The organism is Actinoplanes sp. NBRC 101535, assembly GCF_030269225.1.
Lineage (GTDB): Bacteria > Actinomycetota > Actinomycetes > Mycobacteriales > Micromonosporaceae > Actinoplanes > Actinoplanes rectilineatus.
In genome coordinates this window covers 402,009-459,679 of sequence record NZ_BSSY01000004.1, presented here as the reverse complement: position 1 = coordinate 459,679, position 57,671 = coordinate 402,009, and the positions used below count along the sequence as shown (strand labels likewise).

Annotated in this window: 45 protein-coding genes (2 of these 45 cut by a window edge); 15 read left to right on the top strand and 30 right to left on the bottom strand. The window is 70.7% G+C overall.

Translation table 11 applies throughout. The annotated features are described in order from the left end of the window. Positions 1-525, top strand: partial view of a dipeptidase gene (locus QSK32_RS14020; RefSeq protein ID WP_285472253.1) — the 3' portion only. The gene continues 411 nt to the left of window position 1, outside the view; only the last 525 of its 936 coding nucleotides appear in the window; the start codon falls outside the window, past its left edge; its stop codon occupies positions 523-525. A 510-nt stretch (positions 526-1,035) separates the two neighbouring features. On the opposite strand, the gene QSK32_RS14015 is transcribed toward QSK32_RS14020, so the two are convergent. After that, positions 1,036-1,206, bottom strand: a complete 171-nt coding sequence (locus QSK32_RS14015) for a hypothetical protein (protein ID WP_157410662.1) — start codon at positions 1,204-1,206, stop codon at positions 1,036-1,038. A 341-nt stretch (positions 1,207-1,547) separates the two neighbouring features. After that, positions 1,548-3,080, bottom strand: a complete 1,533-nt coding sequence (locus tag QSK32_RS14010; RefSeq protein ID WP_285472147.1) for a glycosyltransferase family 39 protein — start codon at positions 3,078-3,080, stop codon at positions 1,548-1,550. A gap of 1,323 nt (positions 3,081-4,403) precedes the next feature. Between QSK32_RS14010 and QSK32_RS14005 the strand changes: the two genes are divergently transcribed. Next, positions 4,404-5,099, top strand: a complete 696-nt coding sequence (locus QSK32_RS14005; RefSeq protein ID WP_285472146.1) for a hypothetical protein — start codon at positions 4,404-4,406, stop codon at positions 5,097-5,099. Positions 5,100-5,155: 56 nt separating this feature from the next. Here the strand turns inward: QSK32_RS14005 and QSK32_RS14000 are convergent, their stop codons facing one another. Further along, positions 5,156-5,707 carry a PadR family transcriptional regulator gene (locus QSK32_RS14000; protein WP_045739667.1) on the bottom strand — a complete coding sequence of 184 codons (552 nt, stop codon included), beginning with the start codon at positions 5,705-5,707 and terminating at the stop codon, positions 5,156-5,158. A gap of 80 nt (positions 5,708-5,787) precedes the next feature. Here QSK32_RS14000 and QSK32_RS13995 point away from each other — a divergent pair, with 80 nt between their 5' ends. Together QSK32_RS13995 and QSK32_RS13990 are read left to right on the top strand one after the other, a co-directional pair. Further along, positions 5,788-7,146, top strand: coding sequence for a carotenoid oxygenase family protein (locus QSK32_RS13995; RefSeq protein ID WP_285472145.1), 1,359 nt, complete (start codon positions 5,788-5,790; stop codon positions 7,144-7,146). Between the two features lie 70 nt (positions 7,147-7,216). Next, complete coding sequence (locus tag QSK32_RS13990; RefSeq protein ID WP_285472144.1) at positions 7,217-10,096, top strand: AfsR/SARP family transcriptional regulator; 2,880 nt, start codon at positions 7,217-7,219, stop codon at positions 10,094-10,096. Between the two features lie 24 nt (positions 10,097-10,120). On the opposite strand, the gene QSK32_RS13985 is transcribed toward QSK32_RS13990, so the two are convergent. The 3 genes from QSK32_RS13985 to QSK32_RS13975 all read right to left on the bottom strand — a co-directional run bounded on the left by QSK32_RS13985 (position 10,121) and on the right by QSK32_RS13975 (position 12,106). Beyond that, positions 10,121-10,693, bottom strand: a complete 573-nt coding sequence (locus tag QSK32_RS13985; RefSeq protein ID WP_285472143.1) for an alpha/beta fold hydrolase — start codon at positions 10,691-10,693, stop codon at positions 10,121-10,123. Positions 10,694-10,768: 75 nt separating this feature from the next. Further along, complete coding sequence (locus QSK32_RS13980; RefSeq protein ID WP_045739670.1) at positions 10,769-11,620, bottom strand: alpha/beta fold hydrolase; 852 nt, start codon at positions 11,618-11,620, stop codon at positions 10,769-10,771. A gap of 87 nt (positions 11,621-11,707) precedes the next feature. Next, positions 11,708-12,106: a PPOX class F420-dependent oxidoreductase gene (locus QSK32_RS13975; protein WP_045739671.1), complete on the bottom strand. Its 399-nt coding sequence runs from the start codon at positions 12,104-12,106 to the stop codon at positions 11,708-11,710. Positions 12,107-12,209: 103 nt separating this feature from the next. Here QSK32_RS13975 and QSK32_RS13970 point away from each other — a divergent pair, with 103 nt between their 5' ends. Then, entirely contained in the window at positions 12,210-13,799 is a 1,590-nt protein-coding gene (locus tag QSK32_RS13970) for an alpha/beta fold hydrolase (RefSeq protein ID WP_285472142.1), read from the top strand. Positions 13,800-13,803: 4 nt separating this feature from the next. On the opposite strand, the gene QSK32_RS13965 is transcribed toward QSK32_RS13970, so the two are convergent. After that, positions 13,804-14,670 (bottom strand): alpha/beta fold hydrolase, encoded by an 867-nt coding sequence (locus QSK32_RS13965; RefSeq protein ID WP_285472141.1) that lies wholly within the window; start codon positions 14,668-14,670, stop codon positions 13,804-13,806. A gap of 73 nt (positions 14,671-14,743) precedes the next feature. Between QSK32_RS13965 and QSK32_RS13960 the strand changes: the two genes are divergently transcribed. Beyond that, positions 14,744-17,785: an ATP-binding protein gene (locus tag QSK32_RS13960; protein WP_285472140.1), complete on the top strand. Its 3,042-nt coding sequence runs from the start codon at positions 14,744-14,746 to the stop codon at positions 17,783-17,785. Positions 17,786-17,887: 102 nt separating this feature from the next. Next, on the top strand, positions 17,888-21,127 hold the full coding sequence (locus QSK32_RS13955; protein WP_285472139.1) for a BTAD domain-containing putative transcriptional regulator: 3,240 nt from the start codon (positions 17,888-17,890) through the stop codon (positions 21,125-21,127). On the opposite strand, the gene QSK32_RS13950 is transcribed toward QSK32_RS13955, so the two are convergent. Together QSK32_RS13950 and QSK32_RS13945 are read right to left on the bottom strand one after the other, a co-directional pair. Continuing rightward, positions 21,047-21,676, bottom strand: coding sequence for a response regulator transcription factor (locus tag QSK32_RS13950; protein WP_285472138.1), 630 nt, complete (start codon positions 21,674-21,676; stop codon positions 21,047-21,049). The two genes, QSK32_RS13955 and QSK32_RS13950, sit on opposite strands and share 81 nt — an antisense overlap. 93 nt (positions 21,677-21,769) lie before the next feature. Further along, positions 21,770-22,570 (bottom strand): alpha/beta hydrolase, encoded by an 801-nt coding sequence (locus tag QSK32_RS13945; protein WP_045739675.1) that lies wholly within the window; start codon positions 22,568-22,570, stop codon positions 21,770-21,772. A gap of 256 nt (positions 22,571-22,826) precedes the next feature. Here QSK32_RS13945 and QSK32_RS13940 point away from each other — a divergent pair, with 256 nt between their 5' ends. After that, entirely contained in the window at positions 22,827-25,979 is a 3,153-nt protein-coding gene (locus QSK32_RS13940; protein ID WP_285472137.1) for an ATP-binding protein, read from the top strand. A 72-nt stretch (positions 25,980-26,051) separates the two neighbouring features. Then, a complete protein-coding gene (locus QSK32_RS13935) occupies positions 26,052-26,780 on the top strand; it encodes an alpha/beta fold hydrolase (protein WP_045739677.1) in 729 nt (242 codons plus the stop codon). A gap of 3 nt (positions 26,781-26,783) precedes the next feature. Here QSK32_RS13935 and QSK32_RS13930 read toward each other — a convergent pair whose 3' ends face one another. The 4 genes from QSK32_RS13930 to QSK32_RS13915 all read right to left on the bottom strand — a co-directional run bounded on the left by QSK32_RS13930 (position 26,784) and on the right by QSK32_RS13915 (position 32,463). After that, positions 26,784-29,921, bottom strand: a complete 3,138-nt coding sequence (locus QSK32_RS13930; protein ID WP_285472136.1) for an ATP-binding protein — start codon at positions 29,919-29,921, stop codon at positions 26,784-26,786. Positions 29,922-30,016: 95 nt separating this feature from the next. Next, a complete protein-coding gene (locus tag QSK32_RS13925; protein WP_169792391.1) occupies positions 30,017-30,430 on the bottom strand; it encodes a peptidase inhibitor family I36 protein in 414 nt (137 codons plus the stop codon). 105 nt (positions 30,431-30,535) lie between these two features. Continuing rightward, positions 30,536-30,985: an MEKHLA domain-containing protein gene (locus QSK32_RS13920; protein ID WP_045739680.1), complete on the bottom strand. Its 450-nt coding sequence runs from the start codon at positions 30,983-30,985 to the stop codon at positions 30,536-30,538. Continuing rightward, positions 30,982-32,463 (bottom strand): ketol-acid reductoisomerase, encoded by a 1,482-nt coding sequence (locus QSK32_RS13915; RefSeq protein ID WP_045739681.1) that lies wholly within the window; start codon positions 32,461-32,463, stop codon positions 30,982-30,984. Before QSK32_RS13915 ends, QSK32_RS13920 begins: the two co-directional genes overlap by 4 nt. 1,190 nt (positions 32,464-33,653) lie before the next feature. Here QSK32_RS13915 and QSK32_RS13910 point away from each other — a divergent pair. Beyond that, positions 33,654-34,415 (top strand): hypothetical protein, encoded by a 762-nt coding sequence (locus QSK32_RS13910; protein ID WP_157410666.1) that lies wholly within the window; start codon positions 33,654-33,656, stop codon positions 34,413-34,415. A 79-nt stretch (positions 34,416-34,494) separates the two neighbouring features. Here QSK32_RS13910 and QSK32_RS13905 read toward each other — a convergent pair whose 3' ends face one another. From QSK32_RS13905 to QSK32_RS13895, 3 genes are read right to left on the bottom strand one after another with little or no spacing between them, the layout of a single operon-like run. Next, positions 34,495-34,905, bottom strand: coding sequence for a YbaB/EbfC family nucleoid-associated protein (locus QSK32_RS13905; RefSeq protein ID WP_045739682.1), 411 nt, complete (start codon positions 34,903-34,905; stop codon positions 34,495-34,497). Positions 34,906-34,943: 38 nt separating this feature from the next. Next, entirely contained in the window at positions 34,944-35,336 is a 393-nt protein-coding gene (locus QSK32_RS13900) for a DUF4913 domain-containing protein (protein ID WP_045739683.1), read from the bottom strand. Positions 35,337-35,377: 41 nt separating this feature from the next. After that, the gene (locus QSK32_RS13895; RefSeq protein ID WP_045739684.1) at positions 35,378-36,811 is read right to left on the bottom strand and encodes a glycoside hydrolase family 19 protein; all 1,434 of its coding nucleotides are present in this window, start codon (positions 36,809-36,811) and stop codon (positions 35,378-35,380) included. Positions 36,812-36,981: 170 nt separating this feature from the next. Between QSK32_RS13895 and QSK32_RS13890 the strand changes: the two genes are divergently transcribed. Together QSK32_RS13890 and QSK32_RS13885 are read left to right on the top strand one after the other, a co-directional pair. Further along, positions 36,982-38,733, top strand: a complete 1,752-nt coding sequence (locus tag QSK32_RS13890) for an RICIN domain-containing protein (RefSeq protein WP_285472135.1) — start codon at positions 36,982-36,984, stop codon at positions 38,731-38,733. Beyond that, on the top strand, positions 38,730-40,034 hold the full coding sequence (locus QSK32_RS13885) for a polysaccharide lyase family 7 protein (RefSeq protein WP_285472134.1): 1,305 nt from the start codon (positions 38,730-38,732) through the stop codon (positions 40,032-40,034). Before QSK32_RS13890 ends, QSK32_RS13885 begins: the two co-directional genes overlap by 4 nt. A gap of 38 nt (positions 40,035-40,072) precedes the next feature. Here the strand turns inward: QSK32_RS13885 and QSK32_RS13880 are convergent, their stop codons facing one another. The 7 genes from QSK32_RS13880 to QSK32_RS13850 form a co-directional block, all read right to left on the bottom strand. Next, on the bottom strand, positions 40,073-41,785 hold the full coding sequence (locus tag QSK32_RS13880; protein ID WP_285472133.1) for a S8 family serine peptidase: 1,713 nt from the start codon (positions 41,783-41,785) through the stop codon (positions 40,073-40,075). Further along, the gene (locus QSK32_RS13875) at positions 41,782-42,378 is read right to left on the bottom strand and encodes a sigma-70 family RNA polymerase sigma factor (protein WP_052720056.1); all 597 of its coding nucleotides are present in this window, start codon (positions 42,376-42,378) and stop codon (positions 41,782-41,784) included. Before QSK32_RS13875 ends, QSK32_RS13880 begins: the two co-directional genes overlap by 4 nt. Positions 42,379-42,572: 194 nt before the next feature. Next, a complete protein-coding gene (locus QSK32_RS13870) occupies positions 42,573-43,919 on the bottom strand; it encodes a putative type IV secretion/conjugal transfer ATPase (protein WP_285472132.1) in 1,347 nt (448 codons plus the stop codon). Then, positions 43,916-45,451 carry an SCO6880 family protein gene (locus QSK32_RS13865; RefSeq protein ID WP_083448692.1) on the bottom strand — a complete coding sequence of 512 codons (1,536 nt, stop codon included), beginning with the start codon at positions 45,449-45,451 and terminating at the stop codon, positions 43,916-43,918. Before QSK32_RS13865 ends, QSK32_RS13870 begins: the two co-directional genes overlap by 4 nt. Then, positions 45,451-46,584, bottom strand: coding sequence for a hypothetical protein (locus QSK32_RS13860; protein ID WP_285472131.1), 1,134 nt, complete (start codon positions 46,582-46,584; stop codon positions 45,451-45,453). Before QSK32_RS13860 ends, QSK32_RS13865 begins: the two co-directional genes overlap by 1 nt. Continuing rightward, positions 46,581-47,321, bottom strand: coding sequence for a DUF8175 domain-containg protein (locus QSK32_RS13855; RefSeq protein ID WP_285472130.1), 741 nt, complete (start codon positions 47,319-47,321; stop codon positions 46,581-46,583). The genes QSK32_RS13860 and QSK32_RS13855 overlap by 4 nt, the downstream gene beginning before the upstream one ends. Before the next feature lie 5 nt (positions 47,322-47,326). After that, the gene (locus tag QSK32_RS13850; RefSeq protein WP_045739686.1) at positions 47,327-47,635 is read right to left on the bottom strand and encodes a hypothetical protein; all 309 of its coding nucleotides are present in this window, start codon (positions 47,633-47,635) and stop codon (positions 47,327-47,329) included. Between the two features lie 201 nt (positions 47,636-47,836). Between QSK32_RS13850 and QSK32_RS13845 the strand changes: the two genes are divergently transcribed. The 3 genes from QSK32_RS13845 (at position 47,837) to QSK32_RS13835 (ending at position 50,354) form a co-directional block, all read left to right on the top strand. Then, positions 47,837-48,793, top strand: a complete 957-nt coding sequence (locus tag QSK32_RS13845) for a VldE C-terminal domain-containing protein (RefSeq protein WP_285472129.1) — start codon at positions 47,837-47,839, stop codon at positions 48,791-48,793. Between the two features lie 72 nt (positions 48,794-48,865). Then, positions 48,866-49,324 carry a hypothetical protein gene (locus QSK32_RS13840; RefSeq protein ID WP_285472128.1) on the top strand — a complete coding sequence of 153 codons (459 nt, stop codon included), beginning with the start codon at positions 48,866-48,868 and terminating at the stop codon, positions 49,322-49,324. 34 nt (positions 49,325-49,358) lie between these two features. Beyond that, positions 49,359-50,354 carry a MinD/ParA family ATP-binding protein gene (locus tag QSK32_RS13835; protein ID WP_285472127.1) on the top strand — a complete coding sequence of 332 codons (996 nt, stop codon included), beginning with the start codon at positions 49,359-49,361 and terminating at the stop codon, positions 50,352-50,354. Between the two features lie 8 nt (positions 50,355-50,362). Here the strand turns inward: QSK32_RS13835 and QSK32_RS13830 are convergent, their stop codons facing one another. The 7 genes in view from QSK32_RS13830 to QSK32_RS13800 are tightly spaced (at most 27 nt apart) and all read right to left on the bottom strand, a layout consistent with a single transcriptional unit that may run on beyond the window. Continuing rightward, positions 50,363-52,102: a TraM recognition domain-containing protein gene (locus QSK32_RS13830; RefSeq protein ID WP_285472126.1), complete on the bottom strand. Its 1,740-nt coding sequence runs from the start codon at positions 52,100-52,102 to the stop codon at positions 50,363-50,365. Further along, positions 52,099-53,778 (bottom strand): putative type IV secretion/conjugal transfer ATPase, encoded by a 1,680-nt coding sequence (locus QSK32_RS13825; protein WP_245673767.1) that lies wholly within the window; start codon positions 53,776-53,778, stop codon positions 52,099-52,101. The genes QSK32_RS13830 and QSK32_RS13825 overlap by 4 nt, the downstream gene beginning before the upstream one ends. Beyond that, positions 53,775-55,268 (bottom strand): SCO6880 family protein, encoded by a 1,494-nt coding sequence (locus QSK32_RS13820; RefSeq protein ID WP_285472125.1) that lies wholly within the window; start codon positions 55,266-55,268, stop codon positions 53,775-53,777. The genes QSK32_RS13825 and QSK32_RS13820 overlap by 4 nt, the downstream gene beginning before the upstream one ends. A gap of 27 nt (positions 55,269-55,295) precedes the next feature. Then, positions 55,296-56,519, bottom strand: a complete 1,224-nt coding sequence (locus QSK32_RS13815) for a hypothetical protein (RefSeq protein WP_285472124.1) — start codon at positions 56,517-56,519, stop codon at positions 55,296-55,298. Position 56,520: 1 nt separating this feature from the next. Continuing rightward, positions 56,521-57,258 (bottom strand): DUF8175 domain-containg protein, encoded by a 738-nt coding sequence (locus tag QSK32_RS13810; RefSeq protein ID WP_285472123.1) that lies wholly within the window; start codon positions 57,256-57,258, stop codon positions 56,521-56,523. A gap of 12 nt (positions 57,259-57,270) precedes the next feature. Continuing rightward, entirely contained in the window at positions 57,271-57,591 is a 321-nt protein-coding gene (locus QSK32_RS13805) for a hypothetical protein (RefSeq protein WP_245673768.1), read from the bottom strand. A 26-nt stretch (positions 57,592-57,617) separates the two neighbouring features. Beyond that, a protein-coding gene (locus QSK32_RS13800) for a hypothetical protein (RefSeq protein ID WP_285472122.1) crosses the window boundary here: on the bottom strand, positions 57,618-57,671 show its 3' end. 738 nt of this gene lie beyond the right edge of the window; 54 of the gene's 792 nt are visible here — the last part of the coding sequence; the start codon falls outside the window, past its right edge — the gene reads right to left on this strand; its stop codon occupies positions 57,618-57,620.

The following is a 57,671-nucleotide window of genomic DNA, read 5'->3' as shown; positions in this document are numbered from 1 at the left end:
CGCGAACTCAACGCGGTCGGCATGGTCGCCGACGGCTCACACTGCGGCGCCCGGACCGCCCTGGACATCAGCGACGTCACCACCAAGCCGATGATCTACAGCCACTCCTGCATGCGCTCGCTCTGGGACCACCCGCGCAACATCACCGACGAGCAGGCCCGCGCGTGCGCCGCAACCGGCGGCGTCGTCGGCATCACCGGCATCGGCATCTTCCTCGGCCCCAACGACGCGTCGCTGGACGCCTTCGTCCGCCACATCGACTACGCGGTCGAACTGGTCGGGCCGGAACACGTGGGCCTCTCCAGCGACTTCTCCTTCGACGCCGACGAGGTCAACGCCGAGGTCGCCGCCAACCCGGAACTCTTCCCGGACTGGTTCACCCGCTGGGGCCCGATCACCTTCACCCCACCGGAGGGCCTGCTCGCGGTGGAGGGCGCCCTGCGCTCCCGCGGCTACCCGGAAGACGCGATCACCGCCATCCTGGGCGGCAACTTCCGCCGCGTCGCCGCCGCCTGCTGGACCTGATCAGCCTCGCCGGCTGAGCCGACCCGCACAGCGGGCGGTGGGACTGCCGCTCTCGCTGTCCTGACATTCCCTGTTCAGAAGGCACTTCTCTTTTCGGTAGGCCTCCGCAGCCCTTCAATGAAGGGCTGCGGAGGAAAGTGCTGACGTCCGTGAACCGCGCAACGGAAAGACCCGTTGTACGTGTAGTAAATCCGGTCGAAGCGCGAAGGAAAGGGAAGTAGAATGCCGCATTACGGCTCTGACATGGGTGACGCCGTCAGGACTCACTATCAAAATGCGATAAACAAGGGGGCGATGCTGCCGAAAACTCTGGACGTTACAAATCCCCTCGACGTGTGGTCGAAGAACCTTTCTAACGGAACGGAATTCGCCAGCGCACGGGAGAGGCGGATCTTTTTGCAGGACGGTCTAATTCCGACTCGATTCTGGGTGGACAGGGGCGGCGAGAACTACCAGCTCGATGATCCTTTCCATGAGATCTCATCGAGCAGGGCGACAGCGGAGACGCGTCTAGCCATCCGGCACGAGGCCGCGGTGGAGATCGCTCGGGCGCAGCAGCATCATGCGCCGCAGCCGGCGTACCATGCCGGACATCAGGCTGTGCCTCAGGCGCCGCAGCATTATGCGCCGCAGCCTGCCTACTATGCCGGACATCAGGCCGTACCCCAGGCGCAGCAGCATTTTGCGGTTCCCGTGATCCTCGACCCCCGAGTCGCGGCCTTGCGGAGCTCGAGCTCCGTTCCGGCTCCCGCGGGTCAGAGCCTCGGAACCCCCCGGGGCACACGCGTCCCCTTCGGAACCCCGGGACAGAGTTCGTCCAGCGGGCACAATCCGGGCCGGTAGTCGCAGTTGGTCGGAGGCTTGCGGGAATCGCCGGCCGCCGATTCCCGCAAGCGCCCGATTCGGCAGGCACATCGAACGCCGAATGGTCCTTGACCGAGCAGGCCTTGACTTGCCGGCGACATGATCGCAGCCGAGATCCACGCCCTTGACGAGTCGACGGCGCCGGCGCGCTGGGTCGTCTACTTCCTGGACCGGACGTAGAGAGCCAAGGTCCCGTTCTTCACCCTCCACACCCCGGCCTGCGTGAAGTCCCTACTCAGCGGGGGGCGCAGGTCGGCGCGGCCGTCCACCGGGTCGGTGCGGCGGCCGTAGAGCGCCAGCCAGACCCGCTGGGCGCCGGCCAGCCGGGTGGCCGGGTCGGCGACCTCGGTCGCCCGGAGGGTGGCGTTGCGGGCGGCGGATCGTTCCATCAGGACGTCGCGCGGGCGCAGGGCCTGATGTCGCAGGTAGTAGTCCACTCCGGCGCGCATGGTCCGGCCCTGGCTGTAGACGATGGCGTCGCCGGGCAGCTGGTCGCGGCGGATGACGTCGGCCATGGTGCGGTAGTCGCTGCCGTTCTTGAGCGTCGGCTGCCGGACGGCGATGTGCCCGGGGACAGCGGAGGCCGCGACGAGCAGCATGATCAGCGACAGCCGGGGGAGGCGGGCCGGCGGGCGGTCCGCGGTCAGGGACCCGGCGATCGCGACGGCGACCGGGATCAGGGCGAACAGCAGGTAGCGGTTGACCCAGAAGGACACTCCGGCGAACGCCAGGACGCAGATCAGCACCACCGGGGTGAGGGCGGCCGCCGCCATCTCGAGGGCCGTCCGCGACGGCCGGAGGAGCAGCGGCACGACGAGGAGACCGAGCAGCAGCCACGCGAGCTGCGGCGATCCGATGAGCAGTTCGGGGAACGCGTACACCGACTTGATCGTCATGGGTTCCACCCAGTGCAGCTGGGTCGTCCGCTGCCGCAGCCCCCACCAGATCAGCGGGGCGACCGCGAGCAGGGTGCCCAGCAGCGCGACGGCCCAGCCCCGCGGCAGCCGCCGGCGGATCACCAGGATCGCCACGTGCCCGGCCACCGCCACGAGGCCGACCAGGCTGAACAGGCCCAGCCCGGTGAGCGCCAGACCGTAGCCGGCCCACCGTCCCGGCCCGGGCCGATCCAGCGCCCTGAAGAGCAGCAGCAGGGCGAAGACCGAGAACAGACAGGCCATCGCGTACGGGCGCGCCTCTGCCGCGTACCGCGAGATATTGGGTACGAGGCAGAGCAGTCCCCCGGCGACCAGTCCGGCCGTGGTGCCGGCCAGCCGCCGCCCGAGTTCCCCGGTGAGTGCGGCGGCCCCGGCCATCGCGAGGATCGACGGCAGGCGCAGGCTGAGAACCGCGTCGCCGAACAGTTCCGTCCACACGTGCATCAGCAGGTAGTACGCGCTGAACACGGCGTCGATGTGCGGTGCCAGCCCGGCGATCTGCGCGACGGTGCGGTCGGCCACGTCCGCGGTGGCGATCTCGTCCCAGCTCAGCACCGTTCGGGTGGCCCCGACGAGCCCGATCACGAGCATGGCCGCGCCGGACACCACAGCGGGCAGCCACCGCCGAATCCGGGTGACCATGAGCCGCGGACGGCTCTCGGCCGATCGGGATGGCGACCGTCGACCGATGAGGACGGACGACTCCGCGGCGGCGGGCGCGGGTGACTCCCAGCGGTCCGACAACGGCGTGTTCACATGGTCTCCTCGGATCGAAGCAGACGACCAAGGTGGCACAGGCGACTGGAGGACTACTTCCGATGCGATGAAGTCTGGCAGTCATGGGTGATGCGATCGATGAACGCGATGCCCACGGCGCGGCCGTCAGGCTGCCTGCCGTCGCTTGCTCACGTCTGTGAACCTCGACGGCCGCCTCTCCGTTGACAGTGTGGTGCTGAAGCCTTCGCGCATCCCGGGAAAACGGCGCAGCCGACGGGCGGTTCACCGATTTATCGCATCAGGTAAGGACTTAGAATGGCGCCGAATGGAACACCCTCGTCAATTCCAGATTCCTCGCAGAGTTCTATCGGTGGTTCCGAATATTACGCGACGCGCATCATCGATGCTTGGGAAAATAGGGAGCACGTCGATCTGTGGAGGGCGATTCAGGGGATACCCGAACCCGGTGAACTTGTTTCTGGAGTGGTGGAGAATATCCGGGTCAGGCGAGGCTCGGAGCTGCTATCCGAAATGGCGGATGTCTCTGACCGGCTTGGTCTGAAATGGTTCTCAGATGCTTCTCGGAGACATCTGAGCGGTTTATCGGATGGTGGCCCGAGGGGTGAGAGGTCAAAGAGAACGTCCCCCACGTCGAAGGTCAAAGCCGATCGCTTCAGATCGCGCAGTTTCAGGACCTGGCTCATTGATGTGTTCGGGAAGCCGCGGCGAGTTCAGGCGGAGAGTTCCAGAATAGACTTGCTTCAAGGGGCTTCGGAGGTCCGGACTCCGGATTCGTTGGAGGCGGGACCGAATCCCATTGCGAAATGGGTGCGTCAAGCAGATGAGGCCAGGCGTAACGCGGGCTCGGAGGCCGGACGGAATCGACCTCGCGCCGCCGAGGGGGCTGATGTGCGTGCCAAGGCTGCCGGGATCGTCTCGCCCGCCTCCTCAAGGGTTGATGCCGGTAGAACATCTTCTCCTGTGCCCGCCGATAGTTCCCTGCAGGGGAGTTCGCGACGTACCGCGCCGGGCTCGCCACCGCCGAGGCGTAAGTGAAGAGGGTCTGAACCTGAGGTGCACGGATCGTCCACTGGGAGGTCCTGGCCTCGGAACGGACCAGCCCCGGGAGGAACCGTGCAACGGGAGTACGGCAGATTTCCGGCGATGCGGCGGCTGGTGAAAGGCGGGGACACCGATGGTGTGCCCCAAGACAACCAGCTCTCCGGCATCTGCTGACGAGAGCTCGTCGGCGCCGCTGCTCCGCAGCGTTTGTGGATCGCGGTCTTCGGCGATCAAGTGGTTCTTCACCGGCTGCCCGGACGATCTCCGTGAAAGTCGTCGAATCCCTCAAGGAGTTGTCCCATGCGTTCGATCATTGCCGGGGCCGTTGTCCTCGCCGGCGTCGCTGCGCTTTCGGCGTGCGCCGGTAGCCCGGCCGCCCCTGTCGCCACGTCCTCCACCGCTGTCGTGCCCGCCGCCCCGGCCGGGACCGAGACCACCGTCCCGGCCGGGACCGAGACCACCGCACCGGCAGGGACCGGAGACGCGGCGCCGGCGACGACCCGGACCGCGACCGCTGCCGGGACCGTGGAGGCCGGCGGCGGTTCCTCCACGTCGGACGTGAGCCAGCTCAGGAAACTGGGCATCGTGCTGGACGAGGGTGTCCTTCTCGACGTCGCCGACGACGGGCTCGACCGATACCTCGCGGTCGGCAGGAACGGCGTCGTCGACTTCACCGGCACGGCCCGGACCGACGCGACGATGATGGTGCTCACCGCCGCGCCGGGTGCCGGTAGGAACCGGGTCGTGATCAGGCCGCCGTTCTACAACGAGGATCTCAGGGCCGGCAAGTGCGTCCAGGACACGGCAGGCGCCGCGCTGACGTTGGCGACGTGTGAAGCCGCTGAGCCGGCGCAGATCTGGACGGTGGAGCCGGCCGGCGATTCCGGCCAGTTCGAGCTTCGCGGCAAGTACGGCATTCTCGAGGTCGACGGCGGAAAGATCATTACGGGTGGCGGTGGGTACACCGGAATCCAGACCATTCGCTTCGCGAAGTGAAGTGAAGTGACGCGAAGTGAAGTGACGTGAAGTGAAGTGAACGAACCACCGCCGGATCAGTCGCGGCCCGGAAGGTCGTCGGGTGACGCGACGGCCTCGGTCCAGAACGCGATGAACATCTGCTCCATCCGTAGTCCGAGCTCCAGCGTCGCCCGCTGTGGTGAGCCGGGCGGCAGCCCTCTCGCGGCGACCAGGTCCTGATAATGCGCGAGCTGCCTCCGGTGGGCCTCCAACTGCTCGGTGGCCAGGCTGACGATCGCGTCGGTGCAGTCGCCGTCGGTGCGTAGGAAGAACAACCGTAGGAGTCCTTCGTCGTGGATCTCGGTGCTCGACGCGGAGGGCGTGTCGAGCCACCGGTCCAGTTCCGTCCGGCCCGCGTCGGTCAGCGACAGCGTTCGTCGCCGCCGGCCTTCGGTCTCACGCTGCTCCGCGATCAGCCCGCGCCGGATCAGCCGGCCGGCCTCGGCGTACAGCTGGGAGCGCGGGAACGCCCAGAAGTGGCCGATGCTCTCGCGGATGCGTTTGTCCAGCTGGTACGGGGTCAGACTGCTCCGCTGGCCGAGAAGGCCGAGCACGACGTAGGCGCTGGGGGGAAGGGGCGACGGCATCGGGGTCCTCTCGGTGGCGGTGCGATCGTCTGAATCTCAATATTCCAGATTGGATGGTCTGAAGCGTACCTTCGGTCGACGTGAACAGATATCTGGAGGGCAACTACGCGCCGCTGGCCGACGAGATGAGCACTGTGGACCTACCGGTCAGCGGGCGCCTGCCCCGCGATCTGAACGGGCTCTACCTGCGGATCGGCCCCAACCCGCGGACCGAGGTCGACCGCGAGCTGCACCACTGGTTCAGCGGCGCCGGGATGGTCCACGGCGTGCGCCTGCGCGAGGGCCGCGCCGAGTGGTACCGCAGCCGTTTCGTCACGAGCGAGCGGGGCGCGCCCAACACCAACGTCCTGAGCCACGGCGGCCGCCTGCTCACCCTCATCGAGGGCGGCAAGCCACCGGTGGAGATCAGCCCCGACCTGGCCCACCAGGCGATCTGGGACTGCGACGGCACGCTCAGCCGCGGCTTCACCGCCCACCCGAAGATCGACCCGGCCACCGGTGCGATGCACGCGATGACCTACAACCCACGGTTCGGCTCGGTGCGTTACGTCGTGCTCGACGCCTCCGGCCGGGCCACGCACACCAGCGACATCGAGGTTCCCGACGGTCCGATGGTCCACGACATGGCGCTGACCGCGACCCGGGTGGTGCTGCTCGACCTCCCGGTCACCCTGGCCGCCGCCCAGCGGCGCGGCGCCGCCGGCCTTCCCGTCGCGACCTTTCCCTTCAACTGGGACGACCAGCACACCGCCCGTCTCGGGATCCTGCCTCTCTCCGGGACGGCCGACCAGATCCGCTGGATCGAGGCCCCCCGGTCCTTCGTCTTCCACGTCCTCAACGCCTTCGACAACCCGGACGGGTCGTTGACGATGGATGTCATCCGCTACGACACGATGTTCGTCCGGGACATCAACGGCCCCGGGGACGCCACACCGCGGCTGGTGCGATGGACTGTCAATCCGGCGACGGGGACCGTCAACGAGGAACCGATCAGCGACCACCGTGTCGAGTTTCCGAGGGTCGACCCGGCGCTGACCGGCCGGCCGCACCGGTACGGCTGGTTCGCCGGCTTCAGCCCGGACGGCCTGCTCATCACCGACGACGTCAACCGTGATCCGGCAGCCGGTTTCGGTACCGGGCCTCTGATCAAGATCGACACCACGAGCGGACGGACTGTGGTGTACGACTACGGTCCGGGTCGCGTGACCATGGAGCCCGCGTTCGTGCCGCGACCGGGTGCGATCGCCGAGGACGACGGCTGGATCCTCTCGGTCGTCCACGACGGCACCGTCGACCGGGCCGACCTCGTCGTGCTCGACGCCGCCGACCTCGACGCCGGGCCGGTCGCCACCGTGCACCTGCCCAGCCGGGTGCCGTTCGGCTTCCACGGCAACTGGGTCGACGACCGTGACATCGACGCTGCTCGGTCGGCGGTCTAGTCGAATTCCACAAGTCCTCCAGTCCTCTTGAATAGCTTGGGGCCTCATCCTGACATCGAAGGAAACGCTGTTGACCTCTCCGGACGCGGTACGCCTCCAGATCATGGGCCCGTTGCGGGTCTGGCGAAACGGCGTCGAGCTCGACGCCGGCCCCCGCCAGCAACGCTGCCTGCTGGCCCTGCTCGCCGCCCAGGAAGGCCGGCCGATAGGCATGACCGACCTGATCGAGCTGATCTGGGGCGGCGACCCGCCGGCCAGCGCGGTCAACGTCATCCACAAGTACGTGGGAGCGCTGCGTCGCGTGCTGGAACCGGAGCTGGCACCCCGGTCCGGCGGATCGTTCATCACCCGCCGGGACAGCCGGTACCGGTTCACTGCCGGGCCGGAATCGCTCGACCTGGTGGCGTTCCGCACGCTCGTGGCCCGTGCCAGGTCGAGCGCGAGCCACGACCGGCCGGCCCAGGCCCTCGACGAGTACCTCGAGGCGCTGCGCCTCTGCGAGGGCCCCTCCGGAGACACCCTCGCCGACAGCGCCGGAGCCACCGCGGTCTTCGCGGGCATCGACGGCGAGTTCCTCGACGCGGCCGTCGCGGCCGGTGCGGTCGCCGTGCAGGCGGGCCGCCCGGCCGAGGTGCTTCCCGCCCTGCGGCTGGCCGCCCGGATCGGGCGCCTGACCGAACCCGTGCACGCCGGCCTGATGCTCACGCTGTCGGCAGGGGGATACCAGGCCGAAGCGCTCGAGACGTACCGTGCCATCCGGGAACGCCTCGTCGACGAGCTGGGCATCGACCCCGGCCGGGAACTCCAGGAGGCACACCAGCAGGTGCTGACCCAGGCCCCGGTCCCGGACGCGGCGGTGCTCCCGGCGCCGGACGAGACCTCCGGCCTGGTGCCACTCGTCCGTCCGGCCCAGCTGCCGCACGACCAGCCGATGTTCGTGGGCCGTACCGCCGAACTGGCCAAGTTGCACGAGGTCGTCCGGTCGATGCGCGACACCCGCCGGACCAGCCCGATGGTGGTCGCGGTCGACGGCATGGGAGGGGTCGGCAAGTCGACCCTGGTCACCCACTTCGCCCACCGCGTCGCCGCCGAGTTCACCGACGGCCAACTCCACCTCGACCTGCGCGGCTACCAGGGCGAGGACGGCAGCGTGCTGGCGGCCGACGCGCTGCGTACCCTGCTGTACGGTCTCGGCCTGCGCGCCTCCGACGTCCCGGACACCTTCGACGCGCTGGTCGGCACCTACCGCAGCCTCACCGCCGGCAAGAAGATCCTGGTGGTGCTGGACGACGTGCGTGACGCCGCACAGGCCCGCCCCCTGCTCCCGAACTCGGCCGACAGTCTCGTGCTGATCACCAGCCGCCGCCCGCTGACCGGCCTGGCGGTCTCGGACGGGGCGCGCCTCCACCGCGCATACGTTCCGGAACTGCCCGACGCGCGGCGGCTCCTCTCGGCCCGCCTCGAGCACCTGCACGACCCGCGAGCGATCGGACTCGAGCCGGCCGTCATCGACGAGATCATCGAACTGTGCGGGCGGCTGCCGCTCGCCCTGGCGATTCTGGCCGCGCGATTGAGCGTACGTCCGAAATTGTCCCTGGCCACGGTCGCAGCGGAGCTCCGCGACGGCTCGCAGCGGCTGGCCGCCTTCCCGGAGGGACGCGACGGCGCCGGCCCCCGGACCGCCTTCTCCTGGTCCTACCGGCAGCTCAGCCCCGGCGCGGCGCGGTTGTTCCGGTTGTTGTCGATGGCCCTGGCTCCCGGCATCACGATCGAGGCGGCCGCCAGCCTCGGTGGCCAGGGCCTGCACATCACCCGGGCCGAGATCGAAGAGCTGTCGGAAGCTGCCCTGGTGACCGAGGACGAGAGCGGCTGCTTCACCTCGCACGTCCTGGTCCGGGCGTACGCGGAGGAGCTCTTCCGCACCACCGAGACCGTCACCGAACAGCGGGCCGCGGTCACCCGGCTGCTGCAGTACTACCTGCACAGCAGCTTCAACGCCCAGGTGGTGCTGGAACCGAACCGGACGCCGATCGCCCCCGCTCCGGCCGAGCCGGGTGTCGTCCCGGAACGACCGCGGTCCTACCGCGAGGCGATCGACTGGTTCGCCGCCCATCGCGAGGTCCTCAAGGAAGCGGTACGCACGGCCGCCGACCTCGACCACGGCATCGTCCCCTGGCAGCTGGCCATCACCATGCAGCAGTACTTCGAATGGTTCGGCCACTTCCCGGACTGGGAGGACGTCATGCGGTACGCGCTGCGAGCCGCCCGCGGGAGCGGCGACGTCGTGGGCGAGGCGCACGTGCTGCGCAGCCTGGCCGGCGCCCGATGGTTCCTCAACGCGTACGACGAGTCCCTCGAACTGCTGTCGGCCGCCCTGCAGGTGTACGTCGACCACGGGATGCTGCTCGAACAGGCGTTGACCCACGTGAACTTCCACTCGGTGAACACCGCGCTCGGCGAGCACCGGAAAGCCCTGGAACACGCGGAGATCGCTGTGGGTCTGTCGCAGGCGGCCGGCAGCGACAGGTCGGAGCGATGCCTCGACTGCATGGGCCGCTCGTTGACACACCTCGGCGAATACGAGAAAGCCGACGTCGAGCTCCACAAGGCCCTCGATCTCAACCTCGCTGTCGGCCGCCGGCACGAGGAAGCCATGATCCGGGTCTCGATCGCGCACAACCTGATCAAGTTGGGCCGGACCGAGGACGCGGTGGCCGAGCTGAAGTGGGCGGTCGAGGCGGCCCGCTCGGTCGGTCAGGGCCCCTACCACTTCGAGGCGTTCCGCAGCCTGGCCGAGCTGCTCATCGACACCCACGACCTGGCCGGCGCCCGCGAGGCGTTCGACCAGGCGAGCGCGGTGCTGCAGTCCTTCCAGGGCGGCGGCCCCCGCCACATGCAGGCGAAGCTTCACCACCTGGCATCACGGCTGTCCCTGTCGACCTCCCACTGACGGCGGGCCGGGTCTCTCCCTCGGTCAGCGCCGACCGGTTCGGACCGGGCCTGAGACCCGCCGGGTGAATTCCAGCAGGATGTGGACGAAACGCTCCGACTCCTCCAGGTGGGCGAGGTGGCCGCTCTGCTCGAAGGTCACGAGCCGCGATCGGGGTATGCCCGCGGCCAATGCGGCGGCCTCCTCGGGGTCGTCATGCGCGCCGGCCAGAACAAGGGTCGGCGCGGTGATACGGGACAGATCGGAGCATTCGGCTACCGGGCTCGTGGAGTACAGGATCAGGCCGGCGACGCCGGCCGGGTCGCAGATCGCATACCTCTGCGCGGCGAATCCGCCCCGCCCGTGCCCGATGACGAAGACCGGCTCATCGCCGAAATGTTCGACGACGGCCCGCAGGCGCTCGACGGGATCGTCGGCACCCGCGGGCTCGACGTAGACCATGGCCAATTCGCGTTCCGCAAGAGGAATCCGTGCATGTTCCCATCCCGGTTCAGCCTCCCCGGGATACACCACACAGAGCGGGCCGCGGCCGTGAACATGACAGTTGATTGTGCTTCCGTCAACACATAGTGCGATGGTCTTTTTGCGGTTGCTCACCTGCTCATGATGCCGTGAGTCACTTTATTTTCTATTGTTGTCCGTCTGCTGGCGGAAAGCCGGGAACATGACCGTTCAGAGGGAGCGGTCGAGGAAGTCCCGGATCAGGGGGCCGGCTGCGTCGAGCTGGTCCTCCAGGAGGAAGTGGCCGGTGTCGAGCAGGTGCAGCTCGGCGTCGGGCAGGTCCTTGAGGTACGGGTGTGCGCCCTCGGGCGGGAAGATGTAGTCGTTCTGGCCCCAGACGATCAGGGTCGGCGGCCGGTGGGTGCGGAAGAACTCCTGGAACCGCGGGTACAGGCCGACGTTGGTGCCGTAGTCCTTGAACAGGTCGAGCTGGATGTCGTCGTTGCCGGGCCGGGCCAGCTGGGTGATGTCGTGCAGCCAGGCGTCCGGGTCGAGGCGGGTGCGGTCGGCGACGCCGTGGGTGTACTGGAACTCGGTGGTCTCCTCGGACAGGATGGGGCGTACGCCCTCCCGCTTCTCCGGGGTGTCCTCGGCCCAGTAGGCCTTGATCGGGTTCCAGAACTCGAGCAGGCCCTCCTCGTACGCGTTGCCGTTCTGCACGATCATCGCGGTGACCCGTTCCGGCCCCTGGAGCGCCAGCCGGTAGCCGGTGGGGGCGCCGTAGTCGAACGCGTAGAAGGCGTAGCGGTCGACGCCGAGCTGGTCGAGCAGCCCGTGCATGAGGTCGGCGTAGTTGGCGAAGGTGTAGTCGAAATCGGCGCGGTCCGGGCTCGCGGAATGGCCGAAGCCGGGGTAGTCCGGGGCGATGACCCGATACTTGTCGGCAAGGAGCGGAATCAGATTGCGGAACTGCCACGAGGATGTCGGAAATCCGTGCAGGAGAAGCACGACGGGACCGTCCGCCGGCCCGGCCTCCCGGTAGAAGATGTCGAGCCCGTTCACCTCGGTGGTCATGAACTTCATGCGTTCCCCCTCGATCGTGTAGCGGTCCAGAGCGACGCTAATCGCTCCTTGTGAATCGGAACTGAATGACGACTGTCGTTGCCGATGTCAGTGGCCGGCCGGGGAATCGGTGCGGGACACGAATACGGCTACGCCACCGATGCGGCGGTGTCGGAGGATGCTGCCGCCGACCACGAGGAGGCCGATCAGGCGGTACTTGCGGAGGATCCGGCGCGCGGCCCACCCGGTGTCCTCGGGAGTGCCGAGGCGGGCGCGACCCTCGACGGCGGGGCCGAGGACCCGCCCGGCCACCGTGCACGGGGCCAGCGTGACCCGGCCGTCGCGACGGATCCGCTTGATCTTGCCGCTGTCGGCGGCGGTCCAGATCGCCAGTTCACCGTCGGGCGCGGGGAGCACCCAGACCGCCGTCGCCACGGCGCGGCCGTCGCGGCGGAAGGTGGTGAGCAGGACGTAGCGGGCGGCACCGAGTTCGCTGAAGGAGGTCACCGGCCGAACGTACGGACATCGACTTGACGATGAGTGAAGCGTCTTCGGGTAGGCCGGCGACGGTTCCAGTGCCGGTCAACCGGGTCGACCTACATTTCCACGGATGAACAGCGATCTCAGCCCGGGCACCCACGGTTTCCAGCACCGGGGCACCACTCAGACCTATCACGTGGCGGGCGAGGGGCCCGTGATGATCGCCCATTCCGGTGGGCCCGGCGTCGACCATTCCTATCTGCGTTCCTCCCGGCTGGAGGAGCATTTCACCATGGTGTACGTCGAACCCGTCGGCACGGGAGGATCACGACCGCTGCCGGCCGGAGCCACCTACGTCGACACGTACGTCGACTTCCTGTCCGCGATCGTCGACCGGCTGGGTGTGCCGCGCGTGCACATCCTGGGGCATTCGCATGGTGGGCTCGTCGCCCAGCGGTTCGCCTTCCTGCACCCCGAGCGGGTCGCCGGCCTCGTCCTGTACAGCTCGACGCCGGTCACCGACGCCGCCTTCTGGGCTGCCGCGACGGTGGCGGCTGACGCGTACCCCGGAAGAGGTTCCGGTGGCGCAGAAGCTCGCGCCGCCCGCGATGCCCTCAACGATGAGAGCCCGGTGTTCACCGACGAGGAGAAGACCGCCGCGCTGCGGGCCGGACTGCCGGTCTACTTCGCCGACTTCTGGGGGCGCCGGGAGGAGTTCGAGCCGCTCCGCAGCGCCGTCCGCTCGTGGCGGGTGACCTTCGAGACGACGGCTGTCGACTACCGCGCCGACCTGGCGGCCGTCTCCGCGCCGACCGTGGTGATCTGCGGTCGGCACGACTTCATCTGCGGCCCGGTCTGGGCCGAGGCTCTGCACCGGAGCATCGTCGGGTCGCGGCTGGTGATGCTGGAGGACAGCGGCCACTTCGGACAGGTCGAGGAGCCGGATCGCTTCCTCGACGCGGTCCTGCTGGTGCGCGACTGGGACGGCGCGGTCGCGACGGAGCTGCGGGCCGTCTTCCGGGGAGGCGACGACGCCGCGGTGACCCGGATGGCTCTGGCCGAGATCGAGCGGGCCCGGGCCGCCGGTGAGCCGGCCGGACAGGTCGAGGGGATGTACGCGATGGCCCGCGTCGCCCTCCGCGCGGGGAACCTGGCTCGGTCCGAGGAACTCGCCTCCTCGGCTCTCCGGATCGCCGAGCGTTCCGGCGTACGCCGGCTGGAGGAGCGTCCCCGGCATGTGCTGGCAGCGGTCGCCCGGCTGTCCGGACGTCACGCGGAGGCCCGGGAGCGATACCTGACCAGCATCGCCCTGAACACCGAGCTCGGTCAGCCGGAGCTGGTGAACGCCGAGTACCACAACCTGTCCTTCATCGAGCTGCGCATGGGGCACCTCGACCGGGCCCGGCAGCTGTTCGCGGAGGGCCGGGAGCGGGTCTTCCGCAACTGCTACCGGGATTTCGTGCCGTATCTCGGCGTGGCCGCCGCGGCGATGGCGACGGCCGACGGCGAGTTCGAGCGGGCCGCCCGGATGGTCGGGTTCTCCGACAGCGCGTACGCCGCCGCCCGGCAGCTTCCCGACCCGGACGACGCCGCCGAGCTCGACGCCGCCCGGGCTGCGGCGCTCACCGCTGTCGGGGAGGCGGAGTTCGCACACGCGTACGCGATGGGTGCGGTCCTGGACCCGGCGGAGGCGTTCCACCTCGAGTGGGGAGCCTGCTGACCGGTCAGAGTGCTTCGGCGAGGAACTTGCGGATCAGCGGCACGCACTCGCCGAGGGCGCTCTCCAGCAGGAAGTGCCCGCCTTCGAGCAGATGGATCTCGGCGGCGGGCAGGTCACTGGTGAAGGAGTACGCGCCGCGGGGCCGGAACATCGGATCGCCCTGGCCCCAGACCGCCAGCAGGGGAACCTGCCATTCACGGAACCAGCGCTGCACCTCCGGGTAGAGCTTCACGTTGGTCGCGTAGTCGCGGAACAACTGCATGTGGACGAGATCCATGCCCGGGCGGGACAGCAGCGCGTAGTCGTTGCGCCAGGTGCCCGGGTCGACCAGGGTCGGGTCGGTGACACCCGCGAGGTACTGATGGCGGGTGAAGTCGAGGGCGAGAGCCTGTCGCAGGGGCGCCTCGGTCGCCGGTCCCGGCGCGTCCCAGAGGTTCCGATTGAGCTGGAGGAATTCCGGGACGAACCCCTCCTCGTACGCGTTGCCGTTCTGACTGATCACAGCGGTGATCGCCGCGGGTTCGGCGAGAGCCAGCCGCCAGCCGATCGGGGCGCCGTAGTCCTGGACGTAGATCGCGTAGCGGCGTACCCCGAGATGGTCGAGCAGCCGGCGGGTGAGGTCGGCGAGCGCGTCGAAGCTGTAGTCGAACTCGTCCACCGCCGGAGCGTCGGATTCCCCGAAACCGAGCAGGTCGGGCGCGATGACGTGCCAGCGGTCGGCCAGCTCGGGGATCAGGTGCCGGAACATGGACGAGCTGGCCGGGAATCCGTGCAGCAGAACCACCGTGGGCGCGCCGGACGGGCCGGCCTCCCGGTAGAACAGGCGATGCCCCTGGATATCGGCGTAGCGGTGATGAGTGATGACCGTCATGCAGCGAACGGTATTGATGTCGACTTGACGGCTTGTTCACGAGAAGTGGACCTAGGGTCGTACCATCGGCCCGGTGCTGCCGGAACCGACGCTCCGTCTGGAGATCCTCGGCCCGCTGCGGTTGTGGCGGGGCGACGTGGAGCTCGACGCGGGCCCCCGCCAGCAGGCCTACCTCCTGGCCGTGCTGCTGGCCCGGGAGGGGCGCCCCATCACCGCCGATGAGCTGGTCGACCTGATCTGGGGCGAGTCGGCCCCGGCGACCGCGCTCAACGTCGTCCACAAGTACGTCGGCATCCTGCGGCGGCTGCTGGAGCCGGGCCTTCCGGCCCGGGCGAGTGGCTCGTTCCTGCTGCGGCGCGGGGACGCCTACCTCTTCGATGCCGGGCCCGGCCTGGTCGACCTGGCTGCTTTCCGGGAACGGGTCGCGGCGGCGCAGGCCGCTGTCGGGCCGAACCGGCGGGAGGTGGCGCTGGAGAACTACGCCGAGGCGATCGCCCTGTGGAACGGCCCGGCGGGGGACGGACTGACCCACCGGCCGGGCGGAGAGGCACTGTTCGCCGACCTGAACCGGGGGTTCGTCGACGCCTGTGTGGCCGCGGCCGGGCTGGCCGTGCCGCTGGGCCGGCCGGAGCGGATCCTGCGGGCCGTGCACCGGGCGGCGGCGATGGCGCCTCTGCACGAGCCGGTGCAGGCGGCCCTGATCGAGGTGCTGGCCGCGGCGGGGGAGCAGGCCGCCGCGCTGGACGCCTACCGTGCCGTGCGGTCCCGGCTCGCCGACGATCTGGGTATCGACCCGGGGCCGGCGTTGCAGGACGCGTTTCGGCGGTTGACGGACGGGCCGGCGGCCGGCCCCTGGGAGCTGGTCGGCCGGTCCGCCGAACTGGCGGCGTTGCGGGCGACGGAGGGGCCCGTGGTGGTGACCGGCGAACCGGGCTCCGGCAAGACCCGCCTGCTCGAGGAGGCCGCCGCGGAGGCTGCCCGGGCCGGCCGCCGGGTGGTCTGGGGGCGTTGTCTGGACGGTGACGGCACCCCGTCGATGTGGCCGTGGGTCCAGGTGGCCGGGGCCATCGTGCCCGCTCTGCCGGACGAGATCCGTCAGGACCTGCTCGACAGGGGGATCGGCGCACTGGTCGAGCCACGCTCCGGCGCCCTCGCCGGGCCCGACGACGGCACCCGGTTCCGGTTGTTCGAAGAGGTGGTCGCGGTCGTCGCCCGGGCCGCTGCCCGGCGACCGCTCCTGCTCGTCATCGACGATCTCCAGTGGGCCGACGCCGGCTCGATCCAGCTTTTCGGCCACCTGTCGGCGCGGCTGCCGGCCGGCGCCACCCTGATCGGCGCGATGCGCGACCGGGCTCCGGCTCCTGGCGCTGAGCTCTCCCGGATGCTGGCCGTGGCGAGCCGGGCGCCCGGGCATCAACGGATCCAGGTCGGCCCGCTCGACGTGGCCGAGGTGGCCGCGATGGTACGGCTCGAGACGGGCGACAGCCCGGGACCGCAGGCCGCCGCTGTCATCCACGCGCGGACCGGCGGCAACCCGTTCTTCGTACGGGAGCTGTCCCGCCTGACCGCCGGCGGGGCCGATCCGGTGGACGTGCCGTCGACGGTGCGGGACGTCGTCCTCGACCGGATCGCCGCTCTGGACGACGGCGCCCGGAACCTGCTCGAGACGGCCGCGTTCGTGGGCCGCGACGTCAACCTCGGTGTGCTGGCCGCCGCCGCGGGCCTGGACGTCCAGACCTGTCTCGACCACCTGGCGCCGCTGGCGGAGCTGGGCCTGGTGGAACCGGTCGACGGCGACCCGTACTCGTACCGTTTCACCCACGACCTCGTCCGGGAGGCGGTGGGCGAGAGCGTCTCGCCCCGGCGAGTGCCCGGTCTTCATCTCCGCATCGCGGACGCCCTCGACCGTGACCCGGCGGGCGGACCCGTCGTCGAGCGCCTGGCCTATCACCTGTGGGCGGCCGGTCCGCTCGCCGATCCGCGGCGCACTGCGGAGGCGCTGGCGGCCGCCGGTCGCCGGGCGGCCGACAAATCGGCGTTCGAGACGGCCGAACGGCATCTGCGGTCGGCGGTCCACACCGCCCGGACGGCGCGCCTGTACGAGCTGGAGTTGTCCGCGCTGTCGGCCCTCATCGTGATCGTCGGACGGCGCGCCGGGTACGGCGGATCGACCGCCGAGCTGCTGGAACGCGCTGCCGAACTCGCCGACGACCTCGGGCGGGACGCGCAGGCCGCCGATCTGCTGGCCGCCAGGACGATCGGCGCCACCCACACCCTGCAGGCCGTCCGGAGCCGGCTGGCCCGACGGCTTCACGACCGGGGCGCCCGCTCCGCCGATCCGGTCGTCCGTGCGTACGGCCTTCAGGTCTGGGGACAGCATCAGCTCTACGACGTGGGCGACGTGGGGGAGGCGCTGCGGTGCCTGAGTGAAGGGAACACCGCTTCCTCGACCACGGGCGACCCGCTGCGGTACGACCTGGCGTACTTCTGGTCGGTGACCGAGGCGATGGCGCTCGCGCTCCACGGCGCTGTCGACGACGCCCGGCAGCGCTTCGAGGATCTGATGAGGGCCGCCGGCGAGGACCTGTATCAGCAGTCGATCTGCGCGCACTTCGCCGGCATGTCGGCCGCGGCCGCCGGCGACGCGGCCTGGGCTCTGCGGGTGACCGGACGGTGGATCGACCCGGACCCCGGGCGCACCTTTGTCGCGGTGCATTACACCAGGCTGGAGTGGTTGTGGGCGCGGGCCCTGCTCGGTGACGACCCGGCCGGCGCCGCCGAGGATGCCGAGAAGATCCTGGTGACGGTGCTGAGCGATCCGCCGCAGTGGGGGGCCGCCTTCTTCTACGGGCTGTACGCCGAGATGTCGCTGGCGGCGGGCCGGATCGATCAGGCGGGCGCCGCGCTCGACCGGGCCGGCGAGTTCTTCGAGAGCCACGGCCCGCGTCACGCCGAGGGGTTGTTGCTCCTGCTCCGCGCGCGGCTGCTGCGGGCCCGCGGGGAGGCGGTCGCCGTGGTGCGGGCCGCGGCCCGTACGGCCCGCGACGTGTCCGCCGGTCAGCGGGCACACCTGTTCGTCCGGCGGGCCGAGGACCTGCTGGTTTCACTGAGCTGACGCGCTCGAGCAGGATGCCCGTCGATACATTGGGAATCCAGTGGCCGTCCACAGCGAATCGGCAGGCTGAACCCCACTTGTCCGTGGCCCGGGGGTGTGCTCGTGATCGCATCGGTCGGCCTGCGTCTTCAGATTCTCGGTCCGCTGCGGATCTGGCGTGACGGCATCGAGCGGGATCCCGGTCCGCGCCGGCAGGCGTACCTGCTGGCCCTGCTGCTCGCCCGAGCGGGCCGCCCCGTCGCGACCAGCGAGCTGATCAGCCTGATCTGGGGGGAGGAGCCCCCGACCGGCGCGCTGAACGTCGTCCAGAAGTACGTCGGTGGCCTGCGCCGGCTGCTCGAGCCCGGCGTCGAGGCCCGGCGGCCGGGCTCGTACGTGCAGCGCCGAGGGACCGGCTATCAGTTCGTGGCCGATCGTGAGGTGCTGGACGTCCTGGCATTCCGGCACCTTGCCGATACGGCCTCCACCGCGTCGGCCGAGCGGCGCCCGGACGACGCCCTCACGCATCACCTGGCCGCGCTGGGCCTCTGGCGCGGGCCGGCCGGTGAGGGACTCCTGCACGCACCGGCCGCGATACCGACGTTCGCCGCGCTCGATCGGGAGTTCTTCGCGACGGCGGTGTCCGCGGCCGAACTCGCGATCACGGTCGGCCAGCCGCACCGGGTCCTCCCGTTCGTGCAGCGGGCGGCCACGATGGCGCCGCTGCACGAACCGGTCCAGGCGGCCCTCATCACCACCCTCGCCGTAGCCGGGCGTCAAGCGGAGGCGCTCGCGGTGTTCCAGCGGGTGCGGGCCCGGCTGGCGGACGACCTCGGCATCGACCCCGGCCCGGCCCTCGAGTCCGCCCTCCAGCAGGCCCTGAGCCGGACGGTGTACCTCGCCGCGCCGCCGGTGACCGTCGCGGCGCAGGCCCCCGCGGCCGTGCCGCCGGCTGATCCACGCGTCGAGGGAGGGCTGGTCGGCCGGGACGCGGAGGCCGGAACCTTGCGGCGGACGATCGGGTCGGCCCTGGCCGGTGGCAGAGCCTTCGCGCTGGTCGAGGGGGAGCCGGGGGCGGGCAAGACCCGGCTGCTGGAGGAGGCGGCCCGCGACGGTGAGCGGCGCGGCGCCCGGGTGGTCTGGGGCCATTGCCTCGCCGGCGACGGAACGCCGTCGATGTGGCCGTGGGTGCAGGCGGTCGGCGCCGTCATCGAGGGCCTGCCCGGCGCGGACCGCGAGAAGTGGCTCGCCGGGGAGCTGGGCGGTCTCGTCCAGAGCCGGGACGACGCTCTCGGCGGCCCGATGATTCCGGAGAACGACACCCGGTTCCGCCTGTACGAACAGGTGGTGGCCGTCCTCGGCGAGGTCTCGGCCGGGCAGCCCCTGGTCCTGCTCGTCGATGATCTGCACTGGGCCGACCTGGGCTCGCTCCGGCTGTTCGCGCACCTGGTCACCCGGCTTCCCCGGAACGTCGCGGTGATCGGAGCGTTCCGCTCGGTCGCCCCGGCGCCGGGCTCCGCGCTGACCCGTGTCCTCGCCGCGGCGAGCCGGACACCCGGCCACCGGCGGATCCGGCTCGGGCCGCTGGGACCCGAAGGCGTGGCCGAGCTGGTCCGCCGGGAGACCGGGCAGGCTCCCGGCCGCGACGCCACGCGCATCATCCACACGCGTACGGCCGGCAACCCGTTCTTCGTCCGGGAGCTCTCCCGGTTGCTCGCCGAGCAGGGCGTGCTCACCCGGGACGCGGTGGCCCGGGCCGGCGTGCCGGCCACCGTGCGGGACGTGGTCCACGATCGGATGGCCGGCCTGGACGACCACGCCCGTGGACTGCTCCGGATCGCCGCCATCGTCGGCCGCGACGTCGAGCTGAGCCTGCTCGCCCGGGCGGCCGGCGTGGACGTACAGACGTGCCTGAACCGCCTGGAACCGGTGGAGGCGCTCGGCCTGCTGGGCCCGGCGCCCGGCAATCCGCTCGCGCTCCGGTTCGCCCACGACCTGGTCCGGGAATCGGTGGCCGGATCCATCCCCCGGCCGGCGGCGCCCGAGCTTCACCTGCGGGTGGCGAACGCGCTGGAGCAGGGCGTTCCGGGCGACGACTCGATCGCCGAGCGCCTCGCCCACCACCTGTGTGAGGCCGGCCCGCTGGCCGGCCCGGGCCGGACCGCGATCTCGCTCATCCGGGCCGGCCGCCGGGCGGCCGCCAAATCGGCGGTCCACGCGGCCGAGCGGCATCTGCGGAAGGCAGCCCGGCTCACCCGTGCCGCCGGCCTGCCCGAACTGGAGCTCTCCGCGCTGGCCCTGACCGCGGCGGTCGGCATGCAGTCCCGGTACGGCGCCGCGACGCTCGACGTGCTGGAACGGGCCGAACACCTGGTCCGCGATCTCGGGCGGGAGGCGGAGGCCACCGGATTCCTGTTCTCGCGGTGGCTGGTGCACGCCACGCTGATCGAACTCGACCGCAGCGGCCCGGTGGCGCGTCGACTGCTCGAACAGGGCCGGCGATCCGAGGACCCCACCGCGCGGGCGTACGGCCTGCGGGCCTGGGGGCTGCATCAGTGGCACATCGGCAACATCGGCGAGTCGTTCCGCTACCTCACCCGATCCCACCAGCTTCGGCCGGCCGGCCGGGAGGAGGACCCGGTCCGGTACGACGTCGAGCTGCTGATGGACGGGATGCTGGCCGAGACGACCGCGCTGCACGGCCGGCTCACCGAGGCCCGGGCACTGTTCGACCGGGCGGAGGCCGCCGCCGACGACCCGTACGCGATCACGGTGTGGGCGTCGCTGGCGGCCCGCACCGCGGCGATCGCCGGCGACCCGGTGTGGGCGCTGCACGCCGCCGACCAGGGCATCGCCGCCGACCCCGGATTCACGTACGTCTTCCTCGGCACCTATCAGCGCCTGGCCCGTTGCTGGGCACTCGCCGTCACCGGCAGGGACCCCCGGGGTGCGGCCGCCGAGGCGCGCCGGCTCATCGACGCGAACCTCCTCGATCCGATCCGGACCTGCGTCGCCACCTGGCACGGGCTGCTCGGCGAGATGCTGATGGCGGCCGGGGACCTGGACGCCGCCGCCGAAGCCCTCGACCGGGCCGATCAATTCCTCGACACCCACGGGCAGCGGTACGCGGAAGGCCTGATCCTGCTGCTCAGAGCTCGCCTGTCGCACGCCCGCGGCGCACCCGCCGACGTGGTCCGGGCCGCCGCGGAGCGGGCTCGGGCCCTGGCCGTGGAGCGCGAGGCGCACCTGTTCGCGACCCGGGCCGACGAGTTCCTGGCGGCTCTACAGGTATCCCTCGCGCAGGGCGTGCGCGACGGCGTGGGTCCGGTTCCGCAGCCGGAACCGGACGGTCACACCGTGTAGAACCTTTTTGACGGTACGTTCGGAGACGCCCAGCCGCTCCGCGATGTCCCGGGTCTCCAGGCCGTCGGCGAGCAGGCGAAGGACGGCCAGTTCGCGTTCGGTCGGCGGACGGGCGGCGTCGCGGACCTCGGCCGGCTGCCGGCGCAGTCGCGTCACGACGTCCACGAGCCGCCCGACGGCCTCGCGCGGCAGATCCCGTTCGTCGCGGGCCGCCGCACCGACCGCGTCGAGCAGGCGCTCGCCGGTGATCTCGTGGCGGAAGAGGATGGCGGAGACCCCGGCGTCGAGGGCCTGCAGCAGCTGGTGTTCGGTGAGGTGGGCGACGACCAGGACAAGCCGCTGGGAGCGGGCCAGGTCACGCAGGTGGTTCAGCACCGGACGGTGCATCCGGTCGGTGAAGAGGACCGCGACCCCGGCCGGGTCGTCGCCCGGGCCGGGATCGCGTACCTCGATCCGCGCACTGCATCGCAGCAGGTGGGTGAGTCCGGCGTTGATCAGCGGGTCGGCGTCGTGCACGAAGACCGTGACCGGCGTTCCGGAAGCTGGCACCGATCTACTCCTGACTGTCTCCGATTGCGGCGGTCGCAGGATAGGGATCGGGCACTGAAGGCTGACTTCCGCGGGACTGAAAGCCGGGCCGTGCTATTGGAGGTGGTCGTCCAGCCACAGCGCGACCCGGTCGGCGACGTCCTCCCCGCCGTGGTCGAACGGGGCGGAATGGCCCCGGCCCTCCAAGGTGATCAGGTCGGAGACAGCCGGTGACCGCTGATAGAGCCGGTGAGCGCCGTGCGTCACCACGGCGGGGACGGTGTGGTCGTGTTCGGCCGCGAGGAACAACAACGGCGCCCGGTGGCCGGTGCGGGTGTCCACCGCGGCCGGCGAGCGGCGGCGGAGGTCGGCGGTCGCCACCTCGAAGATCGGCCGGCCCGGACCGGGGATCGCGTACCGCTCGTACAGGTCGTCGGATTCGGCCTCCGGCAGGGCGTTGCCGAACCCGTACCGGAACTGCTCCCGGGTCAACGTGACGGTTCGCCGGGCGTTGCCGGGGTTGCGCAGCACCGGGAAGGAGGAGCGCAGCTGGGCCGGGGGCAGCGCCCGGACCCCCTTGATCGGAGCGGGGCTGATGACCACGGCGGCCGCCAGTCTCGTTGTGACGTTCAGTTTCTGCACGACGGCCCCGCCCACCGAGTGGCCGACGACCACCGGCGGACGGTCCAACCCGGCGATGACGTTCCGATAGTGGTCGGCGATGGCATCCAGCCCGTTCCCCGCCAGCGCCTCGGGGCGCGCCCGGGTGTCGGCGACGGTGTCCCGGTCGCCCGGCCAGCCGGGGGCGATCGGCTGGTAGCCGGCGGACCGGAACCTCGCGGTCCACGACGACCACGAGGACGCATGGATCCACAGTCCATGGATGAAAACGACGGGTGTTCCCGGAACGGCCATGTCACTCCACCAGAGCGCGTACGAGCAGGGGCGCCGAGCGGCGCGATCCCATCGAACACCGGCCCACCGGATATCCACTGAACGAGCAGGGCACCGATCGTCAACAAGTGTTCGACGCCCCTGCCCGATGAGGCATCGGGACATGACACTCGTCGCGTCATATCGACGGATATCCGAACCCACCCGGTAGACTTCGGCCGTCCTACCGGCGCCGGATGCCCGATCGGGCAACGGGGCGATGTGGGGTGGGGTGCCGATGGCGGGCGGGGCCGGCTCGGCACGCATGCAGATCCTGGGGCCGTTGCGCATCGAGCGCGGTGGCGTGGACGTCGCTCCGGGCCCCCGCCAGCAGGCTCTTCTGCTCGCGGTGCTGCTCGCCCGTACCGGACAGCCGGTCAGCGTCAGTGAGCTGATCGACCTGATCTGGGAGGACCGCGTCCCGCCGAGCGCCGTGAACGTCATCCAGAAGCACGTCGGTGCCCTGCGGCGGCTCCTCGAACCGGACCTCGCGTATCGGGACAGTGGGTCCTACCTCCGGCTCCACGGCAACGGGTACCTCTTGGCCGCCGATCGTGAGGTCGTGGACCTCGTCGCGTTCCGCGCGCTGGTCGAGGAGGCATCGGCCGGACCGGACCGGGAGCGGGCTCTCGACCGGTACGACGAGGGACTGCGGCTCTGGCGTGGCCCCGCCGGTGACACGCTCGGCAGCGGCGCCACCGCGCGGCGGGTGTTCGCCGAACTCGACGAGGAGTTCCTCACCGCCTGCCTGGCCGCCACCACCCTCGCCTCGTCGCTCGGGCAGCCGCAGCGCATGCTCCCGCACCTGCGCCTGGCCGCCTCGATGGCCCCGATGCACGAACCCGTTCAGGCGGCTTTCGCCTCCGCTCTGGCCGCGTCCGGTCAGCGGGCCGAGGCACAGGCGTTGCTCACGTCGGTCCGGGACCGGTTGGCCGAGCAGCTCGGCATCGATCCGGGGCCCGCGCTGCGAGCCGTGGAGCGGCTCGTCGGTGACGGTGCCCCGGCGCCGGCGGCCGTCACCACGCCGGCGGGGCGGGCGCGGCGTCCCGGTGCCCTGGTGGGCCGCCATGAGGAGCTGACGGCGCTGCGTCAGGGGGTCGAGCGGGTCCTCGCCGGCGGCACCGGGCTGGCCGTGGTGGAGGGCGAACCCGGCGTCGGCAAGACCAGGCTGATCGAGGAGGCCTCCGCGGAGGCGGAGCGGGGCGGCGCCCGTGTCGTCTGGGGCCGGTGCCTGGAGGGGGACGGAACACCGGCGATGTGGCCGTGGGTCCAGGTGGTCGTCGCGCTTCTGGACGACATGCCCGCCGCCGCACGTCCGGAGTGGAAAGCCGGGGAGCTGGGCCGGCTCGTCGTCCCGCGGGACATCTCGCCGGGGGCGCCCCTGCAGCCGGACAGCGGACTGCAGCTCCGCCTGTTCGAACAGGCGACGGAGCTCGTCGCGGTCGCGGCGTCGCGGCGGCCGGTGGTGGTGGTGATCGACGATCTGCAGTGGGCCGACCTCGCCTCTCTGGACCTGTTCGGCCACCTCGGCGCCCGCCTGCCGGCCGGCGCCGCCCTGATCGGAGCGTTCCGCACGCACGCCCCGACACCGGGATCGGAGCTCACCCGGATAGTGGACGGGGTCAGCCGGACGACCGGCCACCGACGTGTCCGCCTCGGCCCCCTGGCCCCGAAGGACGTCACCGAACTCGTGAGCCGGGTGACCGGACGGACGCCGGTGGCCGGCGTCTCCCGTGACATTCATGCCCGTACCGGCGGCAACCCGTTCTTCGTCCGGGAGCTGTCGCGGCTGCTGGCGGCCGACGGCGGGGAACTCGTCGCGGAGGACGGGTTCCGCGCCGCAGTGCCCGCGACCGTCCGCGATGTCGTCCAGGACAGGATGGCCGGTCTCGACGACACCGCGCTGGGGCTGCTGAGAATCGCCGCCCTGATCGGGCGCGAGGTCGACGTCGAACTGCTCGCGCGGGTCGCCGGGCTGGAAGTCCCGGAGTGCCGGCGACACCTCGAACCGGTGGAGGAGCTCGGGCTGATCGGCCCGGCCCCGGGCAACCCGCTCGCCGTGTGGTTCACCCACGATCTGGTACGCGAATCAGTCGCCCGGACCACGCCACCGCGCAGCGTTCCCCGGCTGCATCTGCGGGTGGCCGACGCGATCGAGGACGCCGAGCCGGGCGGTGAGCCGATCGCCGAGCGGCTCGCCCATCACCTGTGGTCGGCCGGCCCGTTGGCGGATCCGTCCCGGACCGCCACCGCACTGCTGCACGCCGGCCGGCGCGCGGCGGCCAAGTCCGCCTTCGACGTCGCCGAGCGGCACCTCCGGCTGGCAGCCCGGGTAGCGCGCGGGTCCGGCCTGGCGGAGATCGAACTCGCCACCCTGTCACAGCTCACCATGGTTCTCGGGATGCAGAAGGGATACGTCGGCGCCCCGCCCGACATCCTGGAGCGCTCCGAGGACCTGGCGCGTGGCCTCGGCCGGGAACTGGAGGCGACGAGCCTGTTGTTCACCCGCTGGACCGGATACTCCCAGGGCATGCAGATCGAGGCCAGCGGGCGGCTGGCCCGCCGGCTGCGGGAGGGCGGCGAGGTGTCGGCCGATCCGATGGTACGTATCTACGGCTGGCTCGCCTGGGCGGTGCACCAGTGGGAGATCGGTGCGATCGGCGAGTCCCTCCGCCACCTGCGGAGGGTCGACCGTGCGGTGGCGGCGGGCGCCGTCCGGGCGGAGGCCGCTCCGCTGCTGCGCGACCAGAAGCTGCTGGCAGCCGGGATGCTCGGGCTGATGGCCACCCTGCACGACGACGTCCCGGACGCCCGGGCTCGATTCGCGCGGATGCGGGCCGACGCCGGGGACGATCCGTACGCGGTCACCTTCTGGGCCACCTTCGTCGCGCTGTCGGGGGCGGTGGCCGGTGACCCGGAATGGGCGTTGACCGCCGCGGAGGACGGCATCGCCGTGGACCCCGAGCTCGCCTTCGAGTATCTGGGCACCACCCAGAGGCTGGCCTGGTGGTGGGGGACCGGCATGCTCGGCCGGGACCCGGACCGGGCCGCGGCCGAGATCGAGCGGATCATCGAGGCCCACCTTCTCGAACCCCCACGCTCCTCCGTCGCCGCCTGGTACGCGGCGCTCGCCGAACTGCACCTGACGATCGATGCTCTCGACCAGGCAGGGGCCGCCCTGGACCGGGCCGAGCAGGCCCTCGAACGGTACGGGCAGCGCTACGCCGAAGGCCTGATCCTGGCGCTGCGGGCACGACTGGCCCGCGACCGAGGCGCACCGGCCGACGTCGTCGAGGCCGCCGCCGACCGGGTGAAAGCGCTCGCCGCCGAGGGTGAGGGTCTGCTGTTCCTGCGCCGCGTCACCGATCTCCTGCGATCCGGCGAGGGATGAAGTCTCCGTTCAGAGAATCTCCACTCGTTGCCGCCAGTATCAGCCGGACCGACTGACACAGGGGGAAACGAGATGACCAAGCCTTCCATCGTCCTCGTCCATGGGGCCTGGGCCGATGCCTCGAGCTGGAACACGGTGGCTTCCGAGCTGCGGGGGCAGGGATTCGACGTGCTGGCGCCGCCGAACGCGCTGCGCGGTGTGGAACCCGACGCCGCCTACCTCACGTCCTTCCTCGCGCAGCGGACCAGCGGACCGGTCGTCCTCGTCGGCCACTCGTACGGCGGTGTCGTCATCACGAACGCCGCCGGCGCCGGGGGCGACGTGCGCGCGCTGGTCTACGTCAACGCCTTCATCCCGGCCGAGGGCGAGAGCATCTTCGCGATCCTCGGCGGTTCGGGTTCCGCGCTCGACGTGCCGGACCCGACCACCGTGCTGGACATCGCCGGCTATCCGGGTGCGCCCGAGGGTGACGCGGAGGCGTTCCTGAAGGCCGACACCGTGTACCGCTACTTCGCCCAGGACCTGCCCAAGGCGCAGGCGGACCTGATCGTCACCGGTCAGCGTCCGATCACCCTGGGAGCCAACGCCGCCCCGACGACGACCGCAGCCTGGCGCACGCTGCCGAGCTGGGCCGTGGTGGGCACCGACGACCTGGTGATCCCGGAGGCCACCCAGCGGTCCCTGGCCGAGCGGGCCGGCGCGAAGATCTCCGAGGTCGCGGCCTCGCACCTGTCGATGGTGTCGCACCCGGAGACGACGGTCGAGGCGATCCTGGCGGCGGCCGCCCACGCCGGCGCCTGACGGTCAGCCGCCGGCTTCCGGCAGCGTGGCCAGGAAGCCGGCGGCCCGGTGCGCGAAGAGATGCGCCTCCCGCGCGATCGACAGCGCCCGGGCGTGTTCGGCCGCCGCGCGTACGGCGGGGAGCGGCTCGCCCCGGGCATGCCGGTGCCGGGCCCGCAACAGCAGCAGCAGGCCCTCGGCGTACCGCTGGCCGTGGGCGTCGAGGAACCGGTCGGCCTCGTTCAGGGCCCGCGCGGACTCGGTCGGCCGGCCGGATTCCAGCCACATCTCGCCGCACAACGCGTACCACGTGTGCAGGTTCGAGCGGGGCGGGTCGAGCAGCACCGCGGCGACGAGGCGCTCGGCGGCGGGTGCGGCGGAGGCGTCACCGGTGACCGCCCGCGCCCAGTACCGGGCCAGCCGCAGGTAGGCGCCGAAGAAGGTGTAGGAGTACCCGGGATCCGCGGCGATGCCGCGGCCGGCAGCGGCCAGCGCCCAGGCGGGATTCCCGGCCAGCGCCGCGACACGCGCCGCGAAACTGGTCACGACAGTGATGGCGTACGGATCGTCGCCGGCAGCGGCCTCGAGGTCGTCGAGCAGTGCGCGGGCGGCGGGAACGTCGCCGTGCAGCGCGGTCGTCTCCGCCAGGATCCCGGCCGAGAGCAGCCCGAGGTCGTACCGCAGCGGTTGCTCGCTGCGCCGGCCGTCGCCGTTGTCGCCGTCCGTCCGGCTGAGATGGCGGTACGCCTCACCGACGTTACCGAGATCCCATTGGTGGATGCCCCAGGCCTGATAGCCGTACGCGCGGACGACCGGGTCGGCGGACGCGCTGCCGTCGTCAAGCAGCTGCCGTGCCAGCCTGCCGCTCAGGTCGAGCCGGGCCGCCTGGGAGTATGCGGCCCGCCGGGAGAACAGGAAGGCGGTGGCCTCCCGCTCCCGGCCGAGTTCTCTGGCCAGTCGTTCGGCCCGTTCCAGCCGTTCGGGAGCGGACGAGTGATACCCGGCGCGCATCCCCGCGACGGCGGTGAGCCGCGAGAGCGCGGACAACTCCAGCTCCGGTTCGGAAGCCGATCGTGCCGTCTCGGCTGCCGCTTCCAGACGGTCGGTGGCGACCTCAAGAGCTGACTTGGCGGCGGCATGGCGGCCGGAGTGAAGCAGCGCGGTGGCTGTCCTCGCCCGCCCGGCGAGCGGTCCGGCGGCCAGCAGATGGTGGGCGAGGCTTTCCGCTACCTCATCGTCCGGGCCGGAGCGTTCCAGCGCGTCGGCGATCCGCAGGTGCAGCTCGGCGGCCAGCGGGGACGGCGTGGCGGCGACAACCGACTCCCGTACCAGATCGTGTTTGAAGTGCAGGAAGAGCGAGCTGTCCCGGTCGAGCCGCAGCAGGCCGGCGGTCTCCAGCCGCTCGGTGAGGTCGAGGCAGGCAGGCACGCCGACCCCGGCCACGTCGGCGAGCAGCCGTATGTCGACGTCGCGGCCGATGAGCGCGGCGATCCGGAGTAGGTCCCGCGCGGCGTCGTCGAGTCCGGCCAGCCGGTTGCCGACCACGTCCCGGACGGTGGAGGGGACCTTCGCCCGCGCGGTGGCCTCGGCGGTCAGGTCACCCCCGTCGGCCAGGAGCCGGGTCAGTTCCCGGACGAAGAACGGGTTGCCGGCGGTTCGCAGGTGGATGGCCCGCACCACCTCGTGTCCGGGGACCTGACCGGTGTCGCGTCGTACCAGCTCGCCCGTCGCGGCCAGGTCGAGGGCACCGAGGTGGATCCGGCGGTAACGCGGCGTCCGGCTGGCCAGCGCGAGGACCCGGGTCAACTCCGAGCCGGGATCCGGCGTCCTGTCCCGTAGCGCGCCGACGACCACGGCCCGGCGGGGCAGCCGGGCCGCCAGATGCCCGAACAGTTGCAGGGACGCGGCGTCGGCCCACTGCAGATCGTCGATCAGAAGCAGGACCGGTCGCCGTCCCGAGACCTCCCCGATCACGGCGACGACCTGTTCGAAGAGCCGGAACCGGGTGCCCTGGTCGGGTTGCTCGTCGCCGGGGGACGCCGTGAGACGACGAAGCTCCCCGGAGAGCCACCGCGTCCGGTCCGAGGCCGGCAACTCCGCGAGAAGGGTGCGGACCACTTGAACCCACGGCCACATCGACGGCGTGCCGTCGCCGCCGAGACAGCGTCCCCAGACCGCGAGTGATCCGAGCCGGCCGGCCTCGCCGGCGATCTCCTCGAGCAGCCGGGTCTTCCCGCTGCCGGGTTCACCCTCGACGAGGACCAGACCCGAGGCGCCGCCGAGCGCCGCCTCCACGGCCTGCCGCAGAGCGGCCAGCTCGGCGCCGCGCCCGACCAGGCCCCCGTCCGTCCTCGCCGGCCTCGGGGAGTGGGCCGGCGTCACCGGTGTCAGGTTCCCGGTCAGCACCCGCCGGTGTGCGGCCGACAGGGCCGGGCCCGGCTGAACGCCCAGTTCCTCGGCGATCCGCGCCCGGACCGTGCCGAAGACCACCAGGGCCTCGGCCTGTTGACCCGCCGCCGCCAAGGAGACGATCAGGCCGGCGTGCACCGCCTCGTTCAGGGGAGCCATGGCGGCGGCCATCCGCAACGCCCGAAGCACCCGGTCCGGTCGGCCCAGTGACGTCGCCAGCTCGGATGCCCGTACGCAGGTGTCCAGGAAGTCACCGTCGAGAGCGGCGAAGACGGATGCCGCGGCGGTTCCGTCGTTCCGCAGACCCTCGGCGACCGGGCCATGCCACAGAACCAAGCCTTCGGTGTACGCGTCGAGCGCGGCCTCCGGTCGACCGTCGGCGAGCAGCGACGCCGCACGGCTGACCAGCTCCCGGAAACGCGCGAGATCGAGAGTCCCGGGCCCGGCGTCGATCAGATAGCCGTGGCGTTCGCGCCTCAGATACGTACCCGGATCGCGGGCGGGAAGACCCGGCTGCATGATCCGCCGCAGTGTCCCGACGTACTTCTGGAGACTGTTGACAGCGCTGGCCGGGGCGTCGTGCCCCCAGATCAGCTCGACGAGAGTGGAGACGTCGGTCGGCCTGCCCTCCCGGGCCAGCAGCAGCGCGAGCAGACTCGCCTGTTGCCGCGGCGGCAGGGGCACCTGGACTCCGGCGTACACGATCTGCAGTGGTCCGAGAATCCGCAGCGAAAGCTCGTCAGGGCCCGACATCGTGGACCCCTTTGATAGCGAGAAACCGGACGGCACAGCGTATCCGACCGGAGCGGGAGGGCCCGGGAAGGCCATATCGACCTTCCCGGGGATCGCTAACAGACGGTGGACAGCTTGTTGTCGAAGTCGCCGCCCGGCATTTCGGGGGTCTCCCACGGCACGTTGCTAAGGTCGTTGAGCTTCTCATCGGGGCTGAGGCCGTAGAAATAGTCCTTGCACGGCGCGTTACGGCCGAGGAAGACGACGGTCTTGCTCCGGTTGTCGATCGACGAGGCCTGGTTGTCGAGCGGTTCGCCGTTGGCGAAGGTCTTACCCGCGAAATCCCGGAGGCCTTCGCCGTGCATGACATAGACCGAGCCGGTGAAGTTCGCGTTCTGGTAGACGCAGATCTCCTCACGGGCGGAACTGCAGACATAGGCGGCCTGCGCTGCGGAGGCGGTGATCGCCGACCCGGCGGTGGCGACGGTGAGCCCGGCCAGGAAAGTGGCGACCCTGCGGCTGTTTCTCATGGTGAACCCTTTCATCGGCGATTGGCTCATATAGCCATGAATCGAACCGTAGCGGCGGCAAGTGGACGAAAACTTCCTCGCACTTGATGCGGTTCGGCGCCGTCGTCAGGCGTCGGTCCACCCGCGGATCAGAGCCGCCTGGCCGGCCGGTGTGCCGTCGCCGGCGACGAGGTTCCAGACGGTGACATCCTCGATCCAGAACTGCCGTCCCGTCTTCGCCACCCGCAGACCGCGGTAGCCGTCGGCGTAGCCGTTCCGCCGTACGTCGTCCATGAACCGGTGGCGTTCGTCCCGCGCATCGCCGACGGCCGAGAGCCGGGAGGGCAGGCCGGCGAACTCGTCCCAGGTGTAGCCGAACAGGCCCTGCGCCATCAGGTTGGCGTACACGAACAGCGGGTCGGCGGAGGTGCCGTGGGCGAGCAGGCCGAACGGTGCCGAATACAGCCATGCGGCGGCCTCGGCGCCGTGCAGCCCGTCCGGTACCAGCGCCTTGCCGGTGAGTGTGGCGTAGCTGCCGGTCAGCAGATCGGCGAACACGGCGTCACGCTCGTTCATGCCACGAAGATGTCGACAGTCGGACGCATCTGGGCGCAGATCCGCAGCACCTCGTGGATGGGGTGCTTCGCGAACGCCTCGACCAGGGTGAGGTCCAGCGGGCTGGTCCGGTGGTCGACAGCGGGGTACGCCGTCTGGGTCAGCAGGTAGTCGAAGCGCGGCGCCCACTTGCGGGATCCGAGCCGGGCGGTCGTCGAGCAGTTGTCCACCATGAACGAGACACCCCGGGCATGCATGTACGGGTTGAGCGAATCGGTCGCCTCGATGACCGACTCGTTGGCGATCTCCGAATACGGGTGGCCCTTGGCGATGAACGTGTCGATCTGGCCCATCATCACGCCGCAGAAGACACCGGCGGTGAACGGATCGAGCGGCAGATCCGCGTCGTCGCGATCCTGGCGCGCCACCTCGCCGGCACGCCACATGTCCGCCTGATCGATCTTTCCCATCGGGAAGTCGGTCAGCCGCTCGCCGGCCAGGATGACGCTGCGGATCTCGTTGCCCGAGGCGACCTCGTCGTAGATCTCGTGGGTGAGTTCCAGACCGATCGGGTACGCCGCGGCGTACGCCTGCCCGAACGTCTCCTGTCCCGCGGCGTCGAGCCGCTCGTACAGGCCGATCAGCCCGTCCTTGGAGACGATGCGCGAGACGGGGCCGGTGACACAGTCGACCGAGTGCCGGTACGCCTCGGTCTCGCTCATCCCCTGGCCGCGGAAACGGCGGTAGAGGCTCTCGACGATGCCGTGCACGCCACCGAGCAGGATCGAGCGCTCCCCGGTCAGGTCCGACTTGTACTCCGAGCGCAGCGTCGTCCGGAACGTGTACGGGGCGCCGAGCGCCACCGACCAGCCCAGCGCCCGGTCGGTCGCCCAGCCGGAGGCGTCCTGCTCGACGGCGAAGCTGGCGTTGATCCCGGCGCCGTTCGTGTCGGCACCCTGCAGGTAGAGAGCGCGTACGGACGCGCCCATCCCCTTCGGGCACACCGCGATGACGTCGATGCCCTCTGGGAAGCCGCTGCCGAGCTGGTCCAGGTAGCCGAGCAGGAACCCGTGGGACAGCCCGACGGTGGCGCCCGGGCGCAGCGTCGCGAAGATCTTCTCGTACTGGGCGGTCAACGCGGCGTCCGAGATGAGCAGCAACACCATGTCGGAGGCGGCGATCACCTCGTACATCTCGCCCAGAGTGCCGTCGGCCTCGGCGAACCCGGCAGCGCGGGCGGCCTCGAACGACGAGGACCCGCTCCGCAGCCCGACCACGACCTTGACCCGGCCGTCGAGCGAGTCCCGCAGGTTCTGCGCCTGGGCCGACCCCTGCGGCCCCCAGCCGATCACCGCGATCTGGTTGATGCCCTCGAACGCCCGGGGCAGGCGGCCGAACAGGTCACGTCCACCCCGGACGATCGCCTCCCGGGTACCGGCCAGCGTGATGTATTCCTTGTCGAAGACGTGAGTCTCGAAATCCAGGTCGTTCGCCGTCATATCTCCACCTCATCGTCGGGTTCCGGGACGGCGGGTAACGCTAGCCCGGCCTTGTGGACGACGACTTCATGCCGATTTCAGTTTTCTGTCGTCCGGTGACGTGAACCGCCGGGCGCTGGGGCTCGTTTCATGGGGAGGATCAATTTACGGAGGGCAGGAAAGCGATGTCGTCAGTTCCATCAGAGTCGTCTGACGAGGTTTACAAAGCCAAGAGAAGAAGGCGGGAAGCTGTTTACTCGGCGGGTCTTGAATCAATTCAGGACCTTCGCGAGCAAAGTCACCCTTTTGAAGCGAACCTGCAGACCCGTCGGGTGCCTTCCTCTACCCCTACTATCGTTCCTGCCGGCGAAGAAGCCATAGCGCCGGTAGTGCCGATAATGGGAGTCGTTAAGGGGTCGGGGAAGCGGCAGCGTTCCATGGCCGCGGCGGCGGGCCTTGAATCGGCCACGGTGGGAGTCAAATATTCGGCGACGCCTAAATCGGAAACCGTGAATCGTGACAATTCGGATGTGTTCAAGGAGGGGGAGACTTTTACAGCATTCCGGGCAAAGATGACACGGGCGGTATTGACAGAGGCGCCGCGCCCCGTGGTTGAGCCCCCGTTGGAGTCAGAGTCGGAGTCGGAGTCGGAGTCGGAGGCTTTGCGCCCCAACCGCCGTGGAGGCATCTTGCTGGCCGGCGACAGTGAGGCGACGATGCGGAACGAACTGGCGAACATAGGCAACCATGAGGGGGGCACGACACCTTCTCAAGCGTTGGAAAAGTGGGCGAGGCTTCCTGAGACCCTGACCGATGGGGGGCGGGGTGAAGCGCAAGAACCCGCAGAGACGCGTGCTGAAGAGACCGCATTGACGGCGCCGGCCCCCCAGCCCGCGGTCCGCAGCCGAAGGGCTACGCCGCAATGGCTGACCCGCGGTGGGCTGTTTCAAGAGCATATGAGAAGGCATCGGGAGGCGACGGCAGCTCAAGTGACAAGTGTTGCCGGCCAATCAATGGAAGCTCCTGCCGGTGGATCGAGGGTGGCGCCGGCCGCGCCCGCGGCGGTAGCGCCGAGGCCCGAATCTTCGCGGCGTAGGTGATGGGCTGCTTGCCACCACGGCCGGTGCCGTGGCGATCGGTCGGCCGTGAACCCGGATGCGCCGACATCCGTTCCGGGATGAGAGCAGTAGGCCGATCCCATGGAGGCATCGATGCGGGCGCCCGAAATCAAACAGAATCCCCGTCGTCGAGACAAAGCTGATCCTGCGCGTATTCAGCGGGCGGCTCTCGACCTCTTGAGAGAAGATTTGGTGAATCTCTCGAAAAATGCGGACCCGGGGGATAGGGATGATATTCAGAAGGCGCTGAAGGAGCTGAAGACCCATTACAAGTGGAATTACGAAGCGATATCGTATGCGCGGAGCGAAGAGGAGCACAGGAGGACCAAGACTTACCGGATTTTTGCTAGAATGCGCTCGGGAGCGCGTCTCCTGCGTGGCGAAAATCGTCATCATGGCAAATATGGACGGTTGCTGATCGGCTCCAGTCAGCACTATGGGCATGGTAAGTACCATCTGTTGGAAACCCTTCGATCCGGCATAAAATTGGAGTCTCTGCTCTCTCAAGGAAAGCTGCCGGGGACCGCGGATTTCCTGAGAGGCGATTTTCTGCGCCGGCCGAATCAGATTTATGGTGGTGCTCCCCAGACCTCCGACGGGTTTCAGGCGACGCAGGGACAGGAACGTCGGTCAGGGGCGTCACCACAGGGCGCACTGCTACTGTCCGGTATGGGTATGCAGTTACCCGATGCTTCTCCGAAACGTCCTGTCTATCCGGGGCCGATGGCTGAGTCCGCCGCATTGACCGGCTCGGTTCATCGCACCGCGAGGCAGCGTGAACAACAGCTTCCCAGCCCGGTGGCGGCCCCTTCTATACCTCCTGCGCGAGGGCGTCGGTCCCAGTCGGCGCTTTGATCGGTCGTCGGCGCGGGAACCGGCTCGTGCAGGATTTCCCGCGCCGCGGCGACCACGCGCCGTCACCTCCCGGACCGCGTCAGGGTGCCCGCCGTGCTGTGCTCCTCGTCGCCGGCGCGGCGGGTGCCGCGGGTGCCCGCTTCACGGCGGGCTCGGCGCGCGGGCCCGGGGAGACGATGCCTGCCGCGGCCGCCAGTGAAGGCCTCGTGGGCCCGGCGGCCGGAGCGCCGCGGCCGGCCGTCATCCGCGCGATCTCCTGATCGGCTCGGGCCGCGGCGGCCGACCGTACGGCCTCGACGATGTCCTTGTTCAGGGCGTCCGGATCGGGGTTCGCGAAGACGGACGGGGCGAGGCGTACCCGTTCGATGTCGCCGTTCTCGGTGGTCACCACTGTCACGTCGCCCGATTCCGATGTTCCGGTCAGCCGGGCCGGCATCTGCCGGAGGGCCGCTTCGATCCTGCCCAGCGACAGCGATTCGTCCTGATCCATGGTGTCTCTCCTGCCGATGGCGGCGTGCGGATGACCGTTCACTCGCCGAACGCTTCGATGGGCGGGGCTTCCTTGTCGCGATGCGTTCGCGGTTTGCAGCCGGCGAACGGGCCGTCCGGTGAGCGCAGCGCGTTCATCGTCGGGGCGAGGAAGTCGCGATGCCAGCTGGTGGGGCCGAGGCGGTCGGCCTTGGGGCCGGTCAACTGCTGCCAGGCGAGCCAGAGCCCGTGCAGTTGAGCGATGGCCGAGGTGTGCATCCACCACTGTGTGCACCAGGGGCGGGCCGACGTCACCTCCTCAGCATAGGCCGGGACGAGGAGCCCGTGAACCCACTGGGCGAGCAGCGACAGCTCGATCGAGAAGTCCGGCTCGGGCAGGTACAGGATGAAGAACGGCTTGGCTTCGGGCTCGGTGCCGGTCGGTGATGTCATGGGTGCTTCCTCGATAGGGGACGAAGGTTGCGGGTTCACAGTCAGCAGCGCAGCCGGTCGCCGGGGCTGACGCCGAGCATCTGGCAGAACGTCTGATAGGCCTGCACCCGCGAGTTGATCGCCGCGGGAATGCGCCCGTTGCACTCCTTGGAGCCGTTGATGCTGCGGATCGTCTCGCCGAAGCCGTTGCCGCCGGTGATGGCGGCGTGCGGGGTCATCTTCCCGGCGCCCGGCTGGGTCATCCAGAACCACAGGGCGGTTCCCCAGGCGATGCTCGCGTCGTTCTTCACCAGGTCCGGCCGGTTCAGCAGGTCCACGCCGAGGGAGTCGCCGGCGGCCTTGTAGTTCATGTTCCAGCTGATCTGGATCGGTCCGCGGCCGTGGTAGGCGCGCTGGCCGGCCGGGCAGCCGTACGAGACGTTCCGGTTGCAGTAGTCGCCCCACAGGCTCTGGTTGAGCTCTTCGACGTAGCGCAGGCCACCGGACTCGTGGTTGACGTTGGCCAGGAAGGCGGCGATCTCCCGTTTGGCGACATCGCCGGATCCGCTGGCGAAGGCCGGATATTTGGCCATCGCGGTCGTCATCGCCGAGTACGTGTAGAAGGGGATGGCGTTCTTGAACATCTGGTTGAACACGGCCTGGTTGAATCCCGTGTTGCCGGGCAGGGGAGCACCACCGCCCCCCGGAGTGGCACCGCCGCCCGGAGTGGTCCCCGTCGAGGTGGGCGAGGGCGACGGTGCGTCCTCCCCGGTCGAGAACGTGCCGAACTGTCCGCGGACCTGATACGGATAGGCGTCCAGGGGGACGAGTTGGGTGCCGAGGGCCTTGACCTCGTCGATGCCGATGTCCCAGGCCAGCAGCGTCATGGTGAGGGCGTCACCGCCGATCTCGTGGTCGGCCAGCAGCTGCTGGACCTGGGTTCCGAGGTGACACAGGTATCGGGCCTGTGCGTGGATGGCGTCGATCGGATCGTTCACCGACTTCGTGCCGTTGTCGTCGTCGTCCTCGCCGTACTCGTCGAAGACGCCGGGAGGAAGTTGCGCGATGCCCTGTTCGCCGTCCGGGCCGACGGTGGCCGGGTCCCACTCCGATTCCACCTGGATCTGTGCGGCCAGCACGATCGGGCTGATCAGATCGCATTCCTGACCGGCTGATTCCAGGGCCGGCACCAGCTCCGGGCGGGGCACGGCGTTCGCGGCGAGGCGGCCCTTGCCGCTGCCGCCGATGATGGCGCCGGCAACGTCCCCGTTGCCCTCGCCCAGTAGCTCGGGACCGAACGACACCCCCGTCTCCGGGTCGGTGGCCAGGGTGGAGGTGCCGGTGATGGCGATGATGCCGACCAGGCACACCAGCACCACGGCGAGCAGCGGGACCAGCCCGATCGCGGCGACCGTGATGCCGGCGATCTGGGCCGCGTCCGGCGGTTTGGTCGTCTGTGCGTTCGCCGCCTGGCGCAGCATGTTCCCGCGTGCCATGTGTTCCTCGTGTCTGGTCGGTCGCCGGCCGGCGAGAAGTGACTCTCCCCTTCAGGAACGGAGACGTTTGCGGGTGGTTCAAGGAACGCCGTTTGCGGTGTGAACCCCCGCCGATGTCGTTCCGTTGCATGTCGGACCGGGAATGTGTCCACGACAGTGAAGGTGCGTCGATGACCTCGTTGAACAGGAAGTCCCTGAAGGTCCGTTGGCGGTGGCCCCGCGCGGGGCGCCGACCCGTGGCGATCGCCGGGCTCGGTGCGCTCCTCCTGGTCGGCGGCGTGCTGCCGATGCGCGGGGACATCGCCGCCCTGGCCGCCGGCGGATCGGCGGAGGGGCAGGAGGTGCCCCCGGAGCTGGCTGAGGCGATCGTCGCCGCGTCGCTGTCCTGCCCCGCGCTCACCCCGTCGCGGCTGGCGGCCCAGATCATGGCGGCTTCGCGCTTCTCGTCGGATGCCACGCGGGGGATCGCGGGCCTCACCGACGACGGGTGGAAGAGCTGGCATCCCGCCGCCGAGGCGAACCGCGACGACAGCGAGGCCAACGTCCAGGCGCTCGCCCATTTGACCTGTGACCTGGTCGGACAGCTGCGTACCGCGGGGCTGACCGGTGACCTGTGGCAGTTCGCGGTCGCCGCGAGCAAGGTCGGCATCGACGACGTGCTGGCGGCCAGGGCGGTGCCGGACTCGGCCCGCTCCTATGTCGATCTGGTGCAGAAGTACGCGGCCTGGTATGCCGACCAGGACCCGTTCCGCGTCGACGCCGGTGGTGGGGCCGCCGAGCCGTCGATGGCGGAGGCGGTACCCGTTCCGGACGCGTACGTGGCGTCGATCGTCAAGGCGGGACGGATCTGTTCGGTGGTGACCGCCGACCGGATCGCCGCGCAGCTGATGGCGATGTCGCGGTTCGACCCGAACCTGCGGTCGACGGACGGCGCCGAAGGCATCGCGCAGTTCAGTCCCGCGTTGTGGCGCCAGTACAAGGTGTCCGATTCGGCGTCGGTGTGGAACCCGCAGGACGCCATCCCGGCGCTGGGCATGGCGATGTGTGATCTCGAGGCTCAGCTGGGGCGACTGACCGGCGCGGACTCCTACCGGCTGGCGCTCGCCGCGTACCAGTGGGGTGAGGCGACGGTCCGGGCCGCGAATGGGGTGCCCCGCGCCAATCTCCCGCAGCTCTCCGACGCCACGCTGCGCTACCTGCCCACCTACGAGAAGGACACCCGGCTGACCGGCGGCACGTCCTCGCCGTCGCCGTCGTCATCTCCCACCGGGGTGCCGACGACCGGGACGCCGACGACCGGAGTGCCGACGACGTCCTCGCCGACCACCGTCCCGGAGACGACGACGCCCGCGGCGACCGGAACTGCCACCACGCAGGCCCCGGCGACGCAGACGCCGGCCACTCAGGCCCCGACGACCAAGGCGCCGACCACGCAGGCACCCACCACCATCGCCGGGTTCGAGATCGGGAAGAACTACAAGCTGCTCAACTACTGGACGGGCGCGGTCGCGGAGCTGCCGGACAAGGACGCGAACACCACCGTCGGGGCTCATGTCCAGCTCTGGGAGAAGCGTGACCAGAAGGATCAGTACTGGCGGCTCACCGCGGCCCCGGAGGCGGGCTACGTCGTGTTCGTGAACGCGTACAGCGGGCATGCGATGGGCATCGAGTCCGGCGGCACGTGGGACGGGGCCAAGGTCCTCCAGGTCAAGCTGAACCCCACCGACCGCTTCCAGCAGTGGAAGCTGGAGCACATCGGCGGCGGCTGGATGCACCTGCGCAACCACGCGACCGGCAAGGTGCTCGACATCCTCGGCACGGATCGGGGCGCGGAGTCGGACGGCACCTGGAACGGCCACTGGGTGGAGCAGTGGGCGCAGGTGGACGCCGAGCGTGACCAGCGGTGGAGCCTCGTCCGATGACGGCGCGCACGAGGTACCTCATGGTCGGCGCGGCCGGGATCACGGTGGTCGGCACCATCGGTGTCATCGGCATCACCCGGGCCGACGCGGACACCTCGACGGCCATCACCGGCCTGTCCGGTAAGTGCGTCGACGTCGACGCCGCGTCCTCGGTCGACGGGACCAAGGTGCAGATCTTCGAGTGCAACGACACGGTGGCGCAGAAGTGGTCCTTTCACGAGGACGGCACGCTGCGGGCACTGGGGAAGTGCCTCGACGTCACCGGTGGTGCCGCCGTCAACGGTACGAGGACCGTGCTGTACGAGTGCAACGGTGCCGAGGCGCAGAACTGGTTCCCTCGCGCGGGCGCACTGGTCAACACGGCTTCCGGCAAGTGTCTGGACGTGACGGACTGGGGCCGGGCGGACCGTACCGGACTGCAGATCTGGACGTGCACCGGCGCGGCGAACCAGGCCTGGGAGTTCATGACCGACCGGGCGACGCTTCCGCACGAGACCTCGACCGTCCCGACCGACGGCGACACGCCCCCGGCGGATCTCGAGACACCGCCGGCCGGCGGTGAGACGCCGCCGACACTGGAACCGGGCGGTGGGGGAGCCGCGGGCCCGGGACTGAACGCGCAGCTCCCGCCCGGCGGCAATTTCGATCTGGCGGTCTGGCGGCTGGAGCTGCCGACCGGTAGACCCGGCAGCCCCGACGTGATCCCGCCGGCTGAACTGGCCGGGGTGAACGGGTACACCAACCCGGCGTACTTCTGGACCGACCGGACCGACGGGGCGATGACGTTCTGGGCTCCGGAACGTGGGGTGACCTGGAAGGAGTCGAAGTACGCCCGGTCCGAGCTGCGGGAGATGAACCGGGACGGCTCGTTCGCCGACTGGGCCCGGTCCGGCAGCCACACGCTCAGCGCCGAGCTGCGGGTGGCCCAGGTGACCCGGAACGTGTGCGTCGGCCAGGTGCACCTCGGTGCGGGTGGGCCGTCGAAGAAGCCGCTGCTGGAGCTGTACTACCGGCCGTCCGGTGACATCTACATCGGCGTCGAGAACTCGCCGGCGGGCGGGCAGACCCTGCACAAGGTCGGCAACGTCCCGCTGGGTGAGCGCTGGGCGTACGCCATCAACGTGTCGGGCGACACGATCAACCTGACCGTGAACGGGTCGCGGACGAGTTATCCGATCCCGAGCTCGTTCGGGCCGTACCGGCACTTCTTCCAGTTGGGCGCCTACAACCAGTCCTCATCCGCGAGCACCACGCAGGGTGCACGGGTGAAGTTCTACAGCGTCGGCATCACGCACGCATAGATGAAGGGGGGTGGGAAGATCCCACCCCCCTTCGACCTTCAGTCCGTCCAGTGACCGCTTGCGGCCGGCTTCGGCCGTGGCGTCTCCACCGGCGGTCGCGGCGCGGGCGGCGGAACCACCGGCGCCGCGACCGGTCGCGGATCGGGTACGACGTCGAAGATCGCGTCACGCCGGCGCTGCCAGAAGCGGTACCCCAGATAGCCCAGCGCCGCCAGCATGATGAGCAGGACGACCGTGACGAGGCCGGCGTGGCCGCCGGAGTCGGCCGCCGCGGTCCCGTCCGCGGCGTCACCGACGGGTGACGGCTGAGCGGCGCCCTCCTCCGGGAGTTCCCGGGTGGTCGCCGCGCCGGGGTTGAGCATCCCCCAGCCGAACTCGCTGCTGGGCTGGGTCTCCTCGCCGATCTGATCGGCGCTGACCTGCATCCGGTGGGCGACCTGGGCCGCGGTGAGGGCGGGATAGGCCGCCCGGACCAGGGCGGCCTGCCCGGCGGCGAACGCGACGGCGTAGTGGGTGCCGGACCCGACACCGTCCTTGGTGCCGAGGCTGGTGACCTGCAGGCCGGGCGCCACCAGGTCGACGCCGCCCTTGCGGTACGCGTCGGCGGCGCGCATGTCCTCCCCGACACCGGCGACCCGCAGCAACCCCGGAACGGCGTCCGGGACGCTGACGTCAGTGGTGGTCGGGGCGCCGAGAACGACCACCACGTCCTGTTCGATCGCCTTCTTGACGGCGGCGGTCACCTCGGGGGCGCCGGCGTCCACCGCCGGGCCCAGGGCGATGACCGTGGCGCCGGCGCTCACCGCGTACTCGATGGCCTGGGCTTGAATGCCCGGACGGGCGACTCCGGCGTCGGCGCGGACCCGGAGGGGGAGAACGGAGGCGTCCGGCGCCACGCCCGTCAGTTCGCTGCCGGGTGTCGGCTGGGCCACCATCAGCGCGGCCATCGCGGTGCCCGTGCCGATGCAGTCGAGGTCGCCGCGGTTCGTCGTGCCCGCCAGGTCCCGTCCGACGCCGATCCGGCCCTTGAGCTGGGGGAGTGTTCCGTCGGCGCCGGAGTCGACGATCGCGATGACCTGGTTCGCTCCCCGGGTTCGGGGCCAGGCCTGATCGGCGGCGAGACGCCGTGCCGCCCAGTCCAGACGGGTGCTGGACGCGGGGACGGTACAGGCCCCCGCGGAGGGCTGCGCGCTGCCGGACGGCGTCGCTCCGCTGGGGCGTGAGCCGGTGTTCGGCGTGCCCGCTGCGGTGGTGCCGCCGGGGAGATATCCGGGCTGGACCGGCGTCACCGGTTGAGGGGCGCTGATGTACGGAGGAACGGTGGTCGGGGTTGTGGTGGGCGTCTTGGTCGGGGTCTTGGTCGGGGTCTTGGTGGGGGAGCTCGTCGGGGCCTTGGTGGGGGCCGGCGTCGAGGGTGTGCTCGACGGGAGCTCGCCGTACCGGATGGCTGATCCGACGGCGTCCCACGGCATCACCATCATCCAGCCCGCCGTCAGCCGGTTCGCGTCGGACAGCGCCCGGCCGTCCGGCTGCTCCCGCCCCACGTTGAGGTTGAAGATCTCCGCCGAGCGGGAGCCGCTGCCCAGGAACCGGGTGGCGATCTCGGTCAGGTTCTCCGGCGACCCGGCGTACGCGGCCGTGACCACGTAGTACTTCACGTATTCGTCGCTGGTCGGCGCCGCTTGCGCCGATGTCGTGCCCAGCACCAGAGCGGCCACGGTGACGAGGCCCGGGATTGTCGCGGCTCTCATTTCTCCTTCTTCGATCCGCCGCTGAATCCCCGAGCGGCGAGTTCGTCACGCAGGGCGCGGAGCCCATGGTGGGAACGTGATTTGACGGTGCCGGGCGGAATTCCCAACAGGGCCGCTGTCTCGGCGATGGAGCGTTCCTCGAAATACAGGTGTTCCAGGGTGCTGCGTAGCCGTTCCGGCAGGGCGTCGACGGCTTCCCGGACCGCGGTGGAATCGAGTTCGCGTTCGATCTTCTCTTCCGTGTCGTCGCCGGGGATCTCTATGCGTTCGTCGGTGTATTCGACCGGTCTCACCTTCGCCGCCCGTACGTGGTCGATGGTCACCCGCCTCGCGATCGTGAACAGCCAGGCCCGGTTCCACTGGCCCTTCTCGTTGCGGGCGTCGAGGTGCCGCCAGGCTCGCATCATGGTTTCCTGGACGATGTCCTCGGCCCAGTGGACGTCGCCGCCGGTGAGCCGGCGGGCGTAGGCGAGCAGGGCGGGTTTCTGGACGAGGAAGAGATGCCGGAGCGCCTCGGTCTCGTTCAGTGGCATCGTTTCCGCGGGGGCCTCGCGACCGTCGATGGCTCCGTTCAGGTCGTCGACCGTGCGCATGCGCCACCCTTCTCTGAGGTTCCCGAAACGCGCGCCCCGACGGGGGCGCGCGGTGACCGGGACAGTCAAGACCTCCGGAGTGGATCCGGACTTGAACGGCCGGATCGGGCCGTTCAGAGAACGGCTTCGATCGACCCGGGAACCCTCGTCGGGGTGTGGGGAAGCCGCAGGTGAGACCTTTGTGGAAGGTCTCTTTATCGGTACGGATTCATGGCGTTGTCCGTGTCGGTGATCGCCACTTCCCACCGCGATCGGAGGTGCTGCATGGCGAGGGGCGCCGCAGCGTCGATCTTGAGCAGGCACATGCCCTGGGGGAGGGTCATCAGGTCGCCGACCAGGTGTGACGGCAGGGAGTAGAGGTCCACGCAACGCTGCGCGTCCGCCTCGCGGCCCTGGGCGTACAGATAGGCGGTCCCCGCCTCGGTCAGCATGCTGACGGCCGGCGAATCCACCGGGATGTCCGAGACGTGGTGCAGCGCGACGACGTTGGCCAGGCCGATTCCCCGGGACAGCTTGCTGTTGCGCTGGAAGATCCGGGCGCCGACCCCCTCGGCGAGGTGCCAGCCCTCCTCGGCCACGAACGTGGTCAGCCACCCGCGCCGGCGTCGGAGCAGGTTGGTGAGCCAGGTGTTCAGCACCGTCATCACCAGCGGGATGGCCGGCCCGTCGGCGGGCAGCTGGGACAGGTCGAACGAGGTCAGCCGCTCGGAGAGGACGACGTCCTTGGAGGTCGGCCCGTCGAACAGGCCGGCCAGGTCGTCGCCGAGGAGCCGTTCGAGGTCGAACCGCATGGTCAGGGCGGCTTCCGCCCAGGTCTCCCGGGCGTTCGGGGAGTCGAGGCCGCCGAACCGGTCGGTCGGCGGCGCCTCGCCGAGAGCACGGACGACGTCCTCCAGCACCGGCGTACGCCGGTCGGCCTCGGCCACCCGCAGGGCGTGCAGGTGAGCGGCCCGCAGCGCGGCGCCCTGCCACGAGTCGACCGGGCGCCCGGAGGCGGTCTGCACCACGGCCCGCAGGAGTTGCAGCTGGCCGGCGACGTGGTTGTTCGTCGCTGCCGACACGTTGATGACCGGATCGAGGAGGTTGAGCCGGCTCCCGGCACCGCCGAGCTCGAAACGCACCGGCTTGCCGCCCAACTGCCGGCAGATCTCGCTGAACTCGCCCTCGCCGCCCTGGTCCTTGCGGTCGGCCACCACCACCCGGCGCTTGCGGAAGGTCAGCTGCCGCACCACGAACACGGTTTTGATCAGACTCGACTTGCCCTTGCCGAGATCACCGAGGACGACCACGTTCGGCGACGAGACGATCTTGTTCTCGTACGCGGTGAAAGGGTCGTGATAGACAGGTTGACCGGTGGTGAGGTCGATGCCGTTGACGAGTCCCTCCACCGTGGTCGGCGGGGCGGAGATGGCCGTGCACAGGACCTCGGCCTGCCGGGTCGTGCTCGGGATGCCGGGTGATCGTGGGGCGTAGAGGCCCAACCGGCCGAGCAGCGGCGAGCGCCGCCAGCGCCACGCCTTCGGTGCGAGCTGGACGGTCATGTGCTGGTCTCCATTCCTCGCCACACCGGCCAGGTGGCGGGCAGCGCCTCGTCGTGCCGATAGGTGAGCCAGTCGAGCTGGGCGATGCCGCACTCGTCGGCGGCGTCGCCGATCCGGGTGGCGGCCTCCATGACGTCGGCCTGCGTACGGGAACTGACCGCGACCCACCCCACCCAGTGGGCGCCGTGGATTCCCGAACCCGGCTGCAGGTCCGCGAGCCGCTGCGCGGAGGCGGACAGCTGCACCGCCTGGCTACCGTCGTCGATGGCGCCCCGCCGGGCGCTCTCCTCGTTCTGCCCCACGTCCATGGTCAGGTCCTGACGGGCTCGACGGCGGGCCTGAGCAGCCGGTTGTACCGTCACACTCAGCGCGATCGTGCGATGCACCGGCGCGGTCATCCCGTACAGCAGGGGTGCGATCCACCGGGTGCCGACCGGCTCGGCCGTCACCGCCGAACGAGGGATCGAGGCGACCCGATGCCACCAGAGATCATCGACGACCACCGCGTCCCGTTCCGTCCGCTGCGGCCGCAGCCACGTCTCGGGGGAGACGTCGACGGTCTGGTCCAGCGGGAAGTCCGGGTTCTGCAGATGCCGGAACAGAGCCGCCAGCCGATGGGTGGAGAGGATGCGGGGGTTGTGCAGGCCCGCGTGCGCGGCCAGCGAGGCGACCCACCGTGCCTGCGCGACGGCGAGCCGGACCATGCCCTCCTCGCCGGGGGCGAGCGCGGCGGCCTCCCGGGCGTAGGCGGGCGTCAACGGGAGGCGGACGGCGAGATAGTGGCGCACCATCTCGGCCGCTCCGGCGGTCATCCGGACCAGTTCGGCGTACGAGCTGAGCAGCAGCTCCGGCGCATCCGGGTCGACGTGGCTGGCCGCCCACTGCTCGTGCGCGGCCGAGTCGAGCGGAACGATGCGGGTCACCGACTGGACGCCCGTGATCAGGCCGCTCTCGCGTGCCAGCCGGCTCAGCAGGCGGCCGTACGCGGCGGCGGCCTGGTCGTAGTCACGGTCGGTGCGCAGCCCCGGCGCCTGTCCGTCCACCTCGATGGCGACCGACAGGTACGCCGGTTCGCCCGGCGGATGATGCATCAGGACCGCATCCGGCTCGCCGTCGGCGGTCAGCCACTGGACACCCTCCAGCCCGGGCGCCTCGGCGCGGACCGACCGGGCCCACGCCACAGCCTCCCGGCGCCGGGACGTGCCGGTCGAAGGGGTGAACGGCTGCGCCAGGTGCAGGGGCAGCAGCCGGGTCTCGCCCCGGCGGCGCCGTTGCCGCCAGCGCAACGCCAGGGCCAGCTCGCGCCCCGGCGACCGTCCGGTGGCCGGGTTCTGCAGGGTCAGCGCGAATGCCGTCGCGAACACGATCAGCGCCATGCCGATGCCGACCAGCCCACCGACCAGCACGGCGAGCAGCAACGCCGTGCCGAGCCCGCCGCCGAGGATCAGATTGCCCTCCCGGCTCCGGGCGCCGCCGAGCAGCGTGCGCCGGCGCAGCTCGCCGCCGAGCAGGGAGGAACGGATGTCGGTCATCAGGGCTCTCCGCGGTGGACGAGGTCGGGCATCGGCGGTGGGGCGTTGTCGATGGCCTGTTCGCTGAACGCGACCGGGCGCTCGGTGCCGGGGCCGTCGGCCGGTGCGATGCGGTTGATCCGGTCCCGGCCGGGGCGCAGCATCGCCGGTCTCGGCCGGTGCGGGCCGGCCGGCCGGGCCTCGTCGACATGCCGGGTCAACGACCCGTGCAGGCGCCGGTAGGACAGCTGGAGCATGGTGGAGCTCCCGCCGGACACGATGGCACCGGCCGGCACACCGGACCCCTGGCCGGCCCGGCTGCCGGGCGCCGACGGCAGCGGCAGAGTGGCCCTGATCAGTGACCACGGGGCGACGCCGACGAACAGCAGCGCCAGCGCCCCCATGAGCGCCGGCATCAACCGGCCCCACCCCTCGTCGGCGCCGCCCGGCGCCGGATCGAGGATCCGGGCGAGCGCGCCGATCAGGAAGAACAGCAGCGGCTTGGCGAACAACAGGCCGAGCCAGGTCGAGGGCAGCCGCAGCGCCCGGCCGCGCGTCGCCGGGTCGATCGTCGCGACGAAGGCGACGGCCATGACGGCGCCGGTCAGATACAGCGCCAGGGTCTGGATGACCAGGCCACCGACCAGTCCGCCGACGCCGACGAAGGCGACGGCCATGACGAGCAGGGCGACGATCGGCCCACCCGGGAGCTTCGCCGGATCGTCGATGACCACCATCGTCGTGAGGCGGTCCGGCAGCGAGGCCACAGCGGCGCTGAAGTACCGCACGATGCTGGTGGTGGCCGCGTCGGTCAGTTGCACCGTGAGCTGCCCGAGGGCCGGGCCGAACAGGACGAGCAGCATGGCGCCGGGGGCCCATCGCCACAGCGAGTCGGCCAGCTGCTGCCCACTCATCTGCCCGGACGAGGTGCGGTGGAACAGCCGGGCCAGCATGACCACGAGGACGAAGATCGCAATTCCGGACCCTGCCGCGTACGTGGAGAGGAACTGTTCGGTGGCGATGTCGGGCGACTTGACCGCGTTGAGTTCGGCGAAGGTCGTGCTCAACAGCGAGGAGAGGCTCCGCGCGAGGAACGCCGCGGCATTGGTCATGGCGGTGTCGAACGCGTCCGTGCCACCCGGTGTGACGCTCACTCCCGGGCTCCGGCGTAGGTGTGCCAGCCGGTCCCGTACCGGATGAGGGTCTGGGCCCGGCTCACGAAGGACGGGCGCTGGGCCTGCGGATCCGGCCCGTCGGTGAACGCCGGGTCGGCGGTGAGACGCCAGTCGCGGTGTTCGCCGTCCCAGCGCAGAGCGATCCGGGCACGCTTCCAACCGGCCGGTCCGGGCGCCTGGCCCGGCGCGAGCAGGGCGATCTGGTACGGGTACCAGATGTCGACGGACGCCTTGTTCCTACTGGCGGTGACCACCCGGAAGGCGCCCAGCTCCGGTTGGGCGAGCGCGATGACGTGTCCGTCGTGGACCGTCCCGAGCGCGGTTCTCCGGTCGGCGATCCGCCGGCCGGCATCCGTGACGAAGTCGGCGTCGCCGATGGCCTTCAGGATGGCGGCCCGCCGGGACGGGTCGAGGACACCACTGCCCTCGACCACGGTCAGCCACGCCGTCGCGGCGCTGACCGCTCCGTCCGTGGAATGCGCGAAGCCCAGCGGCGTGCCGGCCGGCCCGGCCCGGGTCGAGCCGGAACCGGCGGCGACCTCACCGACCGGGAGTCTGGCCGGTTCGGCGTGCGTGATCTCCTCTGCCGCGTGGTCCTCCGCGGTTGCGGAGGTCACCGGCCGGGGTTCCGGCGTCTGGTCCGGGCGCAGGAGCGCCACGGCGGCCAGGCCCCCGGCTGCGGCCAGCGCGGTCGTCAACAGTGTCGCCGTACGCATCCCGGTCAGCCGACCACGGTGATGATCGTCCCGACGATCACCGGCAGGCCGATCAGCCCGGCCAGCGCGGCGGCCCGGACCTTCACCTCGCCGGTGGCGTCGGTGACCATGTGCGCGTTGCCGATCCGCTTGGCCTGCGCCATCGACAGGAACGCCGCGGCCAGGTAGAAGACGGCGGCGGCGATGAGCAGCGCCCACACCGCGCCGGCGACACGGGCCCAGGTGGTCACGAACGCGGGCCCGAGGATGCCCATGTCCGGGGTCACCCCGTCGAGCGGATTGGTGACGGGGCTGTCGCCGAGGATTGTCGTCATCAGGGTTCCTTCAGCAGGAGTCAGCCGGCGTGCGGGATGCCGCCTCGAAGGAGAGACGGAGCGATCCGGGCCCGGGTTCACGGGCTGATTCACTGACCGGGCCGTCAAGATTCACTGACCGGGCCGTCAAGTGGCGCTGTGTACCGTCCGCCAACTGTGTTCTCACATTCGAGCGGAAACCGCGGCACGATGATGATCACCATGGCGGTTCTCGCCGTCCTCGCCCCGATATCGCTGGTGGCCGTGATGCAGTCCGCCGCCCCCGCGGTGACGGTCGGCGCGGCCGACTGCCTGACCCCGGAAGGCACGGCGTGGGTGCTGGACACCGAGCAGAAGGCCAACGCGCAACTGATCATCGACGTCGGCGCGGCACGGTCGATCCCGCCCCGGGGCTGGGCCGTCGCGATCGCCACCGCCGCCCAGGAGAGCGCCCTGAGGGCGGCGCCCGAGCCCGACGGGTTCGGCTCGTCCGGCCTGTTCCAGCAGACACCGCCGGCCTGGGGCACCCGGGCCGAGGTCAACGACAACCGGCACGCCACCGGCTCGTTCTACACGGCGCTCGAGAAGGTCGGCGGCTGGCAGACGATGGACCTCACCGTCGCCGCCCAGACCGTCCAGATCAGCGCGTTCCCCGACGCGTACCGCAAACACACCGCCACCGCGATCGACACGGTCCGCGACCTGGGCGGCCAGGAACTCGACTGCTCCCGGGTCACGCTGGCCAGCGGCATGGCCGAGCCGGCGCCACGCAACCCGGACGGTTCCTGGCCGATCGAGACCTGCGCCGTCCGGCCCGACCCGACGACCGGCGGCGGCTGCCTCACCCCGCGAACCGATCACCTGGTCCGGGTCGCGGCGGCGGCCGGCTATCCCAAGCCGGGCTGCTGGCGGGTCGACAACCACGGCGAACATCCGAAGGGCCGGGCCTGCGACTTCATGATGACCTCCGGCGGGGAGGCCTCCGGCGCGCAGCGGGCGCAGGGCGACGCCATGGCCCAGTGGGCGGTCGCCAACGCCGACCGGCTCGGCCTGATGTACGTGATCTGGTTCCGCCGGATCTGGACGCCGGCCCAGGGCTGGCACGCCTACAACAACCCGTTCGGCGGCAACGACCCGTCCGGCTGGCACACCAACCACGTACACATCTCGGTCTACTGACCGGACGGCCACTTGATTCGCGGGTACGGCCGATCAAGTGGCGGTGAAGACGGCTCCGCCAGCATCGACCGCATGAATCCCCTCAAGCGCGGCGTTCTCCTCGGTCTCGCGGGCGTCCTGGGCGCCACCACGATCGTGGCTGTCGGACTGGCCGGCGGCGGGAGCGCCGCCCCGGCCGCGACGAAGTGCACGCCGAACCCCGGCACGTACGCGATGGAGGTCTGCGCGACCGGCACCTTCACCGGCAAGCTGGTCGCCAGTGGGGCGGCGTCCGGCACCGTGACGGCCGCCCCGGGGACAGCGAACACGTTGCGCTCCTTCGCGTCCATGGCGCCGATCAGCGGGGTCGCGGTCGTGACGTTCTACAACGCCGACAACAACCCAGGTGCTCGGCTCGGCCTCGTGGGAGCCCTCGAAGCGAGGGATCTGCATCGCCCTCGGCGGCACGACGGCCAGCCCCACGTCGATCGCCTGCTGACCGTCGTCGTGAACCGCGACCACCGGGGCTTCGTCTCACCTGCGAGACCGTGAACGACGTGCGAGGACGGGAAGGGTTCGGAGCGACATGACACTGCGTGCGGCGGAGCTGTTCCCCAATGCTCAGCGGGCGCGGCACTACGGTGCCCCGCCACCCGGCCCGGAACGGGGTCCCGTCCCGTTGCAGCCGCCACCCTCGGTGCTGACGATGCCCGACGGCAGGGTGATCCCTCTGCTCTGGGACGGCGAGTCCAGGAGCGAGACGGATCCGGCTTCCGCTGACCCGCTCCCGCCCGACACGGAGACCGGCGGCGGGACTGACACCGAGACCGAAACCGGCACCGAGACCGAGGCCGAGACCGAGACAGACAGCGTGGACGAGGCAGACGAGCCCGAGCCCGAGGTCGATCCGGCGGTCCACGTGGCCGGTGTGCGGCGTTCGGTGAGCTACAGCCCGCAGATCATGGTCGCCAATCCGGTGTCCGGGACCGGTAAGACGACGGTCACCGCGGCGCTGGCCGCGACGTTCGGCCGGGTCAGGGAGGTGCCGGTGCTGGCGTGGGAGCTGACCGGCGCGGTGTCCGCCGGTGAGCCGCGGTACGCGCGGGGCGACGGGTACGACGTGCTCGCGTGCGAGGACCTGCTGGCCGTCGGGCTGACCACACCGGACAGTCTGGTCTCGCTCGGCCGGAGGATGGCCGGCGACTACGACGTGCTGGTGATGGACACGGGCGACGACGACACGGCGGCAGGCTGGTCGGCCGCGGCAACCGTCGCGGATCTCGTGGTGGTCGCGGTGACCTCGCGGCCGGAGGCGCTGGCCGCGGGGTTGCGGATCCTGGAGAGCATGCCGGAGCGTTCGGCGGTCGCTGTCGTGTCGTGCACCGCATCGGACACGGATCCGCAGGACGTCGCGTGGATGGTCGAGCAGCTTCGGCCGTACACGAGTGAGGTTGTGGTCATCGGTTTTGATCCTGTGCTTTCCGGGGCTGAGGCGGTCCGCTACGACCGCCTCAGCAGCTCCACCCGGCAGGCCTTCCTGGCGCTCGCCGCTACTGTCATGGACTTTCTTCCGGCCGACTGACGACGCCGTCAGCGCGTCCAGGCCGCGGCGGCGCGGCGGGTGATGGCGTCGACCTCCTCCTTCGCCGCCTGCGAGATGGGCGCGGCGTCCGGCTCCTTGTACCAGGGGCGCAGGCGGATCAGCGCCGGACGCACACCGGTGGCCAGGAGTAGCGCCGTACCTTTGGGAAGGGCTCTGATCTTGTCGGCGGGGAGGATGTGCTCCTGCCGGTAGGAGACCGAGTGTGAGGTGCCGTCGCGGCTTCGCGAGCGGCTCTTGGTCGCCACGTCGTGCTGGCCGACGAGCCTCGAGACCTTCTCGACGAAGTCGGCGTCGTCGAGGCCGGCGCCGAGCAGTTTGACGGTGGCGGCGCTCCAGAGCGCGTCCATTCCCGCGTCGCCCCACACCCGGGCTCCCTGTCGGTAGCTCTGCAGCAGGGTGACGACGTTGATGCCGCGGGATCCGAGGTGGCTGTACAGATCGGGCAGGTCGCTGATGCGGCAGACGTTCGCTGCTTCGTCGAGGACCGCGGTCATCGGCGGGTCCAGGCGGCCGCCCATGCGTTCGGCGGCGACCACGCCGGCGCGCAGGGTCATGTCGGCGAGGCCGGCGATCACTCCGGCCGCGGATCCGCCGCCGTCCTTGGAGAGCAGGTAGAGCGTGTCGCGGCTGACGACGTGGTCGGCGGGGATGAACTCGGGGAGCCGCGGGTCCCGGCTGACCCAGGCGAGGATCGCCGGGTCCAGCAGACACGCGACGCACTGCCGGGCCGTCTCGTAGATGCCGTCCCGGGTCTCGACCGCGCCGCGTACCGTGCCCTGCAGTTGTTCCGCCATGGCGGGCATGCCGATGTCGCGGAGGATGTCGATCGGGGTCCGGTCGGCCGGATCGGCCAGCCAGCCCAGCAGGTCTTCGACGGATCGCCCGCCACGGCAGGCGGCCATGAAGAGCGCGGTGAGGGTGTTCTGCGCCGCCGAGATCCAGAAGTCCTTCTTCGCCGCGTCGTCGTTGACCGAGCTGACGAAGTGGCCGGCCAGGCGGCGGGCGCCCTCGATGGTGTCGCAGCTGGCGAGCATGTCCCACCACATCTCGCGGGGGCTGTGCGCGATGCCCTGCGGGTCGAAGGTCCAGACCCGGCCGACCTTCACCCGTTCCTGCCGGGTGACGGTGAAGACGTCCGACTTGTTGGAGGTCAGCAGCACCGCCCCCCTCGCGCGCAGCAGCCGCGGGATGGCGATCCCGGTCGACTTGCCGGCGCGCGGGGCCATCAGGTCGAGTTCCACGTCCTCGAACGAGGAGCGCAGTTCCGGCCCGTTCGGTTCGAGATCGCCCAGCAGGTTGCCGATCTCGTCGGGGGCGGGATTGCGGATCCCCTTCAGCGAGGGGCGCAGGTCCCGGGCCCGGGCCGCCGCCTGTTCGGGCAGCATGCCGGCCAGGTCGCGCCGCGAGGCGAGCCCGTTCGTCGTCGAGCCCCCCTTCTTGCGGAACTTGGCCGCCAGGAGGACGGCCGGGGTCACGAGCACGATGAAGAGCACTGCCGCCCCGCCGTACACCACCGAGGGCGCAGACCCCGGCCAGAGCGCGGAGACATCACCGACGAGCAGATTCCGGTACGTGCCGCCGGTGAAGGACGGTGGATGCCACCCGTGCCCGGTGAGCGCGGCGGCGACGGTGCCGCCGAGCCACAGGATGCCGAAGAGGGCGAGGTTGGCCGCGGCGAACCCGGGGATCAGCCAGGCCATCGAGTCGCCGCCGCCGTTCCTGCTCACGAGGCGTCCAGAGTGTTTCCGGCGGTCAGGTCGGCCTGGGCGTCCTGGCGGGCGGTCTGGATGCCGTCGGCCACGCCGTTGGCGACCCACCGGGTGTTGGTGTCGTGCAGGTGCCGCTCGATGTCGGTGATGGCGACGTGGATCGGGATGCCGGGGCGACCGCCGACCTTGATCAGGAACCGGCCGCGGCCGGGCGGCTCCTCGTTCTCGCCGTTGTGCGACCAGCCGGGCGGTGACGACCACGAGGAGACCAGGTCGATCTCCCGGCGTGACATCCCCACGACCTTGCCCAGCTCCTCCATCTCGGTTCGCGGCAGGCCCGCGCAGACCACCATGCCGGCGCGTTCCACGAAGCCCCGGGCCTTCGCCTTGTCGGACTCGCTGCCGAGCGCCTCGGCGTCCTTGAGCGTGTGGGTGATCTTCGAGTCGGCCAGGCCCAGCGACCTGTTCAGGCGGGTCAGGGCGTCGATCCGGTCGACGATGCCGGAGGCCGCCCGGAGCGGGCGCCACAGCTCGTCGAGCACGGTGAAGAACCACCGCCGCGGGGTCAGGCCGGCGTCCGCGAGCGCGTGCGACGCCGCCACCGTGCCGAGCCCGTCGGACCAGGCGGCCAGCATCGCCGCGGCGGTGAGCTGGCTGTCGGACTCACCGATGCGGGAGATGTCGATGCAGACGGCGGTCGCGTCCGGGTTGATGTGGGTGGACGTCTCCGAGGCGAAGGTGTCACCGAGCGGGCCGTCCAGGATGCCCAGCAGCGACCGGTGCAGGGGGTCGACGGCGTCGCGGTAGCGCGACTCCTCACCGCGGTCGAGGGTGAACTGGCGTACCTCGTCGGGGCCCTCCTGCAGGACCGCGAGCAGGTCGCCGAGATGGGCGGTCGTGCCGGCCGGGTGGCGTTGGTGGAGGTGGCGCAGGCAGACGGAGAGCACCGACTGCTCGTGGTCGGTGATCGACTGTCCCCGGACGACGCTGAGCAGGGCCGCGACCATGTTGAGCACCCGGCCGTGCGTCTCGGCGGTGAGCATCTCCCCGGCCCGGCCCCCGATCCGGGTGGCGGCGGCGCCCATCGCGCCCGGGTCCAGCACGTTCAGGCCGCCCATGCCGCGGCCGATCGAGATGACCTGGCCGCCGAGGGCCCGTACGGTGTCCGCGTAGTCGGGTTTGAGGTCGCCCAGGACCAGGGGCACCACGCCCTGGGCGGACAGGCCGATGAGCATCCGGTTGATCAGCGTCGACTTGCCGAGGCCGGGCATGCCCAGCATGAACAGCGACGGGTTGGAGATGTAGCGGGCCCGGGTGAACCAGTTGAGCGGGTCGCCGCACACCGTCGCCCCGGTGGACAGGTGCTGGCCCAGCGGCACGCCGATGGTCGGCGCGCCCGACCCGGAGGCGAAGGGCCAGAGGCCGCACGCCTGGACGGTGGTGGCACGCCACATCGCCGGCGGGTCCATCGGCGCGACCCGGCCACCACCCGCGGCGTAGGAGCCCCGGGTGGGGACGCTGTCGTCCCGGTTCCGCCGGGCGGCGTAGATACGGCGCCGCCGTTCGGCCTCGTCCAGCCGGTGCTGCTGCCGGGCCTGCTTGCGCAGCGCGCGGGGGCTCTGATCGCCCAACTCGTCCGGTTCGAGGTGCTGTTCGCCGAGGGAAGGGAGCCCGAGGCTGTCCAGCGCGGTCACAGCGCCTCCTGAAGTTCACGCGGGATGAGTGTCTGTTCCCAGGGCAGCAGGCCGACCGGCAGCGCACAGGTGAAGGCGGCGGCGTGCATCCGGTCGGCGGGCCGCATGGCCAGGCGGGAGGCGCCCAGCAGGTTACGCATGGTCGCGTTGACGTCCGGGATGTCCGCCGTCGAGTCCACTGTGACCGTGACGATCATGGAGAACTCCACGAGGCCGGCGCCGGAGGCCTCTTCGGCCGCGGTCTGTTCGGCGGCCGCGACCGCGGTCGCCGCCCGGGCTCGCACCGGACCTTGCGAGGAGTTGGCCAGGAACTGGGCCGATCGCCGGTCGCTCTCGACGATCTTGGCGGAGGTTGCCGGGTCGATCGGCCGGTAGAACAGGGCGACCCGCTTGCGCCGGATGCTCGGCGAGGGGTCGAGCAATGACCGCAGCACGCTGGACCGGACCGTTCCCCGCGGGGCGAGAGTGAGCAGCCAGCTCCGGGACACTCCGGAGTCGTGGTGGTACGCGCCGACCGTCTCGACCGCCGCTGCCGGCCCGGCATCCGCCCACTCCAGGCCGGTGGCGCCGTACTGGGCCCGGATGTCGAGGACGTCGGCGGCGACGGCGGGGTCGTAGGCCACCCGGACGACCTCGGCGATGCGTCCCGCGGACAGCGGGGCCGCGGCGCCGCCACCCGCGTTGACCAGCCCGTTGACCAGTCCCGGGATGCGCAGGGCGAGCTCGGTCAGGATCTCGTCGGGGTCCCGGCGTGCCGAACCCCGCAGGCCGTACGTGAGGGTGACGTAGGTGTTCATCTCGGAGGACGCCTCGGGATAGCGCTCGACGACCTCCTCCATCACCCGGCGGGCCGCGGCCGGCGCATCCGGGGAGATGCGGGTGAACACCTCGTTGGCGAGCCGGGTCCCCGGGTCGGGTGCGGTCTCCACGATCACCGAGGCGCCGCGCAGGTCCGGTTCGTGTGCGAGCCGTGCCAGCCAATCGCCCCACTGGGCCACCCAGACGTCGACCTGGTCCTCGTCGACGAGCGAACCGCCGTCCGGCTCGCAGCTGAGCACCACCGTGTAGAGGTCGCGGTGGCGGTGGTGCAGGACACCGAAGGGACGACCGTACGGATCGGTGCCCTCGGTCATCGTGACCCGGCTGAGCATGCCCGGCGGCCGGAACCGACCGCCCGGACGGGCGGACAACGGCCCGGAGGCGTAGGCGGTGCTCCGGTTCGCTTTGCGGCGCGACCATCCGGCGCGTACCGCAAGAAGGTTGTAGATGTTGCGTCCGTCCTGGGTGCGGATGGCGAGGGGGCCGACGAAGGCGGCCACGAAGAACGCCATCACCACGGCCGCGGAGAGGGAGAACATGGACGCGAGCAGGATCAGCACCAGCCCGCCGAACACACCCACCGTGCCGACCAGGCCGAACGAGCCCAGTCCCGCTTTCCGCGGCCGGCTCCAGTTGCCGTAGGTCCGCGTTCTGATGATCTCGGTACTCACGTCTTCCGTTCTCCTGCCGGTGTGTGGCTAGTTGTCGGCGCCGTCGTGGCTGCCGGGCAACGCGCTGCGCGCGATGTTCGAGCCGTGCGCGACGGCGGCATTGGCCTTGTTCGCCGCGGAGGCCGCCAGCCCCGCGACCGTCGCGACACCACCGACCGCTCCGAGCGCGGTGCGCCCGGCGGTCGCCAGCCTCGACCGCGCCGGGCTGCCCGCGGTGGAAGCGCCCCGCGCACCACCGGCGCCTGATGCCCCGGCGGCACCCGACGATGCCGCTGCGGAAGGACCGGCCGCCCCGGCCGCGCCGGTCGCTCCCCGGCCGCCGCCGGCGGCGGCTCCGCGGCCCATGCCGGCGAGCTTCCCGCCGGCCGTCGCGACCGCACCGGTGGCCGCGGCCCCGGCGCTGAGCACCGACCTGGTCGGGTCACCCGAGCCGAGGGCCGCCATCGCGGGCACGATGAGCCGCAGCAGCGCCGGGAGTGCCACGGCGGAGAGCAACAGGACGCCGCACCCGGCGATCTTCTGCTGGGTGGCGCTGGTGCCGGTTGCGGCGATCATGGTGGTGCCGGCGTACAGCACGAGACCCACCGCCGGTTTGTACGCGAGCCAGGCGACCATCCACGCGATGTGCTTGCGCCACCACGAGGAGCCCCACTCGGTCATCGAGGCGGAGGCGGCGAGCGGCAGCGTGCCGAACAGCAGCGTCATCACGCCGAGCCGCAGGTAGAGCAGGATGATGTGGATGACGCCGGAGATCAGCAGCAGCAGGCCGATGATGATCAGAAGAAACGTCGCGATGCCGCTGTTGCCGCAGCTGGCGATCGATTTGAGCTGTGCCTTGACGCCCGCCTCGTACAGGTGCGAGGTGTAGTGGTCGGAGAGGGTGGCCAACTCGACCAGCACGAACGATCCGGCGCCGGCGACCAGGACGACCCGCAGGATGCCCTTGAGCGCCGTCATGCCGGCCTGACCCCGCCGTTCCAGGGCCATCCGGCCGGCGGCGAACAACAGCGAGGCCACGGCGATCAGCAGGACCAGCCAGTTGATCTGGAACCCGATCTTCTCGTTGAGCTCCGCCGAGTTCGGCGCCAGGGTCGGTACCTTGTCCGCGGCGTCCTCGAACAGGTTGGCCGCCGCGGTCATGATGGCGGTGGCGATCTTCGCGAGGATGCCGTCGATGCCCGAGTCGAAGAACTCCATGACCCCGGACAGGGTGCCGAAGTACACCGCGTCTCCGGTGGCGCACTGTGCCATCTCACACCTTCCACATGATGAAACCGTCGAGTCCGGAGACCGGTGAGATCGGCGTGTGCAGGTCACCGGAGGCGAGCGCGCTGATCTTCCAGTCGCCGCCGGACCAGGCGACCGTGTAGTCCGTGGCGGCCTGGACCTGCGCCGACCTGATCAGCACCCGTACCGTGGCGATCTCCGGGGAGTAGGCGAGCAGCATGAATCCGGCCAGGAGCCCGCCGCCGTACTTCACCGGCGAGTCCGGGACCGACGAGCGCATCGCCACGAAGATGTCCCGTCCCGGGCCGTCGACCACCTGCTGATCGACGACGGCCGCCCACGAGTCGCCGCTCATCTGCCGGGGGATGACGTTCGCCGCCATGACGGCGCCCATCGGGGTGTGCGCGAAGCACCATTGGATCGGGCTGCTGGTCATCGTCGGGCCGGCCGAGGCGGACAACGGGACCGGCGCCCCATTCAGCTGGCTCCAGGTGACGTCGCCAGGGGGACGCACCGGGGTGCTCTGGCTCGAGTCGTCGGTGGCGCAACCCTCGGGACGCGAACCCGGCGCCGCATCGATGCGGACCGTTGCGCCAGCAGGCCCCGCGGCCGCCGGTGCGGCGTCGCCGGTGCCGGCGCCCAGCGCCACGACCGTGCCGCCGCCGATCACCGCGACCGCGACGAACGCGGCCGAGAGCTGCCAGCCCATCTGCTGCCAGAACGGCTGCTCCTCGGCGTCGCGTGATTCCCTGCCCCTGAACATCGCCGGCATCGGTTACTTGGCGGCGTTGAAGTCGAAGACGAACTGGACGATGGGGCCGGCGACCGCGACGAGGATGCAGCCACCGAGAACCATGCCCAGCCGGCTCATGTGCTCGGACGTCTCGCCGCGGCGGTGCGAGATGGCCATCACCGTGCCGGTGATCAGAACTCCGGCCACCCCGGCGGCCGTGCCCGCCCAGGCGATCAGGTTGAGACCCAGCTTGACCATGTTGATCAGAGCGTCGGGCGCGTTGCCGCCCGCGTCGGGCTGGGGGACCGCGGCGAGCCGGATCGCCCTGAACAGGACGTCGGCCATATTCGTGGAAAAGGACATCATTGACTCCGATCGGAATGGGGTGGCTACCAGAGAGGAATGGCGAGGAAGGCGACGATCGGGCCCGCGGACATCGCGAG

Coding starts and splice junctions, on each gene's coding strand:
- QSK32_RS13810 (WP_285472123.1), bottom strand. CDS start 57,258: ATGTTCAGGGGCAGGGAATCACGCGACGCCGAGGAGCAGCCGTTCTGG.
- QSK32_RS13940 (WP_285472137.1), top strand. CDS start 22,827: ATGGCGGGCGGGGCCGGCTCGGCACGCATGCAGATCCTGGGGCCGTTG.
- QSK32_RS13805 (WP_245673768.1), bottom strand. CDS start 57,591: ATGTCCTTTTCCACGAATATGGCCGACGTCCTGTTCAGGGCGATCCGG.
- QSK32_RS13870 (WP_285472132.1), bottom strand. CDS start 43,919: ATGACCGTCCAGCTCGCACCGAAGGCGTGGCGCTGGCGGCGCTCGCCG.
- QSK32_RS13965 (WP_285472141.1), bottom strand. CDS start 14,670: ATGACGGTCATCACTCATCACCGCTACGCCGATATCCAGGGGCATCGC.
- QSK32_RS13910 (WP_157410666.1), top strand. CDS start 33,654: ATGCGGGCGCCCGAAATCAAACAGAATCCCCGTCGTCGAGACAAAGCT.
- QSK32_RS13840 (WP_285472128.1), top strand. CDS start 48,866: ATGAATCCCCTCAAGCGCGGCGTTCTCCTCGGTCTCGCGGGCGTCCTG.
- QSK32_RS14000 (WP_045739667.1), bottom strand. CDS start 5,707: ATGCCGTCGCCCCTTCCCCCCAGCGCCTACGTCGTGCTCGGCCTTCTC.
- QSK32_RS13905 (WP_045739682.1), bottom strand. CDS start 34,905: ATGGATCAGGACGAATCGCTGTCGCTGGGCAGGATCGAAGCGGCCCTC.
- QSK32_RS13930 (WP_285472136.1), bottom strand. CDS start 29,921: ATGTCGGGCCCTGACGAGCTTTCGCTGCGGATTCTCGGACCACTGCAG.
- QSK32_RS13880 (WP_285472133.1), bottom strand. CDS start 41,785: ATGAGAGCCGCGACAATCCCGGGCCTCGTCACCGTGGCCGCTCTGGTG.
- QSK32_RS13935 (WP_045739677.1), top strand. CDS start 26,052: ATGACCAAGCCTTCCATCGTCCTCGTCCATGGGGCCTGGGCCGATGCC.
- QSK32_RS13970 (WP_285472142.1), top strand. CDS start 12,210: ATGAACAGCGATCTCAGCCCGGGCACCCACGGTTTCCAGCACCGGGGC.
- QSK32_RS13865 (WP_083448692.1), bottom strand. CDS start 45,451: ATGACCGACATCCGTTCCTCCCTGCTCGGCGGCGAGCTGCGCCGGCGC.
- QSK32_RS13915 (WP_045739681.1), bottom strand. CDS start 32,463: ATGACGGCGAACGACCTGGATTTCGAGACTCACGTCTTCGACAAGGAA.
- QSK32_RS13845 (WP_285472129.1), top strand. CDS start 47,837: ATGGCGGTTCTCGCCGTCCTCGCCCCGATATCGCTGGTGGCCGTGATG.
- QSK32_RS14015 (WP_157410662.1), bottom strand. CDS start 1,206: ATGCTGCTGCGCCTGGGGTACGGCCTGATGTCCGGCATAGTAGGCAGG.
- QSK32_RS13885 (WP_285472134.1), top strand. CDS start 38,730: ATGACGGCGCGCACGAGGTACCTCATGGTCGGCGCGGCCGGGATCACG.
- QSK32_RS13945 (WP_045739675.1), bottom strand. CDS start 22,570: ATGGCCGTTCCGGGAACACCCGTCGTTTTCATCCATGGACTGTGGATC.
- QSK32_RS14005 (WP_285472146.1), top strand. CDS start 4,404: ATGCGTTCGATCATTGCCGGGGCCGTTGTCCTCGCCGGCGTCGCTGCG.
- QSK32_RS13890 (WP_285472135.1), top strand. CDS start 36,982: ATGACCTCGTTGAACAGGAAGTCCCTGAAGGTCCGTTGGCGGTGGCCC.
- QSK32_RS13895 (WP_045739684.1), bottom strand. CDS start 36,811: ATGGCACGCGGGAACATGCTGCGCCAGGCGGCGAACGCACAGACGACC.
- QSK32_RS13925 (WP_169792391.1), bottom strand. CDS start 30,430: ATGAGAAACAGCCGCAGGGTCGCCACTTTCCTGGCCGGGCTCACCGTC.
- QSK32_RS13850 (WP_045739686.1), bottom strand. CDS start 47,635: ATGACGACAATCCTCGGCGACAGCCCCGTCACCAATCCGCTCGACGGG.
- QSK32_RS13980 (WP_045739670.1), bottom strand. CDS start 11,620: ATGAAGTTCATGACCACCGAGGTGAACGGGCTCGACATCTTCTACCGG.
- QSK32_RS13835 (WP_285472127.1), top strand. CDS start 49,359: ATGACACTGCGTGCGGCGGAGCTGTTCCCCAATGCTCAGCGGGCGCGG.
- QSK32_RS13855 (WP_285472130.1), bottom strand. CDS start 47,321: ATGCGTACGGCGACACTGTTGACGACCGCGCTGGCCGCAGCCGGGGGC.
- QSK32_RS13875 (WP_052720056.1), bottom strand. CDS start 42,378: ATGCGCACGGTCGACGACCTGAACGGAGCCATCGACGGTCGCGAGGCC.
- QSK32_RS13920 (WP_045739680.1), bottom strand. CDS start 30,985: ATGAACGAGCGTGACGCCGTGTTCGCCGATCTGCTGACCGGCAGCTAC.
- QSK32_RS13900 (WP_045739683.1), bottom strand. CDS start 35,336: ATGACATCACCGACCGGCACCGAGCCCGAAGCCAAGCCGTTCTTCATC.
- QSK32_RS13815 (WP_285472124.1), bottom strand. CDS start 56,519: ATGGCACAGTGCGCCACCGGAGACGCGGTGTACTTCGGCACCCTGTCC.